This window comes from Planosporangium flavigriseum (assembly GCF_011947225.1).
GTDB classification, from domain to species: Bacteria; Actinomycetota; Actinomycetes; order Mycobacteriales; family Micromonosporaceae; genus Planosporangium; species Planosporangium flavigriseum.
On the sequence record NZ_JAATVW010000002.1, the window covers coordinates 1 to 56,533 of the forward strand.

Annotated in this window: 56 protein-coding genes and 1 riboswitch (1 of these 57 cut by a window edge); of the genes, 29 read left to right on the forward strand and 27 right to left on the reverse strand. The window is 67.6% G+C overall.

From position 1 onward, the window contains the following. Positions 1-397, forward strand: a 397-nt coding sequence (locus HC028_RS02675; protein ID WP_168072326.1) for an LPXTG cell wall anchor domain-containing protein, incomplete at its 5' end; no start/stop codon positions are given. 57 nt (positions 398-454) lie between these two features. Here HC028_RS02675 and HC028_RS02680 read toward each other — a convergent pair. Beyond that, positions 455-1,294, reverse strand: coding sequence for a formate/nitrite transporter family protein (locus HC028_RS02680; protein ID WP_168072328.1), 840 nt, complete (start codon positions 1,292-1,294; stop codon positions 455-457). Between the two features lie 281 nt (positions 1,295-1,575). Here HC028_RS02680 and HC028_RS02685 point away from each other — a divergent pair, with 281 nt between their 5' ends. The 4 genes from HC028_RS02685 to HC028_RS28325 all read left to right on the forward strand — a co-directional run bounded on the left by HC028_RS02685 (position 1,576) and on the right by HC028_RS28325 (position 5,636). After that, positions 1,576-1,992, forward strand: a complete 417-nt coding sequence (locus tag HC028_RS02685; protein ID WP_168072330.1) for an ester cyclase — start codon at positions 1,576-1,578, stop codon at positions 1,990-1,992. Positions 1,993-2,317: 325 nt separating this feature from the next. Beyond that, a riboswitch (cobalamin riboswitch) is annotated at positions 2,318-2,516 on the forward strand. 33 nt (positions 2,517-2,549) lie between these two features. After that, complete coding sequence (bluB, locus tag HC028_RS02690; protein ID WP_168072338.1) at positions 2,550-3,179, forward strand: 5,6-dimethylbenzimidazole synthase; 630 nt, start codon at positions 2,550-2,552, stop codon at positions 3,177-3,179. A gap of 616 nt (positions 3,180-3,795) precedes the next feature. After that, positions 3,796-4,521 (forward strand): TIGR02391 family protein, encoded by a 726-nt coding sequence (locus HC028_RS02695; protein ID WP_203981611.1) that lies wholly within the window; start codon positions 3,796-3,798, stop codon positions 4,519-4,521. Positions 4,522-5,243: 722 nt separating this feature from the next. Next, on the forward strand, positions 5,244-5,636 hold the full coding sequence (locus HC028_RS28325) for a biotin/lipoyl-containing protein (RefSeq protein ID WP_203981610.1): 393 nt from the start codon (positions 5,244-5,246) through the stop codon (positions 5,634-5,636). A gap of 235 nt (positions 5,637-5,871) precedes the next feature. Here HC028_RS28325 and HC028_RS02705 read toward each other — a convergent pair whose 3' ends face one another. After that, the gene (locus HC028_RS02705; protein ID WP_168072341.1) at positions 5,872-6,231 is read right to left on the reverse strand and encodes a hypothetical protein; all 360 of its coding nucleotides are present in this window, start codon (positions 6,229-6,231) and stop codon (positions 5,872-5,874) included. A gap of 459 nt (positions 6,232-6,690) precedes the next feature. Here HC028_RS02705 and HC028_RS02710 point away from each other — a divergent pair, with 459 nt between their 5' ends. Continuing rightward, complete coding sequence (locus HC028_RS02710; RefSeq protein ID WP_168072343.1) at positions 6,691-7,950, forward strand: hypothetical protein; 1,260 nt, start codon at positions 6,691-6,693, stop codon at positions 7,948-7,950. Between the two features lie 324 nt (positions 7,951-8,274). After that, positions 8,275-8,727, forward strand: coding sequence for a hypothetical protein (locus HC028_RS02715; RefSeq protein WP_168072345.1), 453 nt, complete (start codon positions 8,275-8,277; stop codon positions 8,725-8,727). 65 nt (positions 8,728-8,792) lie between these two features. Here HC028_RS02715 and HC028_RS02720 read toward each other — a convergent pair whose 3' ends face one another. From HC028_RS02720 to HC028_RS02730, 3 genes are all read right to left on the reverse strand, one after another. After that, positions 8,793-9,479 (reverse strand): PP2C family protein-serine/threonine phosphatase, encoded by a 687-nt coding sequence (locus HC028_RS02720; RefSeq protein WP_168073313.1) that lies wholly within the window; start codon positions 9,477-9,479, stop codon positions 8,793-8,795. Positions 9,480-9,517: 38 nt separating this feature from the next. Then, a complete protein-coding gene (locus tag HC028_RS28045; protein ID WP_338091268.1) occupies positions 9,518-10,654 on the reverse strand; it encodes a GntR family transcriptional regulator in 1,137 nt (378 codons plus the stop codon). A gap of 94 nt (positions 10,655-10,748) precedes the next feature. Further along, complete coding sequence (locus HC028_RS02730) at positions 10,749-14,354, reverse strand: NACHT domain-containing protein (protein WP_168072351.1); 3,606 nt, start codon at positions 14,352-14,354, stop codon at positions 10,749-10,751. Positions 14,355-14,755: 401 nt separating this feature from the next. Here HC028_RS02730 and HC028_RS02735 point away from each other — a divergent pair, with 401 nt between their 5' ends. Next, entirely contained in the window at positions 14,756-14,995 is a 240-nt protein-coding gene (locus tag HC028_RS02735; RefSeq protein ID WP_168072354.1) for a winged helix-turn-helix domain-containing protein, read from the forward strand. Between the two features lie 9 nt (positions 14,996-15,004). Here HC028_RS02735 and HC028_RS02740 read toward each other — a convergent pair whose 3' ends face one another. After that, on the reverse strand, positions 15,005-15,358 hold the full coding sequence (locus tag HC028_RS02740; protein WP_168072357.1) for a signal peptidase I: 354 nt from the start codon (positions 15,356-15,358) through the stop codon (positions 15,005-15,007). Then, positions 15,358-16,287, reverse strand: coding sequence for a hypothetical protein (locus HC028_RS02745; RefSeq protein WP_168072360.1), 930 nt, complete (start codon positions 16,285-16,287; stop codon positions 15,358-15,360). The genes HC028_RS02740 and HC028_RS02745 overlap by 1 nt, the downstream gene beginning before the upstream one ends. Positions 16,288-16,595: 308 nt before the next feature. Here HC028_RS02745 and HC028_RS02750 point away from each other — a divergent pair, with 308 nt between their 5' ends. The 3 genes from HC028_RS02750 (at position 16,596) to HC028_RS02760 (ending at position 17,707) form a co-directional block, all read left to right on the forward strand. Further along, a complete protein-coding gene (locus HC028_RS02750; RefSeq protein ID WP_168072362.1) occupies positions 16,596-16,832 on the forward strand; it encodes a hypothetical protein in 237 nt (78 codons plus the stop codon). Between the two features lie 199 nt (positions 16,833-17,031). Then, positions 17,032-17,421, forward strand: coding sequence for a hypothetical protein (locus HC028_RS02755; RefSeq protein WP_168072365.1), 390 nt, complete (start codon positions 17,032-17,034; stop codon positions 17,419-17,421). Between the two features lie 4 nt (positions 17,422-17,425). Next, positions 17,426-17,707, forward strand: coding sequence for a hypothetical protein (locus HC028_RS02760; protein ID WP_168072367.1), 282 nt, complete (start codon positions 17,426-17,428; stop codon positions 17,705-17,707). 26 nt (positions 17,708-17,733) lie between these two features. Here the strand turns inward: HC028_RS02760 and HC028_RS02765 are convergent, their stop codons facing one another. From HC028_RS02765 to HC028_RS26960, 3 genes are read right to left on the reverse strand one after another with little or no spacing between them, the layout of a single operon-like run. Continuing rightward, positions 17,734-18,180: an NUDIX hydrolase gene (locus HC028_RS02765; protein WP_168072369.1), complete on the reverse strand. Its 447-nt coding sequence runs from the start codon at positions 18,178-18,180 to the stop codon at positions 17,734-17,736. Further along, a complete protein-coding gene (locus tag HC028_RS02770; protein ID WP_168072371.1) occupies positions 18,177-19,028 on the reverse strand; it encodes a protein phosphatase 2C domain-containing protein in 852 nt (283 codons plus the stop codon). The genes HC028_RS02765 and HC028_RS02770 overlap by 4 nt, the downstream gene beginning before the upstream one ends. Next, a complete protein-coding gene (locus HC028_RS26960) occupies positions 19,025-19,813 on the reverse strand; it encodes a UTRA domain-containing protein (RefSeq protein WP_205860997.1) in 789 nt (262 codons plus the stop codon). Before HC028_RS26960 ends, HC028_RS02770 begins: the two co-directional genes overlap by 4 nt. A 523-nt stretch (positions 19,814-20,336) precedes the next feature. Here HC028_RS26960 and HC028_RS02780 point away from each other — a divergent pair. Then, complete coding sequence (locus HC028_RS02780) at positions 20,337-20,612, forward strand: hypothetical protein (RefSeq protein WP_168072373.1); 276 nt, start codon at positions 20,337-20,339, stop codon at positions 20,610-20,612. Positions 20,613-20,891: 279 nt separating this feature from the next. Here HC028_RS02780 and ychF read toward each other — a convergent pair whose 3' ends face one another. Continuing rightward, the gene (ychF, locus tag HC028_RS02785; RefSeq protein ID WP_168072375.1) at positions 20,892-21,977 is read right to left on the reverse strand and encodes a redox-regulated ATPase YchF; all 1,086 of its coding nucleotides are present in this window, start codon (positions 21,975-21,977) and stop codon (positions 20,892-20,894) included. Between the two features lie 98 nt (positions 21,978-22,075). On the opposite strand from ychF, the gene HC028_RS02790 reads away from it, so the two are divergent. Together HC028_RS02790 and HC028_RS02795 are read left to right on the forward strand one after the other, a co-directional pair. Beyond that, on the forward strand, positions 22,076-23,605 hold the full coding sequence (locus tag HC028_RS02790; RefSeq protein WP_168073315.1) for a DNA-3-methyladenine glycosylase 2 family protein: 1,530 nt from the start codon (positions 22,076-22,078) through the stop codon (positions 23,603-23,605). After that, on the forward strand, positions 23,602-24,093 hold the full coding sequence (locus HC028_RS02795) for a methylated-DNA--[protein]-cysteine S-methyltransferase (RefSeq protein WP_168072377.1): 492 nt from the start codon (positions 23,602-23,604) through the stop codon (positions 24,091-24,093). The genes HC028_RS02790 and HC028_RS02795 overlap by 4 nt, the downstream gene beginning before the upstream one ends. 44 nt (positions 24,094-24,137) lie before the next feature. Here HC028_RS02795 and HC028_RS02800 read toward each other — a convergent pair whose 3' ends face one another. Next, the gene (locus HC028_RS02800; protein ID WP_168072379.1) at positions 24,138-24,761 is read right to left on the reverse strand and encodes a type IV toxin-antitoxin system AbiEi family antitoxin domain-containing protein; all 624 of its coding nucleotides are present in this window, start codon (positions 24,759-24,761) and stop codon (positions 24,138-24,140) included. A 125-nt stretch (positions 24,762-24,886) separates the two neighbouring features. Further along, positions 24,887-25,657, reverse strand: a complete 771-nt coding sequence (locus HC028_RS02805) for a hypothetical protein (RefSeq protein ID WP_168072381.1) — start codon at positions 25,655-25,657, stop codon at positions 24,887-24,889. A gap of 54 nt (positions 25,658-25,711) precedes the next feature. On the opposite strand from HC028_RS02805, the gene HC028_RS02810 reads away from it, so the two are divergent. Next, positions 25,712-26,893, forward strand: coding sequence for a DNA recombination protein RmuC (locus HC028_RS02810; protein ID WP_373314028.1), 1,182 nt, complete (start codon positions 25,712-25,714; stop codon positions 26,891-26,893). A 248-nt stretch (positions 26,894-27,141) separates the two neighbouring features. On the opposite strand, the gene HC028_RS02815 is transcribed toward HC028_RS02810, so the two are convergent. Next, positions 27,142-28,161 carry a 4-hydroxy-3-methylbut-2-enyl diphosphate reductase gene (locus HC028_RS02815; RefSeq protein WP_168072386.1) on the reverse strand — a complete coding sequence of 340 codons (1,020 nt, stop codon included), beginning with the start codon at positions 28,159-28,161 and terminating at the stop codon, positions 27,142-27,144. On the opposite strand from HC028_RS02815, the gene xseA reads away from it, so the two are divergent. The 3 genes from xseA to HC028_RS02830 all read left to right on the forward strand — a co-directional run bounded on the left by xseA (position 28,160) and on the right by HC028_RS02830 (position 30,497). Next, positions 28,160-29,422: an exodeoxyribonuclease VII large subunit gene (gene xseA, locus HC028_RS02820; protein ID WP_203981146.1), complete on the forward strand. Its 1,263-nt coding sequence runs from the start codon at positions 28,160-28,162 to the stop codon at positions 29,420-29,422. The two genes, HC028_RS02815 and xseA, sit on opposite strands and share 2 nt — an antisense overlap. Before the next feature lie 73 nt (positions 29,423-29,495). After that, a complete protein-coding gene (locus tag HC028_RS28335) occupies positions 29,496-30,287 on the forward strand; it encodes a GNAT family N-acetyltransferase (RefSeq protein ID WP_168072399.1) in 792 nt (263 codons plus the stop codon). A gap of 12 nt (positions 30,288-30,299) precedes the next feature. Beyond that, positions 30,300-30,497, forward strand: a complete 198-nt coding sequence (locus tag HC028_RS02830; protein WP_168072401.1) for an exodeoxyribonuclease VII small subunit — start codon at positions 30,300-30,302, stop codon at positions 30,495-30,497. A 56-nt stretch (positions 30,498-30,553) separates the two neighbouring features. On the opposite strand, the gene HC028_RS02835 is transcribed toward HC028_RS02830, so the two are convergent. Next, a complete protein-coding gene (locus HC028_RS02835; RefSeq protein ID WP_168072403.1) occupies positions 30,554-31,051 on the reverse strand; it encodes a DUF4245 domain-containing protein in 498 nt (165 codons plus the stop codon). Between the two features lie 158 nt (positions 31,052-31,209). Here HC028_RS02835 and glpX point away from each other — a divergent pair, with 158 nt between their 5' ends. Further along, on the forward strand, positions 31,210-32,247 hold the full coding sequence (gene glpX, locus HC028_RS02840) for a class II fructose-bisphosphatase (protein WP_168072412.1): 1,038 nt from the start codon (positions 31,210-31,212) through the stop codon (positions 32,245-32,247). Between the two features lie 175 nt (positions 32,248-32,422). Then, entirely contained in the window at positions 32,423-33,331 is a 909-nt protein-coding gene (locus HC028_RS02845) for a DMT family transporter (RefSeq protein ID WP_239075275.1), read from the forward strand. A 12-nt stretch (positions 33,332-33,343) separates the two neighbouring features. On the opposite strand, the gene HC028_RS02850 is transcribed toward HC028_RS02845, so the two are convergent. Next, the gene (locus HC028_RS02850) at positions 33,344-34,264 is read right to left on the reverse strand and encodes an NAD-dependent epimerase/dehydratase family protein (RefSeq protein WP_168072417.1); all 921 of its coding nucleotides are present in this window, start codon (positions 34,262-34,264) and stop codon (positions 33,344-33,346) included. A 125-nt stretch (positions 34,265-34,389) separates the two neighbouring features. On the opposite strand from HC028_RS02850, the gene HC028_RS02855 reads away from it, so the two are divergent. After that, the gene (locus HC028_RS02855) at positions 34,390-35,082 is read left to right on the forward strand and encodes a TetR/AcrR family transcriptional regulator (RefSeq protein WP_168072419.1); all 693 of its coding nucleotides are present in this window, start codon (positions 34,390-34,392) and stop codon (positions 35,080-35,082) included. 3 nt (positions 35,083-35,085) lie between these two features. On the opposite strand, the gene HC028_RS02860 is transcribed toward HC028_RS02855, so the two are convergent. From HC028_RS02860 to HC028_RS02875, 4 genes are all read right to left on the reverse strand, one after another. After that, on the reverse strand, positions 35,086-36,054 hold the full coding sequence (locus HC028_RS02860) for an NAD(P)/FAD-dependent oxidoreductase (RefSeq protein ID WP_168072421.1): 969 nt from the start codon (positions 36,052-36,054) through the stop codon (positions 35,086-35,088). 91 nt (positions 36,055-36,145) lie between these two features. Then, entirely contained in the window at positions 36,146-36,841 is a 696-nt protein-coding gene (locus HC028_RS02865; RefSeq protein ID WP_373313811.1) for a rhomboid family intramembrane serine protease, read from the reverse strand. A gap of 62 nt (positions 36,842-36,903) precedes the next feature. Beyond that, entirely contained in the window at positions 36,904-37,542 is a 639-nt protein-coding gene (locus HC028_RS02870; protein WP_239075276.1) for an aggregation-promoting factor C-terminal-like domain-containing protein, read from the reverse strand. Between the two features lie 268 nt (positions 37,543-37,810). Then, complete coding sequence (locus HC028_RS02875) at positions 37,811-39,214, reverse strand: PhoH family protein (protein ID WP_168072423.1); 1,404 nt, start codon at positions 39,212-39,214, stop codon at positions 37,811-37,813. 257 nt (positions 39,215-39,471) lie between these two features. Here HC028_RS02875 and otsB point away from each other — a divergent pair, with 257 nt between their 5' ends. Continuing rightward, the gene (gene otsB, locus HC028_RS02880) at positions 39,472-40,314 is read left to right on the forward strand and encodes a trehalose-phosphatase (protein ID WP_168072433.1); all 843 of its coding nucleotides are present in this window, start codon (positions 39,472-39,474) and stop codon (positions 40,312-40,314) included. Between the two features lie 4 nt (positions 40,315-40,318). Here the strand turns inward: otsB and HC028_RS02885 are convergent, their stop codons facing one another. Both HC028_RS02885 and HC028_RS02890 read right to left on the reverse strand, forming a co-directional pair. Then, positions 40,319-41,089 (reverse strand): isoprenyl transferase, encoded by a 771-nt coding sequence (locus HC028_RS02885; protein ID WP_168073321.1) that lies wholly within the window; start codon positions 41,087-41,089, stop codon positions 40,319-40,321. A gap of 114 nt (positions 41,090-41,203) precedes the next feature. Beyond that, positions 41,204-43,042, reverse strand: a complete 1,839-nt coding sequence (locus HC028_RS02890; protein WP_168072435.1) for a phosphoenolpyruvate carboxykinase (GTP) — start codon at positions 43,040-43,042, stop codon at positions 41,204-41,206. A 376-nt stretch (positions 43,043-43,418) separates the two neighbouring features. On the opposite strand from HC028_RS02890, the gene HC028_RS02895 reads away from it, so the two are divergent. Beyond that, complete coding sequence (locus HC028_RS02895; protein ID WP_239075278.1) at positions 43,419-44,045, forward strand: GtrA family protein; 627 nt, start codon at positions 43,419-43,421, stop codon at positions 44,043-44,045. 4 nt (positions 44,046-44,049) lie between these two features. After that, positions 44,050-44,559: a GtrA family protein gene (locus tag HC028_RS02900; protein ID WP_168072439.1), complete on the forward strand. Its 510-nt coding sequence runs from the start codon at positions 44,050-44,052 to the stop codon at positions 44,557-44,559. Between the two features lie 15 nt (positions 44,560-44,574). Here HC028_RS02900 and HC028_RS02905 read toward each other — a convergent pair whose 3' ends face one another. After that, positions 44,575-45,015 (reverse strand): PH domain-containing protein, encoded by a 441-nt coding sequence (locus tag HC028_RS02905; protein WP_420850154.1) that lies wholly within the window; start codon positions 45,013-45,015, stop codon positions 44,575-44,577. Between the two features lie 246 nt (positions 45,016-45,261). Continuing rightward, complete coding sequence (locus HC028_RS02910) at positions 45,262-46,077, reverse strand: biotin--[acetyl-CoA-carboxylase] ligase (RefSeq protein ID WP_168072444.1); 816 nt, start codon at positions 46,075-46,077, stop codon at positions 45,262-45,264. 90 nt (positions 46,078-46,167) lie between these two features. On the opposite strand from HC028_RS02910, the gene HC028_RS02915 reads away from it, so the two are divergent. Beyond that, positions 46,168-47,787: an acyl-CoA carboxylase subunit beta gene (locus HC028_RS02915; protein ID WP_168072446.1), complete on the forward strand. Its 1,620-nt coding sequence runs from the start codon at positions 46,168-46,170 to the stop codon at positions 47,785-47,787. A 28-nt stretch (positions 47,788-47,815) separates the two neighbouring features. Here HC028_RS02915 and HC028_RS02920 read toward each other — a convergent pair whose 3' ends face one another. Together HC028_RS02920 and HC028_RS02925 are read right to left on the reverse strand one after the other, a co-directional pair. After that, complete coding sequence (locus HC028_RS02920) at positions 47,816-49,675, reverse strand: serine/threonine-protein kinase (protein ID WP_373313812.1); 1,860 nt, start codon at positions 49,673-49,675, stop codon at positions 47,816-47,818. 30 nt (positions 49,676-49,705) lie between these two features. After that, entirely contained in the window at positions 49,706-51,847 is a 2,142-nt protein-coding gene (locus HC028_RS02925) for a prealbumin-like fold domain-containing protein (protein ID WP_239075279.1), read from the reverse strand. Between the two features lie 120 nt (positions 51,848-51,967). On the opposite strand from HC028_RS02925, the gene HC028_RS27295 reads away from it, so the two are divergent. The 3 genes from HC028_RS27295 (at position 51,968) to HC028_RS02940 (ending at position 54,295) form a co-directional block, all read left to right on the forward strand. Further along, entirely contained in the window at positions 51,968-52,180 is a 213-nt protein-coding gene (locus tag HC028_RS27295; RefSeq protein WP_239075280.1) for an acyl-CoA carboxylase subunit epsilon, read from the forward strand. Positions 52,181-52,261: 81 nt separating this feature from the next. Continuing rightward, positions 52,262-53,605: a uracil-xanthine permease family protein gene (locus HC028_RS02935; RefSeq protein WP_168072452.1), complete on the forward strand. Its 1,344-nt coding sequence runs from the start codon at positions 52,262-52,264 to the stop codon at positions 53,603-53,605. Positions 53,606-53,686: 81 nt separating this feature from the next. Further along, entirely contained in the window at positions 53,687-54,295 is a 609-nt protein-coding gene (locus tag HC028_RS02940; protein ID WP_373313814.1) for a Maf family protein, read from the forward strand. Here the strand turns inward: HC028_RS02940 and HC028_RS02945 are convergent. Next, positions 54,270-55,451 (reverse strand): MFS transporter, encoded by a 1,182-nt coding sequence (locus HC028_RS02945; RefSeq protein ID WP_168072456.1) that lies wholly within the window; start codon positions 55,449-55,451, stop codon positions 54,270-54,272. The two genes, HC028_RS02940 and HC028_RS02945, sit on opposite strands and share 26 nt — an antisense overlap. Positions 55,452-55,718: 267 nt before the next feature. Here HC028_RS02945 and HC028_RS02950 point away from each other — a divergent pair, with 267 nt between their 5' ends. After that, on the forward strand, positions 55,719-56,533 hold the beginning of the coding sequence (locus tag HC028_RS02950; protein ID WP_168073325.1) for an acetyl/propionyl/methylcrotonyl-CoA carboxylase subunit alpha. It continues 940 nt past the right edge of the window; 815 of the gene's 1,755 nt are visible here — the first part of the coding sequence; it begins with the start codon at positions 55,719-55,721; the stop codon falls past the right edge of the window.

The window sequence follows — 56,533 nt, forward strand, 5'->3', positions numbered from 1 at the left end:
GGTCATCGACACCGCCACCCAGACGGTCGGCACGACCATCTCCGGGCTCACGAACCCGACCGTGGCGGCAACGCCACGGGACTGCGCCTACGCCTACATCGCGAACCCCAGCGCGGGCACGGTGACGGTGATCAACATCGTTGCCAACATCATCATCGCCACGATCGAGATTCACGCCACCATCGGGCTCGGCCTGCCGTACCCCTCCGAGAGCAGCCCGGCTGGCACCGGGGGTAACGACTCGCCCCCTGTCGCCGGCGCCAGCACCCCGGCACTGCCGATCACCGGAACCTCGATCCAACCCCTGATCGCTTTCGGTTTGCTCATGATCGGCATCGGCACGGCCCTGCTCGTGGTCAACTTCCGCCGCAACCGACGCCGGACCGAGACCTCCTGACCGTAGTTTCTGCACGGCAAGCAGGGACCGGCACGTCAAACGTGCCGGTCCCGGGCTTTACGTGTATTCCCGCGGTCTTTCCTTCGACGGCTCGTCGCGCAGGTACATGTACCAATAGGACGTCGCGACGAACACCACCGCGCCGACCAGGTTCCCCAAGAACGCGAAAACCCAGTTGTGCAGAACGTCGCCCCAGCCGAGGCCCGGCATTCCGGCGAAGATCGCGGCTGGCAGGAAGAACATGTTCGCCACGACGTGATCGAAGCCCATCGCAACGAACCCCATGATGGGGAAGAAGATCCCGAGTACCTTGTCCGCTACGTTCTCGGCGGCGAGCGAGATCCACACGGCTAGACACACCAGCCAGTTGCATCCCACCGCGCGCAGGAAGATCTGCCATTCGTTCTCGTGCAGCGCTTTCAGGCTGGCGATACCCGCGAGACGTTGGTACGTCATCGCGCCGGAGGTACCCGACTCGGCGCCGACGTGGCCGATGACCCCGCTCTGGACGGCGAGGAAGTACGCGACGAACAGCGCGCCGGCGAGGTTGCCGATCAGCACGAGGGTGAGGTTGCCGACCACCTCGCGCCAGTTCAGCCGCCGCTGCATGGCACCGATCGGCACCAGGAGCATGTTGCCGGTCGCGAGGTGGGAGCCGGCGACCAGGACGAGGACCAGGCCGAGCGTGAACACCGAACCCGTGATCAGAGTCGGCACACTGCCCCAGGTCTTGGGGTCGAGCCCGGACGAGACGGCGACGGCGAGGAGCCCGCCGAAGGCGATGTACGCGCCGGCGAGAAAGCCCCCGACGAGAACTTTGTCCCACCTCAAATGGGCTTTCTTGACCCCCGTCGCGACAGCTGCCTGGGCGATCTCCGCCGGTTCCTTGGTAGTCATCAGCGCTACTCCCACCTGGAGAAATACCCGTAGCTGGTACCCCGTCCATGGATCGTCTACTCCCCCGGGACGGCGGGCCGGGTACCTCGGCGCGGCGGCCGTCGGGGTCACCACGGGCCAGCACCCGAGCAGCGCGCCGATGGGCGGCCTCGGCGGATCGACCACCGGTGGCCCTACCAGCTCACCGGCGCGGAGAGCCTGGTTGAAAGCTGTGCCTACCCTTGTCAGGTAATCAATCACCGGCTCGAGCTCGGTCCGGTGGCTTCCCGAAGGACTCCAGCGTGCACGAAGACATCGGATCCCTGGTTCGCCGGTTCTACGAGCAGCTCTGGAACAACTGGGACGATTCGGCCGTGGAGCACACGCTGGCGTCCGACTTCAGCTTTCGAGGCTCCCTTGGTCAGCAGACCACCGGCCGCAGCGGCTGGCGGGCATACCGCGACCACATACGACGCGGCTCGTCGGACTTCCACAACCAGATCATCACCCTGGTCACCGACGGCGACCAGGCAGCCGCCCGGCTGCTCTACTCGGGTACGCACACCGGTCCCCTGCTCGACTTCCCGCCCACGGGCCGTAGGTTCAGCTACTCCGGCGCAGCCTTCTTCACCGCCGCCGCAGGCCTCCTCACCGACGCCTGGGTCCTGGGCGACCTGCATGACCTTCGACGTCAACTGGCCATGAATAACAGCCAATGACGTGGAGGCATCGCCGCTCGCCGTTGGTGTCGGACCGTCATGACCGGCAATCCTGTGGTGCCGGGCTGGTAGCCAGCGCGGCGATCGTGGACGTGAACAGGATCGTGCCGACGCGCAGGGCAGCCAGAGTGGAGGCCACGGCAGACCTGCCGACGCCCGTCGCAGGCGACCTGCACTATCGGCTCGTGGGCTGGGCTTCCACCCATAGATCTTGGACACTTAGGACGCTTATAGCCGGCCTAAGAGTCCTACCGTGTCCAGGTTGATACCGCACAGTCGCGTCCCCACCTAATGCTTCACCACTGAGCCGGGCTAGAGTCTCGGCTGGCACGAACTGTTGCGAGGTGCCTCGTCGCTGACGGGGAGAATCGGGAAGCCGGTGCAAGTCCGGCACGGGCCCGCCGCGGTGACCGGGGAGCTGCCACCTACGCGCGTATGCGCAGCCACTGGCCGGATGGCTGGGAAGGCAGGTGGCGAGGTGTTGATCCGGGAGTCCGAAGACCGGCCTCGCATGACCGGCCACCTATCGGTGGCCAAGACGCAGCGGGAGCCTGCCCATGAACGCGAACATCTATGACGTTATCCACCGGCGCCGGGACGTGCGAGCCCAGTTCACCGGCGAACCGATCCCGGACAAGTCGTTGCGCCGGGTGCTGACAGCAGCGCACGCCGCGCCCAGCGTTGGGCTCACCCAGCCGTGGGACTTCATCCTGGTTCGCGACGTAGCGCTACGCCGCGAATTCTTCGCACATGTACAACACGAGCGGGACTGCTTCGCGGAGACACTGGATCCCGAGGCGGCGCAACGATTCGCACGGATCAAGATCGACGGGGTTCTGGAATCCAGCCTGTCGATCGTGGTGACCTACGACCCCGACCGGGGCAGTCCGGCCGTGTTGGGACGGCACGCTATCGCCGACGCCGGGTTGTACTCGGTGTGCCTGGCCATCCAGAACTTGTGGCTAGCCGCGACGGCGGAAGGTCTCGGCGTCGGCTGGGTGTCCTTCTACCGTGAACCCTTTGTCCGGGACCTCCTCGACATCCCGGAACGGATCCGTCCCGTCGCGTGGCTGTGCCTCGGCCCGGTGACCCACCTGGAGACCACACCCGACCTGGAGCGCCACGGCTGGCGGCAACGTCGTCCACTGGACGCGGCGCTTCACCAAGACCGCTGGACAGCAAAGTAGGGGCATCCACCGACGCGTGGTCCGGCGCCCCGGATGTGCCACAACCGGGGCGCCGGACCGTGCTCGATTCAGACGTTGAAGCGGAACTACGACCGCTATCTCGCCGACCTGGACCGGGGTAGCTGCCGCGCTGGTCGGGTGGCCCTCTGGCTTCACGTCAGTGGTTGGCCGTTGTCGACGTTTCACGGTGTCTTGTGCCCCGTGTGTGCCCCCATGGTTACAACAGCCCACGACGCGCCTCAGCCCCTTGCTCGGGCCGGCGTTACTTCCACTTGCAGTGGCCTGGTGGACGAGAAGACCTAGGCAAATATGAACCGAAGCCGCCTGAACTGCGGCGACGTCCGTCACCCGTGGTCGACATTGGTCACTGCTGGTCTACGTCCCACGGCCTGGAGACGGCCTGATCAAGCCTGCCCCCGCCTCGCTCACCATGAACCTACGAAGTGACGGCGGTGAGGTTGTCCGCGGTTGGCTACGAGATCAGACGGCCTGTCGTGGTCTGACGGTGCCCATTCGTCGTAGCCTGCTGTACATCGTTGCCCCACTGAGAATCTATGGAAGGTTGGGCCAGGGATCATCGCAGAGCAGCGCCAGCCCTCGCGGGTATCGTCCCACCATGCGCCCCACTGTTGCCATAGCCGAGTTGGAGAAGCTTCGGACCGAATCTGAGGACCTGCTCGCCATTCGAGCCGAAGCGCTATTCACCTCATGGAAGGCACGAGTGGAAGCCGTGTTGACCCGCTCACTCGGCCCAACTCATACCATCATCGAGCGATTCCGCGACATCTCGTACCATCTCGGCGTCTACTTTGGCGGCCAAGATCCTGACCCTGACCGTGAGTCGTACATCGCCGGGGTTCAGCAAGCCGTCGGGTTCATCGACGCTGCCATCTACGAACTAAAGCTCCTTGTGGCAGACGACTCCGAGCCAGTGGACGTGCGCGCCTACGACCCAGATCTGTGGGAACACGTTAAGGGCCTGGTAGAGGACGAGCAGTGGGGACAGATAGCGAGCCAAACTGCCATCTTCGTAGAGGACCGAGTTCGCGCGTGGGCCGGCCACCCGAAGTCGAAGGACGATGGCGAACTTGTCGGCAAAGGGCTCTATGCAAGAGTTTTCGCAGATGACAGCGAGTACCGCTTAGGCCGAACACGAGGCGAGTGGGAGGGATGGCGGGGGCTCGCCATGGGCTTCGCCCAGGCGCTGAGCAACGTCGACCGACACCGTATTCAGCGACGCGACGACGCACGGCGTTACGCGATCGGGGTGCTTGGCCTAGGTAGTCTGCTCTTGACACAACTTCGATATGAGCACGACGACCACTTACATAAAGACGAATGATCCGTAACGCGACGTATCCCGGCGTTGGACAGCGAAATTGCTGGGCGCGATCCGGAGACTCCTTGACCCCCAGGCAACGATCACGGTCGCTTGACCTGTGCTTCTTTACCCACTGACCTGGGGAGACAATCCGCCGAGGTCCGTGGACATCCACCAACGTGCGTCCCTGTTGTCACTCGGATAGTCACCCAGCCTCGGTATCGGCTCAGGGGTTGCGCGTTGCCGCCTCGGCGCACTCGTCGCACCGAAGCCAGTCGTCTAGCGAATCAAACGGCGGGTTACCGGGGATGGCAACGAGGCCCTCCCACTGGTAGCCACAGAGTGCGGGGCGGTCGTCTGCGAACTGGAGATGACAGGTGGCAGTCGGCGTACCGGGTTGATCTTCGTAGACAAGTCTGCGCTGATACTCGCCTGGCCACAGCGGCCGCAACCACAACCAGTCGGCCCAACGCCTCTCCGGCCATCCGAGGCGCTCAGTCGCGGTAATCACGATCTGATGATCTCACCAAACCGTGGTTGGAGCCCCGAATTAAGAGCTCGGCCGAGGCGCGCTAGCCGTGGCCGGCGAGGTGCGACAAGCCGTCCGGTCAGGTCCATGCCCGGTCGACGTTGGCAGCCACGGTTGCTGTCAGCGTTGCTGTCACCCGAGTCGTGCGTCCTGCTGACCGTCGGGCGCATCCGGCGTGCTTCCGTCCAAGGCCCCCGTACCGCACACTCGTCACGTGTCGTGGACCTTGGACCTCCTTCATACGGTGCTGACCGATGTCCTGCCCGTCGTCCTCATCGGGGCTGGGATCGCGATCGCCTTACGGGATCGGCGGCGGCGAGCGAAGGCAGCCGTGCTGCAACAACAGCCATGGCCCGATTTGCCGGAAGGGTCAGTCGCGATAACCGTCCCACCGCTCGGCCGAGGCGTCGCCAGCGCCACCGTTGTGCGAATTAGCAAGAGCGTGGGCGAGCATGTAGCGCTCAACGATCCCGTCGCGGAGGTGTCAACCGACAAGGTCGATACCGAGATTCCAGCCACCGTCGCTGGTGTAGTCGCCGGCATCCTTGTCCGTCCTGGACAAGAAGTCCCCGTGGGCTTCCCCATCCTCGCCGTCAGAAGTCACTGACTGGGTGATCTAGAGAGCGAAGGGATTGGAACGCATACTCAGGACTGAGCGGTCATGGGAACGCCTGACCCCTTCGGTGTGAACTACGGGCAACGCGGTCTCTTGTGGTCCCGTGGGAGGTCAGCCGGGCTGTTGTGGTTCCTCATGGTCTGGTTCGGTGCGGTCGGTTGCTGTACTTCGCTGCTGTACTGCCGGTCCGAGCCGACCTTCTTCAGCTCGGCCGGGTCGCTGCGGGTCATGCAGTGCGGGCACCAGCACGGAAGAGAATTGCAGCCATCCAGACAGCGCCAGCAGTGATGAGCACGGCGGCCAGAGACAGAAGGATAGTGCGGGACAACCAGGTCAAGAGCAGGAAGGGTTGTAGCCCCAAAGTCAATGCTCCGGTACCGAAGAGAACCTGCGCCAGGCCGAGGCGCCGAACGCTGCCCTGCCCGGTCTGCTTGGCGAGTGGACTCCCGCTGCTTAAGCGTCGGCCACGTATCGCACTGAACGCCCCCAGTAGCAGTACACCCAACGCGGCGCAGACAATCACCGCCGCCAGGGCGTCGATGATCCCCCCGTGGGCGAACGTGTCAGGCCCCGCGATTCCGATCACCGTGTGTCCTCCATGCCTGCCTGAGCGGCCACGAAGCAGTCAATCAACCGCAGTGGGCGACTAGTGTCGTCCGACCGTCGACACCACCATCGTCCGAGCGGCTGTCATCCCGGTTCAATCAGCTTGGGGGTATGGCCGTGAGCCCGCGGCGCCTCTCATCGACATGATCATGCACCTAAGCAACCTGCCCTTGTGGGCTTGCGTCCGCCATGCTCCATAGGCTGGGTCGCTCGCTTTGATTGCTTGCTTATGACGCGGAAGATTTGTGGGCTCGATGGCCGCGGCCGTGCTTTAGTGATCTTCGTGACCATTCCCCGCTATCGAGTCCCTCAGGCCAAGGCCCGAGACCCGCATCCGTTTGGCCACCCTCTGGCGAACCGTCCCTTGACGGTTCTCGTTGACGCACACCTGGCTTCCGGCCCGACCGACGGCCTCCGACTGCTACCTGGCGGTGATGCCATGGAGGGCACCCCGGACGCAGTCACGATGCTGAGATCGTACTTGCGCCACAAAGCGCTTGATGCGATTGCAATGAGCGTAGAGAGCGACTCCTTCAAAAAGAAGGTCGTTCTAGACGCCCCATACCCAGATGAGGACATGCGACCATTTCGAGTCTTGTCGAAGGATGCCGAATCCCTCAGAGGAATATGGCCCTATCGGCAGCGACTCAAATATGTGTCGGAAGGAAGGGCGCTCGGACTATCCGAAGAACAGGCACACGATGCGGTCATGCTTTCGAGTGTTGGCTCCGAGATTGGAGCGGACCTGGTCGTCACTGACTGCGATTGGCTCCTTTCCGGGAAAGCGAGCGTTCCGGCCGTCAATATCGCGTCACCGAAGCAAGCCCTCGCATTGATAGGCCTGCTATTGCGATGTAGAGACGACTTCGTTTTTATGGGCGGATTGACCATCAAATCGTCAGCGTGGGGATTCCAGTGGGCAACTGCACGTGCTCTTCTGCCCTCTGCATGGAGGTGGATGAGTGCCGCTTACGCCCATACATTTTCAGGCGGTAGCACCGTCGCCGGGGCACTTGCTGGCTCTTGCATCACACGAATTGCGCGAACACTTAAACTTCGTGACGAGATTCACCGCTTGACGTACTTGCCGCATACGGGAACCAGGCAGGACGACCTGCTTGCCAACTTCGACTGGCTGCTCGTCTCCCTTGTTGCCGCCTTCGATGTGACCGCCCGGGTCGCCGACATTTCTTGCGGGCTCGGAACCCGAAAGCAAAACGTTGCCTGGCAGAGAGCCGATTGGATTAAGTCCGTACAGTCGGTCGCTCCTAGTCTGGCGGCCCTTGTCGACAGGGACACTCCAGCAAGTGATGTTCTAACAGTATGCCGGTTACTCCGTAACACCATTCACAATGAGGGTCTTCAAGGTGCCGCCTATTCGCAGACTAGCGGCACAGAAACACGAGTATTGCTGGAGATAGACGAAATTAATGAGGTGCTCGAGGCGCTCGAAAATATCGGTGGATCGTCCGCTTGGGGAGTCCATACCGAACGCGGAATGACAACTATTGAGGCAGACGTCTTCGTCGACCAACTCATCCCGGCAGCCACGCAGGCGTTAGATGACTTAATACGGGAGACGCCGGTCCAACGCCTATCTGGGTACAAGCCCGAGCTTGATAATCAGACAGCCCCCGATGACTTCCATTTCGGACGTGGAGCGCAGCACCGACTGAAGCTTCTATATGGACTGCCTTAGACGACCGCCACTTCCGCCATCCCGTTCGCCGCCGACCCGTCGTTCGGGGAGCGGGCCCCCGCGTGGGCCGCCACATCGAACGGACCGTGACGTAGGTACGGACGCTGGCGGCCCAGGCGGGGGTCTGCTCGGCTTGTCCCGGGTCGACAGCGGGCTTAGACATAGATGGTCTCCATAGTCTCCGGAGACCCAGGCGTCAACGATGACCGTCAGTTTTAGACGCCGGCGGCCGGCCACACATGTAGGCGCGTAGCCCTAGTCAGAGTCGGCCCTAGTCGGCGGAAATGGAGCCTTGGCGAGGTCGCCTCCGTAGCATGATCGACCATGGGTCGCATCGTCATCAGGCCACGTATCCAGACGCCGCTCCTGGTTGTGCTTTTCGTCGTCTGGGCGCTGCTTGGCGTCATGTACTTCACCAATGGCGAAGTCCTGGCCAAGCGCGACTGGTTCGGCATCACGCTGGGGTGCGTGCTCGTCATCAGTGGCGTGGCCGGGATGTGGCGGGCACTTCGACTTGGCGTTGTCATCGACTCAGACGGAATGCGAATCCGCGGCTTCGACAGCCGTGAGCGGGTCATACCGTGGAGCACGGTCGAGGCGGTCCAGTGCGAGCAGGTCGACCAACGAGCGGGACTGCCTCTGTTCGCTCCGGTCATACGCACCTGCGACGACAACGAGGCTTTGCCCATCCGAGGGCTCGGCTCATACTCACGATCTGGTGCAGAACGCAGGGTCCAACAACTGCGGAACCTCATGGCCGGCGGCGCGCATTCCTGATCGTGCGGGATGCGCGGTACATACCTCCACGCGCCCCCAGGCAAGCATCACCTAGGACGGAATCGTCAAGCATCAGGTGGGACGCGGTACTCGCGTACGTCAATGACGACCACCGTCACGTTGTCTGAGCCGCCGTGGTCGATAGCCAGTGTGATGAGTCGATCGGCTACCTCGTTCGGGTCGCTCGGTGACCTGAGGGTGGCGTTGATGAGGTCGAACGGTACGTACGAACTAAGGCCGTCTGAGCACAGCAGGAACCGGTCGCCGGGGCGCATGTCCCAGGTGCTGAGGTCTGGGGATCGGCCGTCGGCTCGACCGTCGAGCCAGCGGGACAGGCGTTCGGGGAGGTTCGGCACGTTGGCGGCGTCGGCCACCAGGTGGCCGTACGTGTGATCCTCAGTGATCTGCACTGTCCCGCCGTCGCGTAGCAGGTAGACACGGGAGTCGCCGACGTTGGCCAGGATGGCGGCCGTCCCGGACCACAGCAGCGCCACGAGCGTGGTTCCCATGCCCGCCAATTGCGGCTCGGCTTCGATCTTGTGGCGCAGTGCCTCGTTTGCTGCTCTGACCGCTCGTCCGAGGGTGGCGGGAAGGTCGGCCGGATCAACTGGACGGTCATAGTGCGGCAAGGCCTCGATCGCGGCGGCACTGGCAATGTTCCCGGCGGGATGGCCGCCGAGCCCGTCCGCGACCGCGAACAGCGACCGGCCCACGTACATGGCGTCCTCGTTGCGTCGGCGTACGAGGCCGATGTGCGTGCGGCCGGCGGCTTCAACACTGATAGTCGAAGTCACGGTTCACCTGCCGTTTCGCGATCGTCGGTCGTCTCGATGTCGTCGGGCCAGGGATCCTGTGCGTTCTCGTCGCGGTGCAGAACGTGGACGGTTTCGACCCGGTCGCTGGCCACGATGTACTCGGTCACCTCGACCGGCTTGTCGTCGCTGCCGGACGTGCCCACCCGCACGATCTCTAGTACGGGCAGCGTGGTCGGGATCTCCAGAAGGGCCGCCTCGTTCTTGGTAGGCATCCGCGCCCGGTGGATTTCCATCCAGCTGATGGGCCAGTGGCCGGCCCCCTCGATCCGGTACAGCCAATCACCGGGGCCGGGCGCCTGGGAGGCCACGCCGGGGATGTCGGCCACGCGCGGGTGGATCCACGAGACGTTGATCTGGAATGGGGGTTCCGACTCGGGTCCGGTGACCCGGAAGCGGCGCATCACCTTCGTGCCCACGGGGACGCCGAGCAGCTTGGCGATGCGTGGGTCGTTCAGCGGCTCGGGGGACGCGGTCGGCGGCATGTGGTGCTTCCACACCTCTTGGCTGGACGCGGAGGGGAAGGAGTAGCCGGGGGCGGTGGCGTTGCGCTTCACCAGGTTTCCCCGCGGTCGACGCGGCCGCATCGTGCCGTGCCGGACGATGACCCCGCGCCCCTGCACCGCCCAGACGAACCCCTCCGACTCCAGGGCGCCGATCGCCCGACCGACCGTGTCCCGGTTCGCGCCGTACTCCGCCGCGAAAGCGTCCAGGGTGGGGAGCTTGGCGCCTGGCGCCCACTCGCCGTTCTCGATCCGCTCTCGGATCTGCGAAGCGATGTCCAGGTAGCGCGAGTGCACAGCCACTGCGTGCCCCTCCCCCAAAATTGTCTTGGGATAATCGTTGACAGGTCCGGCGTCGAGTTCCAGGATTCTCCCAAGACAATCCGGCCATGGCAAAGAGCCCCCGGCGGGTTGGCCCCGCCGAGTCCGGTGCATCGAAGCAGGTGCACCAAGAAAGAGCGCCGGTCGCAGACACGGAGGACGGGGCGATGTCGATCCCCAGCGCGATAAGGGTGCCGGTGTCGTTCGAGTTCGTGTTCCGCACGGCGCGCCGCACGCGGGCGGCGCGCCGGCGCGCTTTGCGCGCCCTTGATCTCGTGAGGAAAAGTTCATCCAACGGGTCACAGGTCTCAGATGAAATGATCACACCTAAACCCGTGTGGTCAACAAGAAAGGCGACATTGGTTCCGCTTCTCGTGCGATGTCCCTACGCATCCGTTTCCGAGAACCAACCTTGCTCCTCGCCTATACTCAACACCGACGGCATCTTCCGCCCCCTGTCCAATACTGCATTGCTGACAACTTCTAAGAGCCGTGGCGGGAACGATTGTGGCGTAGCGAATACTTGCTCGACCATGCCGCGTAGCCGCCCCACCGAGAAGCGCTTCCTCCAGGTAGCCTCACCTGTAGTTCCACCTAGAGCTGTCGCAATCTTCATACGGCCGAGTAGCTCCTCGGTTGGGATTCCTCGCCCACGCCCCAAATCTTCGACAAGCCATGCAAGAGCGGCAGAGGCGGTACGGGAATCCTTCATGCCCTCCAAGAATCTGCTACGCAGAATTTGGCGAGACGTGGGTTTAGCCAGCCTTTCACGCACAAGGCAGAGAGCATCAACGGAGACATTGCCACGATGACCAGATTCCAGCCTCGAACGCCTTCTCTCTGGCATGAACACGACGGCGCGGTCCGCCGCACGTAGTACGCGCTCTGTGTGCTCGTCGCCGATATCACGTACGGCTGCGTCAATTTCCTGGAATCGCTGAGCGATGATTGCCACATCCGCCCAAAGCGCCAATCCCAGTAGCCATAAGCCAATGTCGTATTCGCTCGCCGCTTCACTTCGCTGCTTATCCCACCACGCCAAATCCGACGACTTCGCTCTCGCACCCATGAACCTAAGATACAGAGGCTCATCGCCTCCCACTAAGTCTGAGACCGTTCCTTTCGGTTTGGCAAGTCGTGAAAGCGCAGCCGGTACGAGTGCGATTTCGATTGATGTCCACGATCGACCGAAGGCTTCTTCAAGCGCAGCACAGGCCTCGCCAAAAGTTTGCACATCGCCAAACTTTTGGGAGAGCAACAGCTCATTCATGCGGATGCTTACCCGCTTGAGCGAGCGCACTGTGGGGCCTTTTGTTCCTTGCCGACGTAACTCCGCTGGGAACGGCGTAGGCCGCCAGCCTCGGAATCGAGACACCATGTACCAAAGTGACGGCTGAACAAGACCAGAGAAGTAGCTAAGGATAGTCTCGGCCTTCGCCCCAGAGACAATCCCTCCGTTAGCCGATGGACTATCTAAGACTGCTCTTACTGTCTCCACCAATGCAGAGTCTTCCAAGCCCGAGGTGTCGGCATCCGTGAGGCAAATCTCAGTGATGATGAATTTTGAGTCGGCAGCAATCATTTCGTCGATTATCTGCCTTACTTCCTGACGGTTGAGCAATCCCATTACGCCGAGCCACACGCCGACCTGAACCCAGTCAGTCCGGACGGTTCCGCTTAGTTTGCCATACTCGACGAGCCATCGGGACCTAATCTCGTCGTCGTGCGAGTTTCGGCGAATCAACGCACACAGACCCTGAGCGCGTTCCGTCATGCCTTCAGCTAGTAGGCCCTTCCAGCATATTTCTGCCAGGTATTCGGCACCACCACCTTTAGGAAGCCGAAGAACCCTTTCGGGCGTCTGATCGGGGTCGAGCTTGCCGGTGATAGCCCACGTAAGACCTACTTCGTCGAATACAGCATCTACGACTTGTTCCGTGGCCTTGGGTGACTGGCTGAAGACCCAGTCTTGAAGCAGCGCGACCGCTAGGCTTCGCGGGAATGGGCTCAGCTTCTGTTCAGGCTGACGTATCAGCGTACATACTCTCTCAGCGAGGTCCGCAAGTTCTCCCTTGCTGAAGCAGCCAGCCAGAAACCTTGTGACGTTCATCCAATACGGGTTGGGTGCCACGCCATCAAATCTGTCTGGCAGGGTACCGCGGCGCTCGCGACCGGGTGGCGAGTAAGGCGCGGTGTCATATAAGTGCCGGCCAGCAAAATACTCCTGTAGCGGCTGGACCTCAAATTCATACTGGCCTTCGACCCGTGAAACTAGAGCTCCGAACCGCTCTACCACACCTTTCAGCAAAGCGTCGACTAGGTCGTGCGGCTGCCTCTCCTTCGTCAGGTAGTCAGATAGCAATTCTCGGAGATTGTTGAGGCTAATTCGACCACCCTTTCCGGTCTCCTCCGCAATGGCGTGCAGATGGAAGCCAAGGAACCGATGCAGGTCGAACAAGAGAGCGCGATTGTCTCGCACAACCTCACTCTTCTCCGACTCGCGATCTAAGAAGATATCGAAGTAGGCAGTGTAAAGCTCAGTCCTTTTGTCGGGAAGACTTGCACCGCGCCGCTGCAAGAGGCTTAACAGAATCGACAACTGCATTGTATTCTTCGCCAGCTCAGCAATATGCGGCGCTTGCATCTTTTCCGTCAACGTCTGCGGCAACCGCTGCTTTTCTTCACCCTCAAGACGACGAGCCTTGGCCCAGCGTCGGGTGTACTCCAACGCGAGGAACTCTTCTAGGGAAGCGAGCGAAAGTCGCATGAACGATTCTTCGGGGAAATTGGGAGATCCGACTATAGATGTAGGCCGAGTCGTAACCACGACGCGAGGGCGGATCGAGTTTCCTTCGAATCGTGCAAGCGACTCAGTGACAGCTTCGACAACTGCCCTTCGATCGTCCAAGTCGGCAACTTCGTCAAGAGCATCGAGTAGGAATATGCTGGGAAACTGCCCTAAGATTTGGTGCAGATCAGAAACGTCGAAGGCGACACCGCCGGAGTAGCGGGCTATGTGCGCGGACAAGGCGCCTTCGAGCGTTGGGGGCTTGTCGTGCCTTGTACCGGGCTCAGCCGCCCAGGGATCTTCACCCCGGAGCCATACAGCTAGATCTCTTAGCTCCATCCGAAAGGGTAAGAGCACTTGCGATTGCTGGTGTGCACGAGGCAACTTGGCAACGTCGGCCTTGCGATCAAGGATTCGAACGCGTTGGATCTGAGCGAGATACTGAGTAAGAGTCGATTTTCCCTGTCCCGGCGCCCCTTCCAGGACAACAAGAGGGGCGTGAGCTGCAAAATTCCGATCCATAAGCAGATCGGCTGCGCCTACCGGCGGGAGAGTTAATCGGCCGTGTCTGTCCGCGTAGTAAGGGACGTCATCGACGTAATAGACGTTCCGGCGCTGCGCCTCGGCTGTGCGGCGTGCAGCACGGGCTGCTAGTCGTCTCCAATTGAACTCGGATTCACCAATGCTTCCCTCTCTTGTTGAGGTTTGGACAACCCGAGCGGGTACGTCGACATATAGCTCAAACAACGACTTCGACACCAGTTCGACCTGTTTAAAGCGGATAGTAGAGTCGAGTTTGTGGTGGTGTCCGAGGTATGCATTTATGGCAGCGTGCCGGCGACCTGCACTGTCTCCCGCCGCAACTGTCTCCCAAATGAGGCGCAAAAGGTCAGAGCCATTGAGCGTAGCGGGGTACCGAAGCTTTAAATCGTAGGCGCTCTCCAGCCTCCGGTCCAGATCCTCTCTCCACCAGCAGATCGCGTCGACTGGAGCCTTCACCCGCAGGTATTCCTGGATTAGATCTACTCGACCCGTGTCGAGATGTGCGGTGGCGGAGAGGTTCGTGATCAGGACGTATTGCTGCATCCCGCGAACGACGAGCTTTTCTAACTTTTCCAGTTCTCCATCGATTGCCCTCTTGAGCCATTTCACTGGGTCATCGATTGATACTGGCGCTTTTGCGAACTTCACCTGGAAGACCACGGATCGGCGACCCGAAGATCCTTGTGTGAGCGCATCTCGTCCGCCGTCTGGCATGCCAACAGGGAGGCACTGAAGTCCGGGATACTCCCTTACAAGTAGGGCCTGGCACAGCATTTGAAACTGCTCGTCACCTAGGTCCTCGTAGTTGTGTGTCGCCATGCACCCAACCGATCTACGTGTTCAGAAGCGCTCACCCGACAAGACCACGTTCGCACAAGATGGCGCTTGGGATAGAGAAGTATGATCACGGAACTGACGCTATGGTGACCCCGTGCGTCGGGTTTCTGACAACGAGTGCCTCGTTCTGTGGCGAGCGTCAGACGGATCCTTGAGAAGCGCGCGCCTGTTGCGAACGCTGGCTGGTCCGCACCAGTAGCGGTGTGATCAGTTGCGCTGCGGCCATGGGCGAGGTGACCGACCGTTTGGAGCAGGCGCTGCGCGGCATGATCGAGCGTGGCGAGTACAAGCCTGACGAGAGGTTGCCCTCGGAACGTGATCTCGTGTCACAGCACGGCGCAGGCCGAACCACGGTACGTCTGGTACTTGCCAAGCTTGCAGCTCAAGGCCTCGTTGAGGCCCAGCATGGGCGCGGCTACTTCGTTTGCCGGCCTGCGCGGCGTCCTGGACGAAAGGCCCAGTAGGGCGAGCTATCAGTCAGTGAGCGACGGCCAGCGGACCGTGACGACGACGGAGTCTTCCTCGGCGTGCCAACTGTGGTCGATACCAGGGCCCCAGACGACGTAATCGCCCTCACGCGCCAGAACGGTGCTGCCCACCGAAAGGTCGATGCGGAACCTCCCGCGTACCAGCAGCAGAAGGGTCGTCCGTTCTTCGCCGGTTACCCACTCGGCGCGCTCCTGCCCCGCGGGGTGAATGCCCCATTTCACTTCCAGCGCCGGGGTCTTGCGCACCCCGTCCTCGGCGCCAATGAAGTGCCCCAGGAGCCACCCGCGATAGTCGCTGGCGTCCTCGTTGGCGTTGCCGCTGTACCAGTTGTCAGCCACTACATCTCCAACTCGGTCGACGGCAGGTTTACCCGACCTGTACCGGCCTCCGCGAGGCGTCGCAGTCCTTGCAGGAAGGCGAACAGTCCCTCATTGCTCCACGTCGCATCATGCACCAGTCGTGCTAGACCCTTACGGTCGCGGGTGGAGTACCGGCGTAGCCCCTCCGATTCCCAGTTGGCCTCGACCTGGCCACCGAAGCTGGCCCACCACTCCTCGTCCTCAATGGCGATCAAGCTGGCGAACTCGAAATTACCGCTGACGAGGTTGAGCCCGAACCCCGTGCACTCCATGCGCCACCGCTCGGTATCGGCGTGGTCGATGAGCCAGCGCATGGGTGCGGATAGGCGGCTGAGGTGCAGCGGATCTGCGCTCCGTCGTTCACCCTCGGTGGCATCTAGCTCGGTGTGCCCGAACAGTTCCTCTTCCAGCTCCCGCTCCAGCGTTGCTGACAACTGCGCGTCGTCGCTGAAGTCGACGAGGGGCTCATGGAACGACTTCGGAATCACGGCCAGGCGGCGAGCCGAGTTGAGGACTCTGGCGGACCGTTCCTGTACGAGCATGACGTAGTCGGCTTCACCGCGCCGAGCCCGACTGCCCGGCCGCGCCGCGGCAAAGAGCGCGAGCGGCCCGCCCGCGCACAAGCGCCGGTTGACCTCGATGACGGCGCCGAGTGATGGCAGGTACCGATCACGTAGCGGCAATGTCCCAGGTCGGATGGGCCGGCCATCTGCGAGACCGTCAAGTAACTCGCCCTCGAGTAGGTCGAGGGTGAGCGCGTAGCTGATGAAGTCCGTTAGCGCCACCGTGGCGGCCAGGTGGTCACGGGAAAGGTCGATGTCCACGAGCTGGTACAGGGGCTTGTTGACGAACCGCGTACTAGTCGCCAGCGTTTCCGCCAGCCGCTGCGCCGCCGCATCTGCACTCATCTCGTCGAGCTGGGACGCCTCGACTGGGGCTTGCGTTTCGAGATCGACATGGTCGCCGCTCTGCCCCCGTCCCCCGATAGGTGCCGGGTCCTCGACTCTCGGGCGGGGCCAAGGGTGGCCGTAGGCCATCGGCGTAGCCGACGTGAAGCGCCCTTGACGCCGGCCGAGAGGCGTGGAGGGTCGAGCACCGGGGGACGGTCTCGGCCTGGCGCTCGCGTCTGCTGGCGACCGTGATGGCCTGGCGACGGCATCACCGGAATTTTCGCGGGAGTGCCCACCGGATTGGCCCGCTCTGCTTGACTTGGATCATGACGATTCGCCGGCTCGTTTGGCATCTGATCTGGGCCGCGGTCTGGCTGACATGGCTGTTCATCGGCCTGAACTTCTTGTACCGCTGGTTCGACCCGCAGCCCGCCGGATTCATAGGCGTGTCGGCTGTCATGGCGCCCATGGCACTGGAGAAGCTGGGTGTCAAGCGTTGGCTGCTTGAGGCGGATAGGCAGGAGCCCACGACGCAGGAGTCGCAACCGGAACCGCCGTGCTGACCTTCGCCCGAGATCATTGCCACCTGATGCGGCCGGCCGGCGCGTGCGCGGCGGGCCGGAGGTCCAGAGCGCGACGCGCCGCGCCGGCACGGTCGCGCCGCGCTTGCGCGGCGCGCTTGATTCAGAACAGATCAATTCGGCAGTACATGCGGCGCGCGATGTGTCTTAGCACGTGGCCGACGGCTGGCATACTCCCGGCATGGAGATCAGCAGCTCAAGACGCGCCCGGCCGGCCGAGCTAGTTTTCGCATCTGCTGTGCTCTTGATCAATGGCGTTCCGATGCTGTTCGCCGCTGTGGTGAGTATTGCGTTCGTCCGGACGCTCACGGCCGCTGGTACGGGGTTGGCGTTGGCAGGGCTCGGCGCTGCGCTGATCACCGCAGTCATTCGCCTGTACACGGGCAGCCGTGTGTGGTGGGTCGCCTCCTTTGGCCTGCTGCCGGTCTCGGGAGCGGCGCACTTCCTCGACGCTTTCATGTTCGGTGATGGCCGGGTCCCAGCGGCATGGGGAATTGTCATGCCGACCGCCGCCCTGGTTTGCCTCCTCCTGCGCCCCGTCAGGACCCTCTTCACGCCGCAGGCAAGCTGAACTGATGTCACCAGTCCCGCAGCCGCCGAGTCGCGCGCAGGTAGAGTCCTGGTTCCTCGCGGTACTCAACGGCAGCCAGTCGCGTGATGCGGCCGACCGGTGGGCTACCCAGCAAATGTGGGACCTCGAGGATGTTGATGTAGATGACGAGGCGGTGTGGTGGGGGCTGGATATGCTCTGCGGCATCGATCTGGAACATGGCCCTGATGGCCCATACCTCTATAGCGACGAACAGATACGCGGCTGGCTGGAAGAGTTCCGCGCCCGCTGCACCAGAAACCCCTGAGCTTTCTTGGGAGTCGCCAGTTAGGCCTACGGCACCGGGCTCTGCTCGGCGAGCACATGGACGCCGTCGTGTACCCGGATCGCTGGCTGGTCGGTGTCGAGAGCGTCGGTGACGCGGACGGCGAAGGTTTCGGCCATCTGGGCGACGACGGCGTCGCGCGTCCACCAGTCGACCCGCTGGGATTCCTCGGTCGGTCCGGGTTGGCCGCCGATGATGCGGGCTCGGAAGACCAGGGCGACGACGCCGATCTTGAGGTTCTTGTACACGCCGGTCAGCCGCTCGGGCTCGATCAGCACGCCGGTCTCCTCTTCGACCTCGCGGCGGACGCCGTCATGGATCGACTCGTGCAGTTCGAGGACGCCTCCGGGGATCTCCCACTTGCCGTTGTCGCGGCGCTGCACGACCAGGACCCGGTCGCGCTCGTCGGTGATGACGGCGGCGACGCTGACGGAGTGGCGGTTGGGAGCGGTCACGTCTGGTCCTCCTCGAACAGACACAGGGCGGCGGTGGCGTCATCGTGGCGCTTGTAGCGGGGTCGGGCGTGTCCATCGTGGTCGGCGTTCTCGGCGGCGCGTACCTGGCGGATCAACTCGTACGGCCCCTGGTCGGTGAGCACGTCAAGCAGGCCGGCCCAGTCGAACAGGCCGAACTGCTCGACAGCGGCGGATGCGCCATCGGTGAGCAGGGCCGCTCGCCGTACCCGATCCGGACCGTGCAGAGGCGCGGTGCCAGTCACCGCCTCGTATGCGGCGGACGGGTTGGCGGCCGCGATCCAGTACCCGTGCGGCTGGTTGGTGAGCTTGTGTTTCTCGATCGTCGCCGTCCGCATTCGGGCGATGCGCTCGGTGCTGTCGAGCGCCGCGTCGCCGGTCAGCACGGTGCGGCGTAACTGCGCGACGGCCTTCTCGAATCGGTCGTCGGCCACGACCTGGATCTCGTCCCCGCGGTCGAGCACGAGTGGGCTGTCGGCGAGTACGAAGTAGTCGACATGGCTGTCGGCGTTCTTGAGTAGGCAGACGGTGCTTGCGACCGTGCCGGGGTTGCCGAGGTCGCACTGGTTGCCGTGGTCACCGCGCACGGCGCTGATCGCCTCGGCCAGCAGTTGGTCGAGCGGGGTATCCGGATCGCGGCGGTAGCCGGTGACGAGATGGTCGGCCAGGCGCTGGACGTACCAGGCCGCGCCGTGATGGCAGCCGGTGTCCACGCCATCGGGCACGGAGACGCCGTCGAGCACGCCAACCAGTCCTCCGACGGCGAAGCCCTGGTCCTCATTGACCGCTCGGTCCGGGGCAGGCTCGGAGGCAAGGCGAACCTGCATCATGACGATTCCGCTGTGGTGGCCGGCGTCTCGTCGTCCCAGCCGTACCGCAGGGTCCACAGGTGGCCGGGCATGACGTGGATGCAGACTTCGACCGGGCGGTCCTCGGCGGTGTAGGCGACGTGCCAAATCTCGAACACCGGCTGCGCGCCCTCCAGGTCGAGAGTGCGCTTCTCGAGGTCGGTCGGCATGCGAACGTTCACGTCCTCGGTGAACCGGACGGGTGCGTGCCCGAGATCGGCGAGCCGGGAGTATGAACCGCCCTGGCCGGCGTCCTCCTGCAGCAGTTCCTTGCTGCCCTTGACCACGGACCACGGGTAGTAGGAGTCCGCAATCTGGGTCGGCTCGTCGTTGGCGTACAGCAGCCGGCGGCGGACCAACGTCTGTTCGTTCTTGGACAGGCCCAGTACGGACGCGATCCGGTCGGTCGGGACGGTGCGGCCGATCTCGCGGTACTCGGTGCGCGATTGCAGGTTGAGGCTGTGGGCTTCGACCTCGCCGGCCCCGCCGCCCTGCGTGCGCGCGGCGTAGCGCTTCTTGGTGTCGCGCAGGATGCGGGGCAGCGAGCGGACATAGGTGCCTGATCCGCGTCGGACCTTCACGTCCCCGGAGGCCCGCAGAAGCATGATCGCGCGGTTGATGGTCACGCGCGAGACGCCGAGTTCGTCGGCCAGTCGTAGTTCGCTTGGCAGTGGATCGCCGGCCCGGTAGGTGCCGTCTTCGATCCGGCTGCGTAGAAGCTCGGCGATCTGTACGTACTGCGACTTCGGTGTCTCGATCACTGACACGGCGAGTTCCCCACTTGTAGGACGTAGTACGCCACCGTAGGGCACGCGTGTATTGCATGCACTCTCGCGCGAACACAGGTGCCCGTAATGATCTGTATGGGTAGGTAGGCGCAGTCAGAAGAAAGACGTAAGACATCTTGTGTGTGAGAGCACGCGTTCCTACGTTCATGAGAGGACATAGGCCGGCGAAACGGTGCCTGGTCAAGGTACTCGACCTGGGTCCCTGTCGCTCTGCCGGAACTGCGGGGCGCAGAACAGAACGATCTTCCTAACCTCTGGACCGCCTCTCGTAGAGGGACGACATGGCAGGGCTGCTCACGGCAATTTGCTCAGCGCTGGTGGTCGGCTTCGCCGCCGGCCTGTTCGCCTTCAAGGTGAAAACGCGGTGGTGTAAGACCTGCGGAGCCACCCTCAACTGTCCTGACTGCACGAGATCAGCACGCGTCTCACCAGCTCACGAGCCGCAGTGAACCAACCACCGCAGACATCACCTGGCCGTCAGGCTCCCGGAAAGGACGTCGCGATGAACCTGGATCACCCGATGTGGTGCGCGCCCCGGCGCTGCCGTGCTGCAGTCGGCGGTACGCACAAAAGCGACCCGATCGAGACGATCCATGGCACGAGCAGGGCAAGTGCCTGGCTTCAACAGCAACCCGATTACGATGCCCTGTTCGCACTGGTCACGGCGCATCACGCCATCAGTGCTCCGGTCGTGTTCTTACCGCTGGCCGACGCCCGCACCCTGCTGGACGGGGCGGCCAAGCTCATGAAGCACGCCGGCGATGGCGAGGCCATATGACCGCACACCAGCCGATCCGACCGAGCTGGAGCTGCGTCGGATGCGGCTACCCGTGGCCGTGCCCGAGCCGACGACGCCAACTCCTCGCCGAGTACGCGGAAGCCCCGGTTTCTCTGTCGCTAGTACTTGGGTCAGCTTTGGTGGAGGCCGCGGCAGACCTGCCGACAGCTGTCGCCGGCGAGCTACACAACCGGTTCGTGGGCTGGCTTCCACCCTTGAATCTTGGACACTTAGGCCACCTATAGCGGCCCTAAGTGTCCAAGATCGCGGAACAGGTCGTCAGACGTTGAAGCGGAACTCCACGACGTCGCCGTCCTGCATCACGTACTCCTTGCCCTCGATGCGCACCTTGCCGGCGGCCTTCGCGGCGGCGTGCGAACCGGCCTCGACCAGGTCGTCGTACGCGACGACCTCGGCCTTGATGAAGCCGCGCTGGAAGTCGGAGTGGATGACGCCGGCCGCCTCGGGGGCGGTCGCCCCGATCGGGATCGTCCAGGCGCGGGCCTCCTTCGGCCCGGCCGTCAGGTACGTCTGCAGCCCCAGCGTCCGGAAGCCGACGCGGATGAGCTGGTGCAGGCCGGGCTCGTGCTGGCCGATCGACTCCAGCAGCTCACGGGCTTCCTCCTCGGGCAGGTCGATCAGCTCGGACTCGACCTGTGCGTCCATGAAGATCGCCTCGGCGGGCGCGACCATGGCGCGCAGCTCGTCCAGGTACGCCTCGTTGGCCAGCTCCTCTTCGTCGACGTTGAAGACGTACAGGAACGGCTTGGTGGTCAGCAGGTGCAGCTCACGCAGCTCGGCGACGTCGATGCCGGCCTTCTCCGCGCCGGCGTACAGCGTCGTGCCGGTGTTGAGCAGCTCCGCCGCGGCCTTGGCCGCCGCAGCAAGAGGCGCGCGGTCCTTCTTGAGCTTGGCCTCCTTCTCCAGCCGCGGAACCGCCTTCTCCAGGGTCTGCAGGTCGGCGAGGATCAACTCAGTGTTGATCGTCTCGATGTCGTCGGCGGGCGAGACCTTGCCGTCGACGTGCACGACGTTCGGGTCGCTGAACGCGCGGACGACCTGGCAGATCGCGGACGCGTCGCGGATGTTGGCCAGGAACGCGTTGCCCCGGCCCTGCCCCTTGGAGGCGCCGCGAACGAGGCCGGCGATGTCGAGGAACGACACCGGAGCCGGGACGATCTTCTCCGAGCTGTGGATCTCCGCGAGCTTGTTCAGCCGGGGATCGGGCAAGCCAACTACGCCGATGTTCGGCTCGATCGTGGCGAACGGGTAGTTGGCGGCCAGCACGTTGTTCTTGGTCAACGCGTTGAACAGGGTGCTCTTGCCGACGTTGGGCAGGCCGACGATACCGATGCTGAGACTCACGTGCGCCGAGTCTACGCGGTCCGACCGGCAAGATCCGGCGCACTGCCATGTCCGAAAACCGCGAGCATCCGTACGCGTACCCGGGCAGGATCGAATGCGTGGAGTTGGACTTCGAACGGTGCTACCGGGCGGTCGACAGCCGGGACCCGCGCTTCGACGGCTGGTTCGTCACGGCCGTCACCTCGACGCGGATCTACTGCCGCCCGTCCTGTCCCGCAGTCACGCCGAAACGACACAATGTCCGCTTCCTCCCCTCCCCCGCGGCCGCTCAGCGCGAAGGCTTCCGCGCCTGCCTGCGCTGCCGCCCGGACGCGGCGCCCGGCTCGCCGGAATGGGACAACCGCGCCGACGTGGTGGCCCGGGCCATGCGGCTGATCGGCGACGGCGTCGTCGACCGGGACGGCGTGCCAGGCCTGGCCAGCCGGCTCGGGTACACCGAACGGCACCTGCACCGGATGCTGCACGCCGAGCTCGGCGCCGGCCCACTGGCACTCGCCCGGGCGCAGCGCGCCCAGACCGCGCGGATCCTGATCTCCACGACCGACCTGGGCCTGGCGGAGATCGCGTTTGCGGCGGGGTTCCGCAGCGTGCGGCAGTTCAACGAGACGATCAAGGACGTGTACGGGCGGGCGCCGTCGGCGCTGCGGTCTTCCTCGACCAGAGCCGGCGCCCCGGGCGCGATCACGCTGCGACTGCCGTACCGTGCGCCGCTGCACGCGGACGCGCTGTTCGGTTTCCTGGCCGCCCGCGCGATCCCCGGCGTCGAGATCGCCGACGATAACGGCTACCACCGGACACTGCGCCTGCCGCACGGCCGCGCCACCGCGACGCTGGCCCCACGCGACGGCTACGTGCAGGCCACGCTCCATCTGACCGACATCCGCGACGTCGCCCCGGCCGTGGCCCGCTGCCGCCGCCTGCTCGACCTGGACGCCGACCCCGAGGCCGTCGACGCGGCGCTCGCGACCGACCCCGCGCTCACGTCGACGGTGCGGGACGAGCCCGGCGTACGCCTACCGCGCGCCGTGGACGGCTTCGAACTCGCCGTGCGGGCGATCGTGGGCCAGCAGGTGTCGGTCGCCGCGGCCCGTACCGTGCTCGCGAAGCTGGTGCTGGGATGCTCCCCCGTTGCGCAGGAGGGTGCCCCTCATGGCACCTGTACGCCTACAGGGGCACCCTCTCGCAAGACACCGTCCGCAGGGGCACCCTCCCGCAAGACACCAACCACAGCGGCGCCCTCGTCAGGCGCGCTCCGGCTGTTCCCCGACGCCGCCGCCGTCTCCGAAGCCCCGGACGACGCGTTCGCCATGCCGGCCGCGCGCCGGCGGACGATCCGCGCCCTCGCCACGGCGGTGACCAGCGGAAACCTGGTGCTCGACGATGGCGCGGACCGCGCGGAGACCGAGAAGAAGCTGCTGGAGTTGCCGGGCGTCGGCTCGTGGACCGCCGGCTATGTCGCGCTACGCGCGCTCGGCGACCCCGACGTCTTCCTCCCGACCGACCTGGGGGCGCGCCGGGGCGCCGCCGTCCTCGGCCTGTCCGACGACCCGACCGAGCTGGCCCGCCACGCGACCCGCTGGCGACCCTGGCGCTCGTACGCCCTGATCAGACTCTGGAGACTCGCATGACCTGGTATTCGTCCACCATGGACACTCCGGCCGGTCCGTTCACGATCCTGCTGGCCGATGACGAAACGGTTCTCGCCAGCGGCTGGACCACCGACATCGGCTTGCTGGCTTCGCTCGTACACCCGGCTTTGAAACCGGAATCGGAGCCGCAGCCGCGTGCGGACCTCGGGCCCGTCACCAAGGCCGTGCTGTCCTATCTCGACGGTGACCTCTCGGCGGTCGACGAGGTGCCGGTGCGCCAGCGCTCCGGAGCGTTTCTCGAGCAGGCCTGGCGGACGCTGCGCGAGGTGCGCCACCCGGTCACCTACACGGAGTTCGCGGCGCTGTCGGGGCGGCCTGCGGCGGTCCGGGCGGCGGCGCAGGCCTGTGCGCGCAACCCCGCCGCGCTGTTCGTCCCGTGCCACCGGGTGCTGCGCACCGACGGCTCGCTCGGCGGGTTCCGGTGGGGGTTGCCGGTCAAGCGATGGCTACTCGACCATGAATCCTGATTCTATCGATGCTGGCCAGTCGTGGCGTGCGCGTTCTAGCGCTGTCACCCGAGCCGATCCGATCGATACTGCTCAAGCGCCCCGGCCGGGGCCGGCGCGACCTCGTCCAACGCCAACCGCAGCAGCCCACTGCCCGCGCAGGGGCCCAGCGCGAGTTCACGACGGAGGGGTTCGACCCCGAGCCCCTGCACGACCTCCCCCACCAGCGCCCGGATCATGGGCAGGTCACGGCTCCAGCGGGCGGCGTCGGCCACCGCCCGCCCGAGTGAGCAGACCCGGATCGGCGCCGCGTTGGCTGGGAACGGATCGGGCCGCCGGGTGCGGTGCACCCGTACGAACTCGACCGACCGGACCTGCCGGGCATGCGGCACGAGCACCCGCACGTACGGGTCAGCAGGCAGGTTCCGGACGCCGTGCCACCGCAGCGCGACCCGGCCGGTGAGCACCGCGCCGCGACCGGCGTAGAGCCATGCGGCGATCGACCGCTGCCAGGAACTGGGCCGGCAGTCGAACGACGCATACACCGACGGGAGCACCTCCCGTAAGCGGCCGCTGTCCAGCCGTCGGCGCAGCGCCATACGCGTGACGCCGAGCCGCACGAGCTGATCGTGGTGGACAAGGCCGCCCTGCGCCGACAGCACATCGCGCAGGGAAACGACTGTGCGCATGGAAACGACTGTGCGCATGGAAACGACTGTGCGCATGGAAACGACTGTGCGCATGGAAACGACTGTGCGCCGCCTCTTCGGCGGCGCACAACGGTCAAGCTACGGCTGTGGACAACGGTGACTGGTTACCAGTCGCCGCCGAAGTCCCCGCCGCCCCAGTCGCCGCCGAAGTCCCCGCCGAAGTCACCGAAGTCGCTGCCACCACCGTCGCCGCCGTCCCCGCCCGGGTCCCAGCCGTGCTGGTCGGCGTAGTCGAGGCCCTGCTCGAAGCCGGCGTCATACCCGATGTCGCCGAAGGCCGGGCTCAACAGTGCATCGAAGATCAGCATCGAGCCGATCGCGCCGGCGCCGGCGGCCAGGGCGGTCTTCCACACCGGCTGGGAGTACCACCCCGACGGCACCGGGCGGCCCTGCACCATCCCGCCGGGGTAGTAGTACGGCGTGTCGCGGCCCGGCCGCGGGCCGGCCTTGAAGTGCTGGCCCTGCACCTCGACCTCGCGCTCCTGGGTCAGCGCGCCGGCCTGCCGCTGGCCAGCCAGCGGCGGAACCTCGGGTCCCGGGTCGAGCCCCAGCGCGGTTCGCGCCCCGCGCACGTATGCCAGGCCCTCCAGGGCGGTCTCCCGGGCCAGCTCGTACTGCTTCGGCGTCGTGGCCCGGTCCAGCTGAGCGCCGGCCGCGTTGTAGCGCTCCCCCGCGTCGACCAGGGCCTGCTTGGCCGCCGCGTTGTCACCGGCGGAGAGGTTCATGACCTGGCCGCCGAGCCGCTCGTACCAGCGCAGGGCCTCTTCACGCGCGTCCGCGAGCTCCTGCTCGCGCCGCTTACGTCCGAACAACGAGAAAATCACCAGGACTCCCACACAAACGAGGACCAGCAGCCAGAACGCGACCCAACCCATTAGTACGACGGTACCTACACGTGTCGAGCACCGTCTTACGGCATGCTGTCGATCGTGGCACTTCTTCTGCTCTTCGTCGGTCTGCTCGTCGGTGCCGCCCTCGGGTGGCTGGCCGCCCGCGTGAAATCGTCGTCCGACATCGCCCGGCTCGACGCCACTTTGCGGGCCACCAAAGAGGGCGAGGCGCGGCTCGAACAGTCCCTGCGGGCGCTCAGCTTCGAGGCGAGCGCGCAGACCCAGGACGCGGTCGCCGACGCCATCGCGCCGCTGCGGGAGACGCTGCTGCGCTACGAGCAGCGGGTGGCCGAGTTGGAGCGCGACCGCGTCGCCGCCTACGAGGGGCTGCGCCAGCAGGTGAAGGGCATGTCCGAGGTCTCCAGCGAGCTGCGTACGGAGACCCGGCAGTTGGTCGCGGCGCTGCGGGCGCCGCAGGTACGCGGGCGCTGGGGCGAGCACCAACTGCGCCGTATCGTCGAAGCCGCCGGCATGCTGCAGCACTGCGACTTCTCCGAGCAGGTCACTGCCGCCACGGACGCCGGAGGGATCCGACCCGACCTGGTGGTGCGCCTGCACGGCGGGCGGCACGTGGTCGTCGACGCCAAGGCTCCGTTCGAGGCGTACCTGTCCGCAATGGAGGCGCGCGACGAACCCACCCGGAACGCGCACCTGACGGCGCACGCCAAGCACGTACGCGGGCACGTCGACACCCTGTCGACCAAGGCCTACTGGGCAGCGTTCGAGCCGACGCCCGAGTTCGTGGTGCTGTTCATGCCGGCCGACCCGTTCCTCGACGCGGCGCTGCAGCGAGACCCGACGCTGCTGGAGTACGCGTTCGCGCGCAACGTCGTACTGGCCACGCCGGCGACGCTCGTCGCGCTGCTGCGCACGGTCGCGTACGCGTGGCGCCAGGAGTCGCTGGCCCGCAACGCCCTCGCCGTGCACACGCTCGGCAAGGAGCTGTACGCGCGACTGTCGACCATGGGTGACCACCTGGCGAAGGTCGGCACGTCGCTCGGGGGCGCGGTGACCGCGTACAACAAGGCCATCGGGTCGCTGGAGTCCCGGGTACTGGTCAGCGCGCGACGACTCGGCGAGCTCGGGGTCTCGTCGGACGAGCTTGACGCGCCGGGACAGGTCGAGGTCACGCCCCGGCATCTGCAGGCGCCGGAGCTGGTCGACAGCGAGTACGCCTCGCTGCTGGCCGAGCTGCGCCGCGACGAGCCGCCGGCGCCCTGACCCGTCACCCCGCCACCCCGCCACCCCGCCACCCCAAGATCCGCGCAGTTTGGGGGAAACTGCTGCTTCCCGAGCGCGGGAGACAGCAATTTGGCCCAAACTGTGCGGATCATGAGCGCGTGGGCGGGCGCGGATCATGAGCGCGCGGGCGGGCGCGGATCATGAGCGCGCGGGCGGGCGCGGATCATGAGCGCGCGGGCGGGCGCGGATCATGAGCGCGCGGCCGGGCCGGCGCGGGCGGGACGGCCTCAGCTCTGGGTCGCACCGGCCGCCAGGGCGGCGACCTCACCGGCACGGGCCGCCGCAGCGGCCTTCATGTCCCGCTTCAGCTCCTGCGGCAGCGAGAAGGTCAACTTCTCGTCCGCCGTCGTCACCTCGGCCACCTCGCCGAAGCCGCGCTCGGCCAGCAGGTCGAGGACCTCCATGACCAGATCATCGGGGACCGATGCGCCGGACGTCAGGCCCACGGTCGACGCGCCTTCCAGCCACTCGTCCTTGATCTCGCTGGCGTAGTCGATCAGGTAACCCGCCCGCGCCCCGGCGTCGACCGCGACCTCACGCAGCCGCTGCGAGTTCGACGAGTTCTGCGAGCCGACCACGAGGACGACGTCGCACGAGGGCGCCATCGCCTTGACCGCCTCCTGGCGGTTGGAGGTGGCGTAGCAGATGTCGTCGCTCGGCGGCGACACCAGCAGCGGCAGCTTGCGCTTGAGCCGGTCGACGGTCTCGAGCGTCTCGTCGACCGACAGGGTCGTCTGGGACAGCCAAACCACCTTCGAGGGGTCCCGCACGGTCACCTTGTCGACCGCGTCCGGGCCGTCGACAAGCTGGATGTGGGCGGGCGCCTCGCCGGTCGTACCGATGACCTCTTCGTGTCCTTCGTGCCCGATGAGCAGGATGTCGTAGTCCTCCGCCGCAAATCGGCGGGCCTCCTGGTGCACCTTGGTGACCAGCGGGCAGGTCGCATCGATCGCCTTCAGGGCGCGGACCCGGGCCTGCTCGTGCACCTCGGGCGCCACGCCGTGGGCCGAGAAGACCACGATCGAGCCCTCCGGGACCTCCTCGTTCTCCTCGACGAAGATGGCACCCTGGGCCTGCAGCGTGGCCACGACGTGCTTGTTGTGCACGATCTGCTTACGCACGTAGACCGGCGGACCGTACAGCTTCAGCGCCTCCTCCACGGTCTGCACCGCGCGGTCGACACCGGCACAGTAACCACGCGGCTTGGCGAGCAGGACACGCTTACGGTTCTCGGTCACGGCCCCCATGGTACGGGGCCGTCTCACGAGCGACGATGCGTACGCTAACCGGGTGACAGAGCAGGCGGGGCAGTCCACCCCCGAACAACCGTGGCCGGTGCGGGTCGTGAGTCAGAAGATCGCGGCGTGGATCAGCAGGCTCGGTTGGGTCTGGGTGGACGGGCAGGTGGCGCAGATCAGCCGCCGCCCCGGCGCCAGCACCGTCTTCCTCACCCTGCGTGACCCCTCCGCCGACCTGAGCCTGACGGTGACGACCAGCCGGGATGTCCTCGATGCGGGCGCGCCCAACCTGGTCGACGGCGCCCGCATCGTCGTCCACGCCAAGCCCGACTTCTTTCCCGGCCGCGGCACGCTGAGTCTGCGCGCCGACGAGATCCGGCAGGTCGGCATCGGCGAGCTGCTGGCCCGCATCGAGCACCTGAAGAAGCTGCTGAACGCGGAGGGGCTGTTCGACCGGTCCCGCAAGCGCCGCCTGCCGTTCCTGCCCGGCCGCATCGGCCTGATCACCGGGCGCGCCAGCGCCGCCGAGCGGGACGTGTGCACGAACGCGGGCCGGCGGTGGCCCGCCGTCGACTTCCGGATCATCAACGTGGCGGTACAGGGCCCGACGGCGGTGCCGCAGATCCTCGACGCGCTCTCCGCCCTCGACCGGGACGAGACCGTCGACGTGATCGTGCTGGCCCGCGGCGGCGGCTCGTTCGAAGACCTGCTGCCGTTCTCCGACGAGGCGCTGTGCCGGGCGGTCTTCGCCTGCCGTACGCCGGTCGTCTCCGCGATCGGCCACGAGACGGACACCCCGCTGGTCGACTACGTCGCCGACCTTCGCGCCTCGACGCCGACGGACGCGGCGAAGCGGATCGTGCCGGACCTCGCCGACGAGCTACGCCTGATCGGCCAGGCCCGGCAGCGGCTGTGGCGCGGCGTGAGCCACCTGCTCGACCGTGAACAGCGCGCGCTCGACTCGATCCGCAGCCGGCCGGTGCTCGCGCGGCCCGAGGTGATAGTCGATCAGCGGGAGACCGAGATCAAGGCACTGCGCGAGCGCGGCACCCGTACCCTCGGCCACCGCCTCGACCGCGCGGAAGCCGACCTCACCCACACTCTCGCCCGGCTCCGGGCGCTGTCCCCGGCGGCGACGCTGCAGCGCGGGTACGCGATCGTGCAGCGCCCGGACGGAGCGGTGGTCCGGGCGCCCGACGACGTCGAGGCAAAGGATCAGCTGCGCATCCGGCTCGCCGGCGGCGAGCTGACGGCGACCGTCGACAGCTGAAAACCCGTTGCGCGCCCTGCGGCGACGGGCCGATCGTCACATGATCGAAACCTCCCGAAAGGCGACAGCAGAAGTGTCTGCGCAGATCCAGGCGTACATCCGCCGCGCCGCGACCGTCGGACGCGAGACCGAGCAGATCGGCCCGTTCCTGGCCACGTTCACGCCGCACAGCACCAACCCGTTCGTCAACTACGCGATCCCGGCCGCCGGGGCCGAGCCGACGCCCGACGATGTCGCGGCGCTGATCACCGCGTACGAGCAGCGTGACCGGATCCCGCGGCTGGAGTACCTGCCGAAGCTGGCGCCGGCCGTCGAGCCGGCGCTGCTGGCCGCCGGCTTCGCCGTCGAAGATCGGGTACGGGTGATGGAGTGCGCGAAGGGCGAGGCCGGGGCTCAGGCCGTACCCGCGGGCATCGAGCTGATCGCGCCGACGACCGACGCGGAACTGCTGGACCTGCTCACCGCCCAGCACGAGGCGTACGACGAACCCGAGGCGCCGACCGGGGCCAACGTGGCGGCCGCCCGACAGGCGCTGGAAGCGGGTGGGCTGGCGGTCCTGGCCCGGGATACGGACACCGGCGAGCCGGCCGGCGGCGGCATCTGCACGCCGATCTTCGACGGCGTCGGCGAGATCGCCGGGGTCGGCGTGCGCCCGACGTTCCGCCGCCGTGGCATCGCGGGGGCGATCACGGCGTACCTGACGCGCGAAGCACACCGCTCGGGCGCTGACCTGACGTTCCTCATGCCGGCCGGCGAGGACGAGCAGCGGATCTATGGCCGTGTCGGTTTCCACGCGACCGACGAGGTCGTGTTCTTCCGACTGGTCTTCAGCCGCGCCGCGACTGAAGACCAGTCGCTCCCGTAGGGTGGCAGCGTCATGAGCACACCTGAACTGAGTTACGAGCAGGCCCGCGCCGAGCTGGCCGCCGTGGTGGAGAAGCTGGAAGCCGGCGGCAACACGCTGGAGGAGTCGCTGGCGCTGTGGGAGCGCGGCGAGAAGCTCGCGACCGTGTGCCAGCAGTGGCTCGACGGTGCCCGGGCCCGGCTGGACGCCGCCCGCACCGACGCCGGGTAGCACCAGCGTCGAGTAGCACCAGCGCCGGGTAGCACCAGCGCCGGGTAGCGACTTGATCAGTGCAGCGACGCGGCGAGCTGGCTCAGTTCGGCGTCCGACGCACGCCCCATCACGATCACCGTCCGGTCCGGCTGGCTGAGCACCAGGGCACGGTCACCGTTCGACGCGGCGTACCGACGCCACTCCTGCCCGTTCACCTGGGCTCTGCCCTCATCGCGGGCGTCGGTGCTCAACTCTGCTTTGACCAGCGCGCCCGCGGGCACGTTGCTCTCCACAAGCTGGGCCGTGCCGCCCCGTGGGCTCCGGAAGCCGACGCGCAGCACGGCACCGGCGTCGCTTCGGCGGAACACCGAACTGACCGGCTGCCAACCCGTAGGCACGGCTGGCTCGGCGACCGGGAAGGCGCTCGCGGCGCGGGCGTCGGCGTAGGCGGACGACGGGTCAACCACCGTCGGGCTCTCTCCGCCGAGGAACCGGTACACCCCGAGCAGGACTATGATCGGCACAAGCAGGACAAGTAGCGACAGCGCCATGTCGCGGGGCGAACGGCCCATACGACGAGGCGCTGCGGTGGGGCTGGCAGACGACACGCCTCCAATACTCCCTGATCGCCCAGGTGTCTGACGGAGCCGGCCCACCCGATCGAGCATCAACTCCTCCGATCTGCCAGGATTGCGGAATCCGCTGCTGCCCAGGGACCAGGAGGCGCCGCATGAGCGAAACGAATGTCACGCCCGTCCGTAAGCCGCAGGCACCGGACCGAAATCTCGCCCTTGACCTGGTGCGCGTCACCGAGGCCGCGGCCATGGCCGCGGGGCGCTGGGTCGGACGCGGCGACAAGGAAGGCGGCGACGGCGCAGCCGTCGACGCCATGCGCCACCTGATCAACTCTGTGCCGATGCGCGGCGTCGTCGTCATCGGCGAGGGTGAGAAGGACAACGCGCCGATGCTCTACAACGGCGAGCAGGTCGGCGACGGCACCGGCGCGGAGGTCGACGTCGCGGTCGACCCGATCGACGGCACCACCCTGATGAGCAAGGGCATGCCCAACGCGCTCGCCGTCCTCGCGGTGGCCGAACGGGGAGCGATGTTCGATCCGAGCGCTGTCTTCTACATGGAGAAGCTCGCGGTCGGGCCGGAAGCCGCCGACGTGATCGACATCAACGCCCCCATCACGGAGAACCTCCGCCGGGTGGCGAAGGCCAAGCGCGGGAACGTCTCCGACGTCACGGTCTGCATCCTGGACCGGCCGCGCCACGACAAGATCGTCCACGAGATCCGTCAGACCGGCGCGCGCATCCGGTTCATCAGTGACGGCGACGTGGCGGGCGCGATCAGCGCCGCCCGGGAGGCCAGCGAGGTCGACCTGCTGGTCGGCATCGGCGGCACGCCGGAGGGGATCATCGCGGCGGCCGCGCTCAAGTGCATGGGCGGTGCGATCCAGGCGAAGCTGTGGCCCCGCGACGAGGCCGAGCGGGAGAAGGCGCTCGCCGCCGGGCACGACCTCGACCGGGTGCTCACCACCGACGACCTGGTCAAGGGCGAGAACATCTTCTTCTGCGCGACCGGTGTCACCAGTGGTGACCTGCTGCGCGGCGTGCGGTACCGCTCCGGTGGCGCCTACACCCAGTCGATTGTGATGCGTTCGAAGAGTGGCACGATCCGCGTGATCGACTCCTACCATCGGCTGGAGAAGCTCAACCTGTACTCAGTGGTTGACTTCGACGGTTCGCCGATCGACCGGATCTGAGACAGGAATCCCGGGTGCCGTCGGCACCCGGGATCCGGATTTAATCGCGGCCGGCCGCACCGTCCGCGGGGAAAGATCAAGTGTGACGACTTCGCCGTGCCCGTCCACCACCGGCAGCACAGTTTCAACTGCCTCCCTTCACCCGGCTGACACCAATCGGCGGACCCTCGGCTTAGTGGCGGCCCTGGCCTGCGGAGCCTTGATCGCCATCCAGTCCCGCATCAACGGTGAACTGGGTGCCCGGCTGCACGACGGGATCGCGGCGGCCGTCGTCTCGTTCGGCCTCGGCCTGCTGGCCCTCGCGGTCCTCGCGGGTGCGCTGGCACCGGTACGCCGGGGCCTCGCCGCGGTTCGCGAGGCCGTCGGCGCCGGCCACCTGCGCCGGTGGCAGTTGCTGGGCGGTGTCTGCGGTGCGCTGCTCGTTGTCAGCCAGGGGGTGACGGTGCCAGCCCTCGGCGTGGCGGTGTTCAGCGTCGCCATCGTCGCCGGCCAGTCCATCAGCAGTTTGGCCGTGGACCGGTTCGGCCTGGGCCCGACCGGCCGCCACCCGCTCACCCCCGCCCGGATGATCGGGGCGGTGCTCACCGTCGCCGCCGTCCTCGTGGCCGTGTCCAGCCAGGCCACGAGGCCCGGCCTGCTGGCCCTGGCCGCCCTGCCGGCGCTGGCGGGTGTCGGCACCGCGTGGCAGACAGCGGTCAACGGCCTGGTACGCAAGTTCGCCGGCCTCGCCCTGTCGGCGGCGTTCATCAACTTCCTGGCCGGCACCGTCGCGCTCCTCGTCGCGTTCGCGGTGGACGTCGCCCTGCGTGGCTGGCCGACCGGCAGCCTGCCACACGAGCCCTGGCTGTACCTGGGTGGTCTGATCGGAGTCGGGTTCATCGCGGTCTCGGCCTCGATCGTGCGCTGGACCGGCGTCCTGCTCCTGAGCCTCGGCACGATCGCCGGCCAGTTGGTGGGGGCGGCCGTGATCGACTTCCTGGTGCCCGCCCACGCCCATGGACCGGGCACCAGCACGCTGATAGGGATCGCGCTCACCCTGGTCGCCGTCGGCATCGCGGCGCTGCCGTCCCGGCACCGGTCATAACGCCGGCGCCGGTCACGATCGGGCGGCCCTGGCCACCTCGCTGAGGGCGGTGTCCAGGTCGGTGGCGACGAGCCCGAAGGTCCGGGTGGCAGCCGAGGAGTCCAGCTCGAACGGCGCGTAGAACTGGTAGTCCATCTCGACCAGTTCGCGCACCATGGGCACGAACGGCGCGATCATCCGGGGCAGCCATCGCGGGATGCCGGTGACCTTGGCGTTCGGCTGGCCGGCGAGGCGGAAGTACCGCTGGGCGAGCTCGCGGATGGTGACCGGCGGGTTGGTCGGCACGTGCCACGCCCTGCCCCACGCCCGCTCGTCCCGCGCGGCCGTGATCAGCATGCGCGCGGTGTCGCCGGTGTACGTGAAGCTGTGCGGCAGGTCGATGTCGGCGGGCACCCGCGCGGTCCGACCCGCCGCGAGGGCGGGGACCACGGCCAGCGTCAGCACCGATTGCGCGCCCGCGCCGACGTAGTCCGAGGCCCGCACCTCCGTCACGCGTACCCGGCCGGCGTTGTGCGCGGCGAGGGCGTCCTGCCACATCTTCCCGCGTACCCGACCCTTGCGCCCGGTCGCGGCCAGCGGGGTTTCTTCGGTCATCGGGCCGCTCACCGGCCCGTACCCGTACAGGTTGCTCGTGGTCGCGAGCACGGCGCCGCTGGCCTCGGCGGCGCTCAGCAAGGCGGCCGCCAGCGGCGGCCAGTCGCTGAGCCAGCGGGTGTACGTGGGGTTCGCGCAGTTGTAGAGGGCGGCCGCGCCGGACGTCAGCTCACGCAACCGGGTGGCGTCGGCGGCGTCCGCGGCGACGCGCTCGATGGCGGGGTGTTCCGGCCCGCTTCCGCTCCGGGTGACGAGCCGGACCCGCTCGCCCTGGTCGGCGAGGAGGGTGGCGACACCGGTCCCGATCGGGCCAGCACCAACAACGACATGCAGCGACATGATGGGGTCTCCTTTTAGAGCACTGCTCTCTGTTGCGAACAACAGTCCCACTATCGTGGCAACAAAGTCAAGAGCAGTGCTCTCAAAACGTGCTAGCGCTCCGAAGCTGTGCGACACTTGATCGCATGACCGCCGCTTCAATCCGTGCCCGGGTGCGCGCCGAAATGACCGAGGAGATCAAGGCCACCGCCCGGCGCCACCTCGCCGCGGACGGCGCCAACCTCTCACTCCGCGCGGTCGCCCGCGAGCTGGGCATGGTGTCGTCCGCGATCTACCGCTACTTCGCCAGCCGAGATGAGCTGCTCACCGCGCTCATCGTCGACGCGTACAACGCACTGGGCGAGGCCGCCGAGCGGGCCGAAGCCGCCGTCGACCGCGCCGACCTGCTCGGCCGGTGGCTGACCGCCTGCCGGGCGGTACGCGGGTGGGCGCTGGAGCACCCGCACGAGTACGCGCTGATCTACGGCAGCCCCGTCCCGGGCTACGCGGCGCCGGCGGACACCGTTCCGCCGGCCAGCCGGGTACCGGTGCTCATCACCGGCATCCTGCACGACGGCTTCCAGGCCGGGAGGCTCGCGGCCGACCAGGGCGAGCCGGTGCCCGAGCCGCTGCGCCCGGACCTGGCCGCCCTCAGCGAGGAGGTGGGAGTCGAGGTGCCCCCGACGCTGTTGGCCCGCGGCATGACCGCCTGGCTGCAACTCTTCGGTGCCGTGAGTTTCGAAGTGTTCGGGCAGCTCAATAACGTCATCGGAGAACGGGAGAGCTTCTTCGAGTACCAGATGAGGTCGGCGGCCAGGGTGGTCGGCCTGGAAGGCTGACACTCAGCCGTTCTCGGATGAGTGACCGGGGAACAGATGCGCGCCCGGGTTGATCTCCACCGCCGCGTTGTTGACGGCGGTCGCCGCCTCGCCGAAGCCGGTGGCGATGAGACGGACCTTCCCCGGGTACTCGCTGATGTCCCCGGCGGCGTAGACGCGCGGCAGGTTGGTCGCCATCGTGGTGTTCACCAGAATGTTGCGCCTGGCGAGGTCGAAGCCCCAGGTGGCGAGCGGCCCGAGGTCGGCGGTGAACCCCAGGGCCGCCACGATGGTGTCGGCGCACAACTCCCGGGTCTCGCCACCCCGGAGGGTCACGTCCACGCCCTCGACGCGCTCGTTGCCCCGGATCTTGGACACCTCGGCGTTGACGATCAGGGGGATCCCCAGCCCCTGGACCCGGGCGACGGTGCCGGGGTGGGCGCGGAACTTGTCCCGGCGATGCACCAGGGTGATCGAATTGGCGATCGGCTGGAGCGACAGCGCCCAGTCGAACGCCGAGTCACCACCCCCGACGATGACCACGTCATGACCGGCGAGCTCGGCGAGCCGAGGTACGAAGTAGACAATCCCCGCACCGCTGAATCCGGCCGCCGCGGGCAGCGGTCGGGCGGTGAAACTACCCATACCGCCAGTGACGATGATGGCGCCGCACTGCAGCACCTCGCCCGTCGACAGGGTGAGCACCGGCTTCCCGTCCACGTAGGTCAATTCCTCGGCCCGGGCACCGAGCAGGTAATCCGGATTGAACGCGGCGGCCTGTTCGACCAGGTTCGCGACCAGCTCACGGCCCTTGACCGCGGGGAACCCCGCCACGTCGTAGATCACTTTTTCCGGGTACATCGCTGAGACCTGACCACCCGGCTCGGGCAGCGCGTCGATCACAGCCACGGACAGGCCGCGGAACCCCGCGTAGTACGCGGCGAACAGCCCGGTGGGGCCGGCACCCACAATGGCCACGTCGATCTCGCGCATTAGACAGCTCCTCGCAAGGCGGCGGGTTGCCATGAACGTACGACCACCCTTCCCCGCCGGCAATGGACCTCACCTGCGCTTTAGCGCGATTTCAGGAAACAGGCAGGCTCAGCGCGCCCTCCTCCCCACTGGCCGGCACCTGCGCGCGTGCACGCGGTCGCCGGCGCCGAAAGAGCACCGCCGCGACCATGCCGCCGACAAGCCCACACAGGTGCCCCTGCCAGGAGATCGTGGAGTCGACGCCGGGCAGCACGCCGACCAGTTGCCAGCCGTACAGCAGACCGATCAGCAGCGCGACCGCGATGTTCCACCAGGAGCGCTCGACGACGCCGCGCACCACCAGCAGTCCGAAGTAGCCGAAGATGACGCCGCTGGCCCCCACGACGACCGTTCGGGGGTCGCCGATGAACCACACCCCGAGCCCGCTGGCCACGGCGATGAAGGCCGTGGCCGCGAGGAACCGCCGGGTGCCCGCCGCGAGGACGAACGTACCGAGCAGGATCAGCGGCACGCTGTTAGCCGTGACGTGCTCGAAGCTCGCGTGCAGGAACGGCGCCAGGACGACGCCGTCGAGGCCCTGGAGGGTGTGCGGCTGCACCCCGCCGTCGCGCCGCAGACGATGGGCGGTCAGGTTGTCGAGCAGTTGGATCCCGAACAGCACGGGTACGAACGCGCACATCGCCACGAACGCACGGCCGATCGAGGAGTAGAACGCGTCGCCGCCGAACGACCGCGGATCACGCTCGCGCGTACGGGAAATCGACGAAGGTGCCTCGTCTGTCGTCACACAACCCGTGTTACCAGTTCCGTAGGCAGACCGCTACCAGCGAACCGGTATTCGACTACTGGTCAGTAGTAGCCCTTGGCCCGGAAGGTGGACCAGGCGCCGCACGGGGTCTTGTACTTGGTCTTGATGTAGTTGAGGCCCCATTTGATCTGCGTCGCCGGGTTGGTCCGCCAGTCCGCGCCGTACGCGGCCATCTTCGAACCCGGGAGGGCCTGCGGGATGCCGTAGGCGCCGGTCGAGGCGTTCCCGGCGCTCGTCCGCCAGCCGCTCTCCTTCTGCCACAGGTTGTTCAGGCACGGCATCTGGTCCAGTCCGTAGCCGGCGTCCAACATCAGCGCGCACCCGATCGCGACGTTCCCGCTGTACTCCGAACAGGAGGCCGGGATCGGCCCGAACGGCGACGGGGACGCCTTGGCGCTCGCGCTGGCGCTGGGCCTGGCCTGCGCCTTCGCGCTCGGACTCTGCGCCGCCTTCGCCTGGTCGGCGGCCACGGATGCGGCGGCGTCCGCCTTGGCCTGCGCCTCCCGCTGAGCCGCCCGCGAGACGGCGGAGATCCGATCCCGCTCGGCCGCGGCGCGCAGGTCTTCCTGCGCAGGCTGAGCGGTGTGGGCCGCTCGGAGGATCCGTTCCTGGGACTGGCGGGCGGCGCTCAGCTGCGCCCCGGCCACCACGCCCAGAAGGAGCATGGCGACGGAGAGCATCCGAAACACACCGACCCGGTGCCACGGCCGGACCACTTACGGTTCCCTTCGTCGGGGACAACTACGGGCACGCTACCGCCGGCGTGGCTCCGCCAGGCACTATCACCGGCCGAAACGGACGAATCGTGACCGATCGGCCGACCCCGGCAGGAGCCACCATCACCAGAACTCGATGTCGTGCACCGACGGGTACCCTGACCTAGATCGAGCCAGAGGGCTAAGCGGCGGCGCGAGTTTGTGACTGACCTCACGTCAAGAATCGGGCAAATTACCGCGCAAAGGGCAGGTCCTCCAGCAGATCCGTGATGACCTCCGCGATCGGCGAGCGCTCCGACCGGGTCAGGGTGACGTGGGCGAACATCGGATGCCCCTTCAGCGCCTCGATGACGGCCGCGATGCCGTCGTGCCGCCCGACCCGCAGGTTGTCCCGCTGGGCCACGTCGTGCGTGAGCACCACCCGGGAGTTCTGACCGATCCGGGAGAGCACCGTCAGCAGCACGCCCCGCTCCAGCGACTGGGCCTCGTCCACGATCACGAACGCGTCGTGCAGGCTCCGGCCCCGGATGTGCGTCAACGGCAGCACCTCGAGCATGCCCCGCGCCGCGACCTCCTCCATGACGTTCTCGTGCACCAGCGCACCGAGGGTGTCGTAGACGGCCTGACCCCACGGCGACATCTTCTCGGCCTCGTTGCCCGGCAGGTAGCCCAGCTCCTGACCGCCCACCGCGTACAGCGGGCGGAACACGAGGACCTTCTTGTACTTACGCCGCTCCATCACCTGCTCAAGCCCGGCGCACAGCGCCAGGGCGGATTTGCCGGTGCCCGCGCGCCCGCCCAGCGACACGATCCCCACCGACTCGTCCAGCAGCACGTCCAGCGCGATGCGCTGCTCCGCTGAGCGTCCCCGTACGCCGAACGCCTCCCGGTCGCCGCGTACCAGCCGCACCGACTTGTCCGGCCCGACCCGGCCCAGCGCCGATCCGTTGCTCGAGTGCAGCACCAGGCCGGTGTGGCACGGCAGGTCGCCGGCGCCGTCCAACTCCAGCGCCTCCCCCGCGTACAGCTGGGCCACCTGTTCGGCGGAGATCTCCAACTCCGCCATGCCGGTCCAGGTCGGGTCGGCCACCTGGCCGTGGCGGTACTCGTCGGTCGCCAACCCCACCGCGGCCGCCTTGACCCGCAGCGGCATGTCCTTGGTCACCAGGGTCACGTCGCCCCCCTCATGCGAGAGCCCGAGCGCGACCGACAGGATGCGGGCGTCGTTCGTCTCGGCGCGGAAGCCCGGCGGCAGGATTCCCGGATCCGAGTGGTTGAGCTCCACCCGCAGCGTGCCGCCCGCGTCGGTCACCGGCAGCGCCTCGTCGAGCCGTCCGTGCTTGACCCTCAGCTCGTCGAGGAAGCGCAGCGAACGGCGGGCGAAGTAGCCGAGCTCCGGGTGGTGGCGCTTACCTTCCAGCTCGGAGATCACGACCAGCGGGATGACGACCTCGTGCTCGGCGAAGCGCAGGTACGCACCGGGGTCGGAGAGCAGCACGGAGGTGTCGAGGACGAAAGTGCGAAGCGCTGGTCCGCCCCCGTCGTCAGGGCCGGTGGCCACCGTACGACGGGAGGTAGCGGATCTGCGGCGGGTCGAAGTCGAAGCGCTCTTGGCGGTGCGCGGACGCTCAGTCACGAGGCAACTCCCGGTGGGCGTCACCCCGGTGCCCACGTGCGGCAACCATCCGGTGCCCGGCACGGGGTCGGGTGTGGGCCCCGTGGCAGCGTACGCGCGGTTCCGGGCCTCCCGGGTGGCCCGGGAAGACCCCGGCCCACACCAGAGAAGGTAGGCGGAGTCCGCAGTTTCGGCTAGCCGTGACACACCGAGGGTTCATTACACACTCACCCGGGATGGGAGGTGTTGCCCAGATACGCCCTCCTAGGCTGAAGGGCATGCCTCCCCTCGACACGGCCCAGGAACCATCAGGCCAGCAGGCCCCGCTGTCCCCCACAGCGGCGCTCAAGGCCACCGCCGAGCGCGCGGACAACTGCGTGTTCTTCTTCGACTTCGACGGCACCCTCGCGCCGATCCAGGACGATCCCAACGCCGTCCAGGTCACGCCGGGCGTCCTGGAGGCGATCTCCGAACTGGCCGCCCGCGTCCGGCGCGTGAGCCTGGTGTCCGCGCGGCCGGTGGACTTCCTGCGCAGCCGGTTCCCCGACGTTCCGCTGACCCTGCACGGCCTGTACGGGCTGGAGAGCCAGTACGTTCCCGGCAAGACCATCACCTACCCGCCGGCCCTGCCGTTCGCCGACCTGATGACCGAACTGGCCCGGCGCGCCGAGCGCGAACTGCCCGACGAGGTACTGGTGGAGTTCAAGCGACTGTCCGTGGCGCTGCACTACCGGTCGGCTCCGGAACTGCGGGACGCGGTGCACGCCTGGGCACAGGACCAGGCGAGCCGGCACGGCCTGCGCGAGCAGGAGGGCCGGATGGTGATCGAGTTGAAGCCGTCGGTCCAGCGGGACAAGGGCAGCGTCGTCGCCGAGGAGATCGAGGACTTCTCCTGCGCCTGGTACTTCGGGGACGACCTGGGCGACCTCGCCGCGTTCCGGGCGCTGGCCGTCCGCGAGGCCGCGGACCCGAACTTCCTCGGAGTACGGGTGGCCGTGCGAAACCCGGAGACGGGTGCCGAGGTGGCCGCCGCGGCCGACCTGCACCTGGAAGGGCCGGCTGCGGTACCCGCGTTCCTGCGGGAGGCGCTTACCCTGCTCCCCCGCCGCGACAAGCCGTAACGGCTCAGGAGCCGTAACGGCGCTCGCGGCTGGCGTACGCGCGCAGGGCCCGGAGGAAGTCGACCCGACGGAATCCGGGCCAGTACGCGTCGCAGAAGTAGAACTCGGAGTGGGCGCTCTGCCAGAGCATGAACCCGGACAGTCGCTGCTCGCCACTCGTACGGATGATCAGGTCCGGGTCCGGCTGGCCCTTGGTGTACAGGTGCTCGCCGATGTCGTCGACTTCGAGCGTCTCCGCCAGCTCCTCCATCGACCGCCCGGCCTTCGCCGCCTCGAACAGCAGCGAGCGGACCGCGTCAACGATCTCGCGCCGGCCCCCGTACCCAACCGCGATGTTCACCTGCGCGCCGCCGGTGCGACCGATGGTCCGCTCTTCGGCCGCCTTCAGTGACTCGGCCAGCGTCGCGGGGAGCATGTCGAGCACGCCGACCATGTGCAGCCGCCACGGGTTACCGTCCCCGGCCAGCTCCGTCGCCAGGTTCTCGATGATCTGAAGGAGCGGTTCCAGCTCGCTGGCCGGCCGGCTGAGGTTGTCGGTGGACAGCAGCCACAGCGTGACGTGCTCGACCTCCGCCAGGTCGCACCAGCGCAGCAACTCCCGGATGCGGGCCGCGCCGACCCGGTGCCCGTCGTTGGGATCGAGGAAGCCCATCTCCCGGGCCCAGCGCCGATTGCCGTCGCACATGACGCCGACGTGCCGAGGATGCGGCTTGCCGACCAGCTTGGCCGCCAGGCGCCGTTCGTAGATGGAGTAGATCAGGTCACGCAGGCCCACGGCGAGCAGAGTATCCACCTTCCGCATCGGCGACGAGACCCGCCACAAAAGGCACAGGCGCCCGTCACGTCGTGTTCACAACGCGCCGGACGCCTGCCGTAGCGACAACCGCTGCTACTCCACGCCGAGACGGGCCTTCAACGCGTCCAGCTCAGCCCAGAGTACGCCCGGCAGCTTGTCCCCGAACTTCGCGAACCACTCGGTAACCTGTGGGATCTCGGGCTTCCACTCTTCCGGGTCAACCCGCAGCACCTCGGCCAGGTCGGCGGCGGAGAGGTCCAGCCCGTCGGTGTCGATGGCGTCCGGCGTCGGCACGTAGCCGATCGGCGTCTCCACCGCCTCGGCCCGGCCCTCGAGGCGCTCGACGACCCACTTCAGCACGCGGGAGTTCTCGCCGAAGCCCGGCCACAGGAAGCGGCCGTCGTCACCCCGACGGAACCAGTTGACGTAGAAGATCTTCGGCAGCAGCGACGGGTCGCCGGCACCATCCTTGCCCTTGCCCATCTCGATCCAGTGGGCGAAGTAGTCGGCACCGTGGTAGCCGATGAACGGCAGCATCGCCATCGGGTCGCGCCGGACGACGCCGACCTGGCCGACCGCGGCGGCCGTGGTCTCGGACGACAGCGTCGCGCCCAGGTACACGCCGTGCGTCCAGTCGCGCGCCTCGCTCACCAGCGGGATGGTGGTCTTGCGGCGGCCGCCGAACAGGATCGCCGAGATCGGCACGCCCTTCGGGTCCTCGTACTCGTCAGCGAGGATCGGGCACTGCGTGATCGGGGTGCAGAAGCGGCTGTTGGGGTGCGACGACAGCTCGCCCGAGTCGGGCGTCCAGTCGCGGCCCTTCCAGTCGGTCAGGTGGGCCGGCGGCTCACCCATGCCCTCCCACCAGATGTCACCGTCGTCGGTCAGCGCCACGTTGGTGAAGACCGAGTTGCCCTGGTCGAGGGTGCGCATCGCGTTGGGGTTGGTCTTCCAGTCGGTGCCGGGAGCGACACCGAACAGGCCGTACTCCGGGTTGACGGCGTACAGGCGGCCGTCGTCGCCGAAGCGCATCCAGGCGATGTCGTCGCCGAGCGTCTCGACCTTCCAACCCGGGATCGTGGGCTCCAGCATCGCGAGGTTGGTCTTGCCGCAGGCGCTCGGGAACGCCGCCGCCACGTAGTAGACCTTCTGCTCGGGGCTGGTGAGCTTGAGGATCAGCATGTGCTCGGCGAGCCAGCCCTCGTCGCGCGCCATGACGCTGGCGATGCGCAGCGAGTAGCACTTCTTGCCCAGCAGCGAGTTGCCGCCGTACCCGGAGCCGTAGCTCCAGATCTCACGGGTCTCCGGGAAGTGCGAGATGTACTTGGTCTCGCTGCACGGCCAGGCCACGTCCTGCTGGCCCGGCTCCAGCGGCGCGCCGATCGAGTGCAACGCCGGTACGAACTCGGCGTCGTCGCCCATGGCCTCGAGCACCTTCGTACCCATGCGGGTCATGATCCGCATGCTCGCGACGACGTACGCGCTGTCGGTGATCTCCACGCCGAACATCGGGTTGGCGGCGTTGAGGGGGCCCATGCAGAACGGGATGACGTACATCGTGCGGCCGCGCATGGAGCCGCGGTACAGCTCCGTCATGAGGCGCTTCATCTCGGCCGGGGCCATCCAGTTGTTGGTAGGCCCGGCATCGGCCTCGTCGACCGAGCAGATGAACGTTCGCTCTTCCACTCGGGCAACGTCCGACGGATCCGTTCTCGCCCAGAACGAGTTCGGCTTTTTCTCGTCGTTGAGGCGTACCAGGGTGCCGGCCTCGACGAGTTCATCGGTCAGGCGCTGCCACTCGGCGTCGGATCCGTCGCACCAGACCACTCGGTCGGGAGTCGTCAGCTCGGCTACTTCGTGTACCCAGCGCAGCAGCCGTGGGTGGGAGGTCGGGGCCCGGTCGAGCCCCGGGACGGTGGCCGGAGCACTCATCGTTCATCTCCTTGCGGTCGACTCTGACCTGTACCCGAATAAGGCACCGATGACCCGTGGGGGCTTACGGGACGATGCAAAAAATTGGGTACGGGAAGTTGACCTCAGGTTAAACCTGCAGCCACGCCAGGGCATCGGGGTGACTTGTGAAAAACTGCACAAGCAATCGAAATTTTACGGAGTGCCGCGCAATTGAGTGCGTTTATCGCAGTCATTACGCAGTTTCACGCAATAGTTGTTGGCGTTGCCGGAGAGCCGGGGCGAACGGCGCCGACAGCGGCGCGATCACTTACATCAGCTTCCATTAATCAAAGACCCGCCTGCGCCCATCGGGTGACAGCACCGGCGCCGGGGCAGGATGTCGTACGCTCGGCCGGTGCATGGCGCATCCCGCGTAGGGTCCGATCAGCCGGACACCGGAGTTCCGGAGTCGGCCACTGACGTCACCCCGTCGGCTGCCACGCCCGCGCATGGCCTCCGCGGACTCCTCGCGCGCTTCCGGGGCCTCGTTCACGAGCTGGGCAAGTTCGGCATCGTCGGCGGGCTCACGTACGTCCTGGACACCACGCTCCTGAAGCTCGCCCTGTCCGCCGACGTCAACCCGTTTCTCGCCAAGACCCTGTCGACGGCGGTCGCCGCCACGGTCGCGTTCCTCGGCAACCGGTACTGGACCTGGCGCGACCGACCCCGCTCCGGTCTTCACCGGGAGTACAGCCTCTACTTCCTCTTCAACATCGTCGGCCTGGGCATCGGCCTCGCCTGCCTGGGCGTGAGCCACTACCTGCTGGGCCGGGTCTGGCCGGTCTTCACGACCGAGCTCGCCGACATCATCAGCGCCAACGTCGTCGGCATGGCCGGCGGCACCCTGTTCCGCTTCTGGTCCTACCGGCGGTTCGTCTTTCGGGTACACAGCGTCACCGACCGCGCCGACGTTGATGAGGGGCGACGCGGTTCGCGGCGATATGGGCCGAAAGGCAAGAACTTGACACCTGACGTAAGGTGACCAAGTGCGCCTTGTCCGATTCTTGCCCCAGCGGCTGCAGCACATGGCTCCCGAGGCCATCGCTTTCACCACGATCGGCCTGGCGAACCTCTTTCTCTACTTCGCCATCTTCAACGGGCTGATCTTCATCGGCGCGGTCAAGGCAACGATCATCGCCACGTTGGTGACGACCTACCTCGCCTACCTGGCCAATCGGCACTGGACGTACAAGAACCGCCCGCGGCGCGCGATGCGCCGCGAGTACACGCTGTTCTTCGCGGTCAACATGGTCGGGTTGCTCATCCAGTCCGCCGGCACCGGCCTGCTGAAGTACGGCTTCGGCCTGAGCGAGCGGCCGCACCGGCTGGCGTTCAACGTTGCGACCGTCGTCTGCATCTGCATCGCGACCCTGTTCCGGTTCTGGACCTACCGCACCTTCGTGTTCAAGGACGCGCCGGCGGACACCGTGATCGAGACCGCAATCGTCGCGCCCGCCGAGGGCGCGCCCGTCCCGGTACCGGACCGCACGCACTGACGCCTGCAGAAACTCCTAGCGCTCGTCGTCCCTGACGTTCTCCACGATCGCATCGCGGTCGGAGTCGTCGAACGTGTGCCTGGCGTGGTCGGCCTCCACCAGCTCGTACAGCACGCTCTGGGTCCGCTCCACGCGCGGGATGTCGGTGAGCACCACCTGGCCGCGCTCCCCCGCCGACTCGATCGTCAGCGTTCCGCAGCCCAGAATCCGGTCCACCAGACCGTGCGAGAACGACACGTCGTTGACCCTCCCGAGCGGAATGTCCCGCCCCGAGCGGGAGAAGACGCCGGTACGCATGATCACGCGCTCGTTGGTGAACACGTAATGGGTCGTACGCCACACCAGCCAGGGCCAGCAGGCCAGGGTCGCGACGGCGACCAGTGCCAGCACCACGATGACGTAAACCGCAATGGCGGGGAGGGCAGCCACCGCCACGACGATGGCGACAACTGACACGATCACCACCAAAAGCGGCCGGATCAGCGCTTTCCAGTGCGGATGCAGATGTAACACGATCTGCTCGTCTTTTGTCAGCACACTTTCCGGAAAGCCCACCGCGACCTCCTGGGAATTCAATTCCGCAATTCGCCGCGAGGCTAACCTGGACCCTCCGTCAAGGGCCATCCAGATTGTGGATGAAGAACGAAGAGGTGCTTCCGAACTGCGAAGTGCAGGTTACCGGGTCACGTCCGAAGACCACTGTCAGCGCAGATGCACGACGTCCGCGGCGGCGAAGGCCTGACTCTCGACGACGATACGGCCGTCAATGTCCACTCCGTCGGCGCGGCCACGCACCTGCGACCCGTCCGGTAGATGGACGAGCACCTCCCGGCCCAACGTCGCACAGTGGAACGCGTACGCCTCCCGCAACCCGCTCGCATCTGGGTCTCCACCCGCGTCGCGCCACCGCTCATACCAGGCCGCGAGCGAGCGCAGAAACGCGTGGAGAATCGGGGCGCGATCGGCACAGACGGCACCGGCCAGCGCCAGCGACGTGGCGTCGGGGCGAGGCAGTTCGTGCTCGCGCAGCGTCGTGTTCAGCCCTACCCCGATCACCACGGCCGGGCCGGCCGGTGGCGGGATCGCCTCGGCGAGGATCCCAGCGCACTTGCGCTCGTCCACGAGCAGGTCGTTGGGCCATTTCAGGACCGCGTCCACCTCAGCGATCCGGCGGACCGCCTCGGTCAGCGCCACCCCGGCGAGCAGCGGCAGCCAGCCGAACCGCGTGATGTCGACCCCCACCGGGCGGAGGAGCACGCTCAAGGTCAGGCCCGCGCGCGGCGGCGACGTCCACAACCGCCCCAGCCGGCCACGCCCGGTGGTCTGGCGCTCGGCTACCAGTACCAGCCCTTCCGGCGCTCCGTCACGGGCCGCTTTCGCAAGATCCGAGTTGGTCGAGCCGGTCTCGGCGACGACCCGGACATCGGTCCACAGACCATTCGGTACGACCAGAGCCCGGCGCAGCGCCCGCTGGCTCAGCGGTGGGCGCTCGAGGTCGGTGTACGGGCTCTGGCTCATCCGGTCAGCCTATTCCCCGAGCACGATGATGATCTGGTTGGCTTTCCACGTCATGAGGGCCCCACTACGTGGAAAGCCAACCACTGACCTATGTCACAGCACATCGCCCGCCTAGCTCGCTACGATCACGACGTGACCGCAGAGCTGACCGCTGACATCCACACCACTGCTGGCAAGGTCGCCGATCTCAGCCGGCGCATCGACGAGGCGGTACACGCCGGTTCCGCCAGAGCGGTGGAAAAACAGCATGCCCGAGGCAAGAAGACCGCCAGAGAGCGGATCGAGATGCTGCTCGATGAAGGTTCGTTCGTCGAACTGGACGAGTTCGCGAGGCACCGCAGCACCAACTTCGGGCTGGACAAGACCAGGCCCTACGGCGACGGCGTCGTCACCGGGTACGGGACGATCGACGGCCGCCAGGTGTGCGTGTTCGCCCAGGACTTCACCGTCTTCGGCGGTTCGCTCGGCGAGGTCTTCGGCGAGAAGATCGTCAAGGTCATGGACCTGGCGATGAAGACGGGCTGCCCGGTCATCGGCATCAACGACTCCGGCGGCGCCCGCATCCAGGAAGGCGTCGCCTCCCTCGGCCTCTACGGCGAGATCTTCTTCCGCAACGTCCGGGCGAGCGGCGTCATCCCCCAGATCTCACTGATCATGGGACCGTGCGCGGGTGGGGCCGTCTACTCCCCGGCCGTCACGGACTTCACCGTCATGGTCGACCAGACCAGCCACATGTTCATCACCGGGCCCGACGTCATCAAGACCGTGACCGGCGAAGACGTCGCCATGGAGGACCTGGGCGGCGCGCGTACGCACAACTCCAAGAGCGGCAACGCCCACTACCTGGCCAGCGACGAGGAAGACGCCATCGAGTACGTCAAGGCGCTCCTGTCGTACCTGCCGTCGAACAACCTCGACGAGCCGCCGGTGATCGACGAGCAGGCGGACCTGGAGGTGACCGAGGAAGATCTCGCCCTCGACACGCTGATCCCCGACTCGGCGAACCAGCCGTACGACATGCACCAGGTGATCGAGCACGTCGTCGAGGACTTCCTCGAGGTGCAGCCGCTGTACGCGCAGAACATCATCGTCGGCTTCGGCCGCGTCGAGGGGCGCCCGGTCGGCGTCGTGGCCAACCAGCCGATGCACTTCGCCGGCTGCCTCGACATCGCCGCCAGTGAGAAGGCGGCCCGCTTCGTTCGCACCTGCGACGCGTTCAACCTGCCGATTCTCACGTTCGTGGACGTGCCCGGGTTCCTCCCCGGCACCGGCCAGGAGTGGGAGGGCATCATCCGCCGCGGCGCCAAACTGATCTACGCGTACGCCGAGGCGACGGTACCGAAGGTCACGGTCATCACGCGGAAGGCGTACGGCGGTGCGTACGACGTCATGGGCTCCAAGCACCTCGGCGCCGACCTCAACTTCGCCTGGCCGACCGCGCAGATCGCCGTCATGGGTGCTCAGGGCGCCGTCAACATCCTGTACCGCCAGGAGCTGAAGGACGCCGACGACCCGGTGGCCCTGCGGGCGGAGCTGATCCAGGAGTACGAGGACACGCTGGCCAACCCTTACGTCGCGGCTGAACGTGGATATGTGGACGCCGTCATCCCACCGTCGGCGACGCGGGCACAGGTCGTGAAGGGCCTGCGGGTCCTGCGCACCAAGCGCGAGACGCTGCCGCCGAAGAAGCACGGCAACATCCCGCTGTGACAACCGAAGCCCTGGCGGGGCGACCCCGTCAGGGCTTCGGCTTGAACGTGCTCGTGACCAGCTCGAAGTACTTGAGATTGTCCTGCCAGTTCGACTCCGGCGTGGACCACCAGATCGCGTACGCCTGGTGGTCCGAGGTCACGAACCCACGGTTGATGACGTGCGCCCGGGTGCCGTTCTGGTCGTAGGTGAACTCCCAGTCCGCGCAGGAGACGAAGTACTTCACGGCCTCGATCCGGATGCGCAGGTAGCCCCGGTAGAAGCTGCCGGCCCGTTCACTCTCCTGCCGCTGCCAGTCGGCGACCGGGTCCTGGGCCGGCTTGTCGGTCTGGTCGACCCCGAAGACGATGCCGCTGCTCGGGTCGCGGAAGTACACCATCGTGCCTTCGCGCGAAACGGCCCACGCCTCCGGAACGGCGACGCTGAAACCGGTCGGGTCGGTGTACGTGTGCCAGCCCGCCGGTAGCTGCGGACCGGTCGGGGTGGACTGCGGCGGCGTGCCGGCCGGCGTCTCCGGCTGGCCGGTCGCGGGCTGTGCGGTCTGCCCGTTGGACGGCGATCCGGGCGCCGCGGTCGGGTGACTGTCCGACGGTTTGTGGGTCGGCGCGGGCCCGTTCTGCGCCTTGTTCGCGCCGTCGCCACCGCGCGTCAGCGCGATGAGCGCCACGACCAGCAGCACGACGACCGCGGCGGCGACGAGCACCCAGGGGCGCCGCCGTACGGCCCCGACGAGGGTGCCGCGCTCGGCCGGCACCGACCCGGTCGGCTCATCGGACCCCGAGCGGACGACCGTCGTCGGCTCGGTGGAGCCTGGGACCGGCGCAAGATTCGGCGCCGGCTCCGATTCAGCCTTCGGCTCCGGCTCCCCAGCGGGAGGCGCAACCGGCGCGGCAGGCGCAACCGGCGCGGCAGGCGAGATGGGCGCGGCAGGCGAGATGGGCGCCGCGGTACCGACCGCCGGCGAGGCGGGGTCCGAAACCGGCGTCACGGGCGCGTCGGTGTGGGGCTTCGACACCGACCGCAGTCGGGAGGCGAACCCACCGCCGGCCGCCCGGCGCAGCAGCTTCTCGGCCTTCTCCGCGTCGATGCGGTCCGCCGGGTCCTTGTGTAACAGTCCACTCAGGACCGGACGCAACAGACCGGCGTGCCGGGCCGGAGGCGCCTCCTCGGTGACGAGCGCGGTCAGCGTCTCGATGGCCGACGACCGCTGGAACGGCGAGCTGCCCTCCACCGCGGCGTACAGCGTCGCACCGAGCGACCACAGGTCGGACTCGGGACCGGCGTGGCCCTGGCGGGCCCGTTCGGGCGCGATGTACGCCGGGGAGCCGAGCACGATGCCCGGCCTGGTCACTGACGCCTCGCCGGGCATCGTCGCGAGCCCGAAGTCGGTCAGCACCACCCGCCCGTCGTCGGTGAGCAGCACGTTGCTGGGCTTGACATCGCGGTGCAGCACGCCGGCCCGGTGGGCGGCGCGCAGCGCACCGAGGACCTGCAGCCCGATCTGCGCGACGCGGTTGGACGGCAGCGGTCCGTCCTCGTTGATCACCTGGTGCAGCGACCGGGACGGCACGTACTCCATGACGATCCACGGATGCATATCGGTCTGGACGATGTCGTAGACCCGGACGACGCTGGAGTGGTTGAGCCGGGCGGCCGTACGCGCCTCGCGCATCGTTCGCGTGCGCATCTCCTCGCGCTCCTGCGGAGTGAGCCCCTCCGGCGGAACGACCTCTTTGATGGCGACGTCGCGGTGCAGCACCTCGTCTCGCGCCAACCAGACGCGGCCCATGCCACCCTGGCCGAGCGACCGGATAAGTCGGTAGCGCTCGGCGAGAAGGGGCTGGGTGACCGACATTCCGAGGAACATACCCGGTTCGGCAGCAGACATACGCGAGCACCACTCTTACCGCCGTCAGTGTCACATGGCCCGACGCCGGAGAAACACCCCGAGAAGAACAAGTGTGCCGAATCCGAACACTCCTATAGCGGCCAAGATGACCGGTACCGTGCTCATCTCATCGAGGATCGAGGCGCGAGCGGCGGTGGCGGTGGGCTCGCCGAACTCGGCAGTGACGGCCACTGTGTACTCGGCCACGTCTCGGGCCACGGTCAGCTCCGCCGGCAACTCCAACGGCCGGTCTCCCGTGGACGGTCGCCGCACGGCAGAGACCGTGACCGTACTCGTACCGGCGGCCCCGGTCGCCGTCTGCTCGATCCGGCAGCTTGTGGACTCCAGAAAAGCCAACGGCTCCGGCAACGCGACCGGCCCCGTCGCGTCCGGGGCCAGCACCAGCCGTCCACCTGAGCCATCCGCGCAGGACACCTCGACGACGGCTGGGCCTTTTCGGCCGGAGGTCGAGCCCTTGGCCTGCAACGTGACCCCGAACCGGGTCGTCGGATCAGCCTGGTACGTGGCCGTGCACACCGGGTCCGGCCCGCCCGGCGTAAGGGCGACCCGCACCGTCGTTCCCGCCATGGCGGTCCCCTGATCACACCGCAAGGCGGTCAGCCGCCATCCGGTCGTGCGGGTGGAGCGGGGCGGGATCGCGGTGACCAGGTACGTGCCGAACGGCAGGTCCCGGGGGACGTCACCGGTGGCGGGCTCCGGTACCCCGTACCCGGTGGTGCTCGCCGCCGCCCACCAGCCGGCGCCCGCGCCGTCGAGGCTGGCCACCGCAAAGGCCGCGGTCGCGACGCCGCCCGTCGTCACCGTGTGCAGACGCAGCGCCGGAGGTTTGCGGGCCAGCCCCAACACGCACTCCAGCGGGGCCCCGGACGCCAAGTCGATGGTGAAGGTCAGCGCGGTAACGCTTGCGGGCGCGCCATTGCACAGCACACCGGTCAGCGTCCACGGCCCCGCCGGTGGCGCCACGGTGACCGTGTACCGACCGGGAGCCAGCGTGGTGAGGTCCGCACCGCTGGCGGCCACCGCCGTACCGTTGTCGCCGGTCGTCGCCGTCAGCGCCGGCTGCCCTGCCCCGCCCGCGACGGTGAGACCGAACGTGCCGCCGGCGCCGGGGCTCAGCACGCTCAGGCGCAGCCCCGGCTGCGCAGCCGGCGGTTCCATGGAGTACGTGCAGACGACGATGTCGTCGGCGGCCAGCGTCACGGCGGTCGCACCGGTGGCCGCGTCAACCGTCGACCTGCTCCGCTCGGGCCGGCCGTCGGCGCGGCTGGCGGTACACGCCGCCCCGGCCAACCGCCAACCGGCCGGTACGGCGGGCTGAATCCGGTAGCCGGCGGGCGCCCGGGTGAACGCCGCCTCCACCTGATCGCCCGAACTGGCGAGCGTGAACGCGCCGTCGGCGGTGAAGCTCAGCCCGCCAGCGAACCGCACCTGCTGCGGGAAACCGACCGGCCTCGTGGCGCGCATCCGCACCATGACGGTGCCGCTGTCCTCGGCACCCTTCACGTAGTACGCGTAGCAGAACACATGCCGGACGCCGGGCGGGAACGACAGCCACTGGAGGTTACCGGCGGTGCGCCCGTCCACCGCGCAGCGCAGCGCGCCGAACGCGTACCCGTCGCCCACCGGCTTGTCGGGCGTGCCACCCTGCACCCACAGTTGGCGCCGCATCGCCAGCCCCACCTGCTCGTCGGTGAGCGCCACGGTGACCGCCCCGCTCAGCTTGCTCCCAGTGTCCTTGCCGGTCTGGTCGAGCTGTGGGGCCGAGCCGACGGTTGCGGGCGTGGTGACCGGCCGACCGGTCACGGTCGAGTACCGGCCCTTGCGCTCGTGGCCGGAGCCGAGAGTGAAGCGCCAGCCGGACAGGTCCTTGCAACCAGCGTCGGTACCGTCCTCCAAGCGCGGATCGACGGGCTGCCCCGGCCGGTACGGGCTGTCGCGCCCCGGGCGGCCCAGAGTCTCCCCGTCGTCGCCGCGCACCTGGCCGGCGGTCACGTCCTGGTACGAGTCGCAGGACCGGGCGACGAACGTCACCTGGTACCTGGTCGCGGACGAGGACGAGGACGCGGGCGGCACGGCGTCGGCGGCCCGGGCCGGACCCGGTACACCGAGGCAGTTGACGACGATCAGGGCGCCCAGCAGGCCGCTGAGCACAGCGGCGCGCGGTGTGGACGCCCTACTTCCGGTGACCTTGGAACCCTCGATAAGGTCGAGTATGCGTGCCGCCGGCCGGCCAGGGCCGGTAACGACGCGGTTGCTATTCCGGGAGGTGACGTGGCCGAGGAGACGACTCCGGCGCTGCGAGTGCTGCGCGGCACTCCGACCGCGGAGGAGCTGGCGGCGCTGGTCGGTGTACTGCTTCGACGCTCCGCCGGGCCCGCTCCGGCTGCCGCGACTAGGCGGTCGCGCTGGCGGGCGAGCGCGCTGCCGGGCAGCTCACTGCGGGTGGGCCCCGGCGCCTGGCGCGCCTCCGGCCTGCCCGGTTGATCCACCCCGCTGCAAGGCGGTCTGACGTAGCCGCTACGCTCCGGCCAATCCGGTCATCCCGGTTTAGGGCGAGGGCACAAAATGATCGACTGGAACTGGCGGCTACATGGCGACGGGCGGCAGATCCGCCCCGGTGAGGTCGTCGCCCCCGAAGAGCGGCTGAGCTGGCCACGCACCATCGGCATCGGCGCTCAGCACGTGCTCGCGATGTTCGGCGCCACGTTCCTGGTGCCGCTGATCACGGGCTTCCCGCCGGCCACCACGCTGTTCTTCTCCGGTATCGGCACGATCCTGTTCCTGCTGATCACCCGCAACCGGGTGCCCAGCTACCTGGGGTCCAGCTTCGCGTTCATCGCGCCGGTCGCCGCGGCCTCGGCCGCGCACGGCAAGGCGACCGCGCTCGGCGGCATCGTCGTCGCGGGTGCGCTGTTCGCGATCGTCGGCCTCATCGTGCACAAGGCCGGCATCGGCTGGATCGAGTGGCTCATGCCGCCGGTCGTCACCGGCGCGATCGTCGCGCTGATCGGCTTCAACCTGGCCCCGGTCGCCAAGTCGAACTTCGTCAAACAGCCGGCGACCGCACTGGTGACGCTCGTGGTGATCCTGCTCGTCACGGTCGCCTTCCGGGGAATCCTGGGGCGCCTGTCGATCCTGGTCGGCGTGCTCGCCGGGTACCTGACGGCGGCGCTGCAGGGCCAGCTCGACTTCACGGCCGTACGCCAGGCGGCCTGGGTGGGGCTGCCCGACTTCACCGCGCCACGGTTCAACCTCGGCGTGGTGGTCCTGTTCGTGCCCGTCGTCCTGGTGCTGATCGCGGAGAACGTCGGCCACGTCAAGGCGGTGGCGTCGATGACCGGCCGCTCGCTGGACCACATGCTCGGCCGTACGTTCATCGGAGACGGCGTCGCGACCATGGTGGCCGGCGCCGGCGGCGGCTCGGGCACCACCACCTACGCGGAGAACATCGGCGTCATGGCGGCGACCCGGGTGTACTCGACCGCGGTGTACTGGGTGGCCGGCGTGGTGGCCCTCCTGCTCGGGCTCTCGCCGAAGTTCGGCGCGCTCATCAACACGATCCCGCCCGGCGTGCTGGGCGGGGCGACGGTCGTCCTGTACGGCCTGATCGGCGTGCTCGGCGCCCGGATCTGGGTGCAGGCCCGGGTGGACTTCGCCAACCCCGCCAACCTGATGACCGCGGCCGTCGCGCTGATCATCGGTATCGCGGACTTCTCGTGGAAGATCGGAAACCTGCTCTTCAACGGCATCGCGCTCGGCTCGGTCGCCGCGATCGTGGTCTACCACGTGATGCGCCAGATCGGCGTTCGCCGTGGCACGGTCGCGGCCGTCGGCACCCTGCCGGAGCCGGCACAGCCGGCCGCGGCCGCGACCGGCAAGCGCACTCAGGCCCGGCGGCGCCGCCCCTGACCCCCGCGTTTTCTGGATCTTGGAAAGTTTGACATCGTATTTGATGTCAAACTTTCCAAGATCCGTATGGGGAGCGCGCGCGTGACGACCAAACTCGTACTCGCCTCGGCCAGCCCGGCCCGCCTGCAGCTACTGAAGGCGGCCGGGATCCCGGTGGACGTCATCGTCAGCGGTGTCGACGAGTCGGCGGTACAGGCCGACGGGCCGGACACCCTCAGCGGCACGCTCGCCCGGCTCAAGGCGGAGGCGGTGGCCGCTCGGCTGGACCCCGCCCCGGAGCAGGTGCTGGTGCTCGGCTGCGACTCCGTCCTGGCCTTCGACGGCCAGGTGTTCGGCAAGCCCACCGACGCCGACGACGCGGTCCGCCGGTGGCGGGCCATGCGCGGCCGGTCCGGCGTGCTGCACACCGGCCACTGCCTGATCGACACGCGTACCGGCCGGAGCGCCGCCGCGGTCGCGGCCACGACGGTCCACTTCGCCGACCTCACCGACGCCGAGATCGCCGCGTACGTGGCGACCGGCGAGCCGCTGCGCGTCGCGGGCGCGTTCACGCTCGACGGGTTCGGCGGCCCGTTCGTCGACCGCATCGACGGCGACCCGGGCACGGTCATCGGCCTGTCCCTGCCCCTGCTTCGCCGGATGATGGCCGAACTGGGACTGCAGATCATCGACTTCTGGCGAGTGGACTGACCAAGGACGCGGCTGCGACCCGGTGCCGCAGCACGGCGATGGCCACGGCCGACAGCACAAGAAAGACCGGTACCAGGAGGAACGCCAGGTGCGGGCCGACCCGGTCGGCGACCGCCGCCAGCAGGAACGGGGCGACCCCGAAGGACACGCCGACCGCGTACGAGGTCCGCGCCACCGCGAGGTCGGGCTGGCCGGCCGAGTGCGAGACGGCGAGGGCCATGCTGAGCGGGTAGTGCAGCGCGTTACCCAGGCCGACGACTACCAGGCCGAACAGCGCGAGCCATGGCACGGTGGCCACCCAGAACACGGCAAACCCGACGCCGGAGAGCGACAGCGCGGCGAACATGACGGAGATGGTGGGCAGGCGAAGCACGAACCGGCTGCCCACCAGCCGGCCGACGAACATGCCACCGATGATCGCGGACACCGCCGCCGTCGCCCCGGCCGGGCTGACCTGCGCATGGGTACGCAGGGCATCGGCCACCCACAGGTTGAGGCAGACCTCCACCGACCCGGTGGCGAGAATGCTGACCCACACCAGCCAGAACGGCGTCGGTAACCGCCCGCCAGCGGTCTCCAAAGGCGGACCGGTGGGTACCCGTACCCGCAAGACCACTGCCAGGACGGCGACCAGCCCGGCGGCGCCGGCCACGATGGCGAGACCGGGCCGCCACCCGAGACCCGCCGCGACGCCCGAGCCGACGACGAGCGGCGCGATCAGGCCGACCGCCGACGCGCCGGCATTCGCCTCGCTGATCGCGGCGGCGCCGCCGTCACGGTGGTGATCAGCGAGGACGGCGGTGACGCCGTTGACGATCAACCCGCCGCCGGTTGATGCCACGACGGCCCAGGTCAGGGTCGCCGCCAGCGGGTGGGACGCCAGCAGGCCGACCGCCGACAGGGCCACCCCGGCCAGACCACCCCAGATCACGCGGGCGCGCCCGAACCGGCGGATCAAGGAGGGAAGGAGCAGGCCGCTGAGCACGCCACCGACCGCGAAGGCCGTGCCGTGCAGGCTGGCCACCGTACGGCTGGTGTGCTGTTCGTCGCGCAGCAGCGGGACCACCGGGCTGAAGCCGTACAGGAAGTAGCCCCAGATGGCGATGTGGGCGTACGTCAGCCAGGTCAGACGATCGCGCGCGAGCAGACGGGGCACCAACGGAACGCTAGTCGGTTCCGGTCGCGCCCCGACCGGCATCAGGATCCCGGGCAGCAGGGTCGGCAGCGCCGCCTGTTGACTAACCTGTGATGTCGGTGGCCGCGGATTGGCACCACAGTTACAAAGATCATTGCCGCAACGTGACGATGGCCGCAGTTTGGCGATTAGCCACTTGGCTACACTGCGCGGCATAACGGTCGGTCAGGCATGACCCCATCGGGCGTCGCCGCCCTCCCGGCCGACCAGAGCGGGAGGAGCGAGCAGGTGCGCAAGGTACTCATCGCCAACCGGGGTGAGATCGCGGTCCGCGTCATCCGGGCCTGCAAGGACGCGGGGCTCACCAGCGTCGCCGTGTACGCCGACTCCGACCGCGACGCCCTCCACGTCCGGTTCGCCGACGAGGCGTACGCGCTGGGCGGCGACACCGCCGCCGACTCGTACCTGCGCATCGACAAGCTGATCGACGTCGCCGCGAAGGCCGGCGCCGACGCCGTGCACCCCGGCTACGGCTTCCTCTCCGAGAACGCCGACTTCGCCCAGGCGGTCATCGACGCCGGCCTCACCTGGATCGGCCCGACCCCCCAGGCGATCCGGGACCTCGGCGACAAGGTGACCGCCCGGCACATCGCCCAGCGCGCCGGCGCCCCGCTCGTACCCGGCACGGCCGAACCGGCCGCCAACGCCGACGAGATCGTGGCGTTCGCGCAGGAGCACGGCCTGCCGGTCGCCATCAAGGCGGCGTTCGGCGGCGGCGGCCGTGGCCTGAAGGTCGCCCGCACGATCGAAGAGATCCCGGCCCTGTTCGAGTCGGCCACCCGCGAGGCGGTCGCCGCGTTCGGCCGGGGCGAGTGCTTCGTCGAGCGCTACCTCGACCGCCCGCGCCACGTCGAGGCGCAGGTCCTCGCCGACCAGCACGGCAACGTGATCGTCGTCGGCACCCGCGACTGCTCCCTGCAGCGGCGCCACCAGAAGCTCGTCGAGGAGGCGCCCGCGCCGTTCCTCACCGACGACCAGCGCGCCCGGATCCACTCCAGCGCCAAGGCGATCTGCCGGGAGGCGGGCTATCACGGCGCCGGGAC

What these genes read in the sequence shown, in the direction of transcription:
- HC028_RS02680 (WP_168072328.1), bottom strand. Translation starts at nt 1,294, where the DNA reads ATGACTACCAAGGAACCGGCGGAGATCGCCCAGGCAGCTGTCGCGACG.
- bluB (WP_168072338.1), top strand. Translation starts at nt 2,550, where the DNA reads ATGAACGCGAACATCTATGACGTTATCCACCGGCGCCGGGACGTGCGA.
- HC028_RS02695 (WP_203981611.1), top strand. Translation starts at nt 3,796, where the DNA reads ATGCGCCCCACTGTTGCCATAGCCGAGTTGGAGAAGCTTCGGACCGAA.
- HC028_RS02710 (WP_168072343.1), top strand. Translation starts at nt 6,691, where the DNA reads ATGGAGGGCACCCCGGACGCAGTCACGATGCTGAGATCGTACTTGCGC.
- HC028_RS02715 (WP_168072345.1), top strand. Translation starts at nt 8,275, where the DNA reads ATGGGTCGCATCGTCATCAGGCCACGTATCCAGACGCCGCTCCTGGTT.
- HC028_RS28045 (WP_338091268.1), bottom strand. Translation starts at nt 10,654, where the DNA reads ATGAACTTTTCCTCACGAGATCAAGGGCGCGCAAAGCGCGCCGGCGCG.
- HC028_RS02735 (WP_168072354.1), top strand. Translation starts at nt 14,756, where the DNA reads ATGGGCGAGGTGACCGACCGTTTGGAGCAGGCGCTGCGCGGCATGATC.
- HC028_RS02745 (WP_168072360.1), bottom strand. Translation starts at nt 16,287, where the DNA reads ATGAGTGCAGATGCGGCGGCGCAGCGGCTGGCGGAAACGCTGGCGACT.
- HC028_RS02750 (WP_168072362.1), top strand. Translation starts at nt 16,596, where the DNA reads ATGACGATTCGCCGGCTCGTTTGGCATCTGATCTGGGCCGCGGTCTGG.
- HC028_RS02755 (WP_168072365.1), top strand. Translation starts at nt 17,032, where the DNA reads ATGGAGATCAGCAGCTCAAGACGCGCCCGGCCGGCCGAGCTAGTTTTC.
- HC028_RS02760 (WP_168072367.1), top strand. Translation starts at nt 17,426, where the DNA reads ATGTCACCAGTCCCGCAGCCGCCGAGTCGCGCGCAGGTAGAGTCCTGG.
- HC028_RS02770 (WP_168072371.1), bottom strand. Translation starts at nt 19,028, where the DNA reads ATGATGCAGGTTCGCCTTGCCTCCGAGCCTGCCCCGGACCGAGCGGTC.
- HC028_RS02780 (WP_168072373.1), top strand. Translation starts at nt 20,337, where the DNA reads ATGAACCTGGATCACCCGATGTGGTGCGCGCCCCGGCGCTGCCGTGCT.
- HC028_RS02795 (WP_168072377.1), top strand. Translation starts at nt 23,602, where the DNA reads ATGACCTGGTATTCGTCCACCATGGACACTCCGGCCGGTCCGTTCACG.
- HC028_RS02800 (WP_168072379.1), bottom strand. Translation starts at nt 24,761, where the DNA reads ATGCGCACAGTCGTTTCCCTGCGCGATGTGCTGTCGGCGCAGGGCGGC.
- HC028_RS02805 (WP_168072381.1), bottom strand. Translation starts at nt 25,657, where the DNA reads ATGGGTTGGGTCGCGTTCTGGCTGCTGGTCCTCGTTTGTGTGGGAGTC.
- xseA (WP_203981146.1), top strand. Translation starts at nt 28,160, where the DNA reads ATGGTACGGGGCCGTCTCACGAGCGACGATGCGTACGCTAACCGGGTG.
- HC028_RS02815 (WP_168072386.1), bottom strand. Translation starts at nt 28,161, where the DNA reads ATGGGGGCCGTGACCGAGAACCGTAAGCGTGTCCTGCTCGCCAAGCCG.
- HC028_RS02830 (WP_168072401.1), top strand. Translation starts at nt 30,300, where the DNA reads ATGAGCACACCTGAACTGAGTTACGAGCAGGCCCGCGCCGAGCTGGCC.
- HC028_RS02835 (WP_168072403.1), bottom strand. Translation starts at nt 31,051, where the DNA reads ATGGGCCGTTCGCCCCGCGACATGGCGCTGTCGCTACTTGTCCTGCTT.
- glpX (WP_168072412.1), top strand. Translation starts at nt 31,210, where the DNA reads ATGAGCGAAACGAATGTCACGCCCGTCCGTAAGCCGCAGGCACCGGAC.
- HC028_RS02850 (WP_168072417.1), bottom strand. Translation starts at nt 34,264, where the DNA reads ATGTCGCTGCATGTCGTTGTTGGTGCTGGCCCGATCGGGACCGGTGTC.
- HC028_RS02855 (WP_168072419.1), top strand. Translation starts at nt 34,390, where the DNA reads ATGACCGCCGCTTCAATCCGTGCCCGGGTGCGCGCCGAAATGACCGAG.
- HC028_RS02860 (WP_168072421.1), bottom strand. Translation starts at nt 36,054, where the DNA reads ATGCGCGAGATCGACGTGGCCATTGTGGGTGCCGGCCCCACCGGGCTG.
- HC028_RS02870 (WP_239075276.1), bottom strand. Translation starts at nt 37,542, where the DNA reads ATGCTCTCCGTCGCCATGCTCCTTCTGGGCGTGGTGGCCGGGGCGCAG.
- otsB (WP_168072433.1), top strand. Translation starts at nt 39,472, where the DNA reads ATGCCTCCCCTCGACACGGCCCAGGAACCATCAGGCCAGCAGGCCCCG.
- HC028_RS02890 (WP_168072435.1), bottom strand. Translation starts at nt 43,042, where the DNA reads ATGAGTGCTCCGGCCACCGTCCCGGGGCTCGACCGGGCCCCGACCTCC.
- HC028_RS02910 (WP_168072444.1), bottom strand. Translation starts at nt 46,077, where the DNA reads ATGAGCCAGAGCCCGTACACCGACCTCGAGCGCCCACCGCTGAGCCAG.
- HC028_RS02915 (WP_168072446.1), top strand. Translation starts at nt 46,168, where the DNA reads ATGTCACAGCACATCGCCCGCCTAGCTCGCTACGATCACGACGTGACC.
- HC028_RS02920 (WP_373313812.1), bottom strand. Translation starts at nt 49,675, where the DNA reads ATGTCTGCTGCCGAACCGGGTATGTTCCTCGGAATGTCGGTCACCCAG.
- HC028_RS02935 (WP_168072452.1), top strand. Translation starts at nt 52,262, where the DNA reads ATGATCGACTGGAACTGGCGGCTACATGGCGACGGGCGGCAGATCCGC.